The sequence below is a fragment of the Sinorhizobium sojae CCBAU 05684 genome (assembly GCF_002288525.1).
Lineage (GTDB): Bacteria > Pseudomonadota > Alphaproteobacteria > Rhizobiales > Rhizobiaceae > Sinorhizobium > Sinorhizobium sojae.
Genome location: NZ_CP023067.1, coordinates 2,090,399 through 2,146,080, shown reverse-complemented (window position 1 = coordinate 2,146,080; position 55,682 = coordinate 2,090,399). Strand labels below are relative to the sequence as shown.

Here is a 55,682-nt window from a genome sequence, read left to right as displayed (position 1 = left end):
CTCGTCGGATATCCTGCCGCAGGGAACCGATCTGCAGGTAACGAGCGACGATGCGATCTTCATCAATGGCGCAATCCACGAGGTGGAGATCGCGCTCATGGTTGCGATCTCCATCGTCACGCTCGTCATCTATCTCTTCCTGCTCGACTGGCGGGCAACGCTGATCCCGACGATCACAATGCCGATCGCGCTGATAGGGACGCTTGCGGCAGTCTATCTCGCCGGCTTCTCGATCAATATCCTGACGCTGCTTGCGATCGTGCTCGCCACCGGCCTCGTCGTGGACGATGCCATCGTCGTGCTCGAGAATATCGTGCGGCGGAGGGCCGGCGGGCTCGGACCGCGGGCGGCGGCGGTGCACGGCACGCTTGAGGTATTCTTCGCGGTGCTGGCGACCACCGCGACGCTGGCGGCGGTTTTCGTGCCGCTCTCCTTCCTGCCGGGGCAGACCGGCGGGCTTTTCCGCGAGTTCGGCTTCGTGCTTGCCTTCGCCGTGCTCCTCTCGTCCTTCGTCTCCCTGACGCTCTGCCCGATGCTGGCGTCGCGCATGCTGACGAGCGAGGGGCATGCACATCATGGTTTCATGCACCGCTTCGGCGCCCGCGCTTCCGCCTTCTATCGGGCAACGCTCCGGTCCTGCCTCAACGCGCCGCTCGTCGTCTTCGTCGTGGCCGCCTTCTTCACCGCGGCGGGTGCAACTGGTTTCCTGACGCTGAAATCGGAATTGACGCCCTCCGAGGACCGCTCGCTGGTGATGCTCAGGGTCAACGCGCCCCAGGGCGTCTCGCTCGAATACACGCAGGCGCAGATGCGGCGGATCGAGGATGCGCTGCAGCCGCTTGTGAAATCGGGCGAGGTCGGCAACGTATTCTCGATTTCCGGGCAGGGTGGTTCGGCCAATAGCGGCTTCATGGTCTTGAGGCTGACGCCCTGGGAGGATCGCGAGCGCACGCAACAGCAGATCGTCGCCGATATCAACAAGGCGACGGCCGCCATACCCTCCGTCCGCGCCTTCACGATCCAGTCGAACAGCCTCGGCATTCGCGGCGCCGGCAGCGGCCTTCAGGTGGCGCTCGTCGGCAATGACTACACGAAGCTCGGCGATGCGGCGGCGAAACTCGTGCGCGCGATCGAGGACAGCGGCCGGTTCGAGAACGTTCGGCTGAACTATGAGGCCAACCAGGCGCAATTGTCGGTGACGATCGATCGCGAGCGGGCCTCCGACCTTGGCGTCGACATCAGCGGCCTGGCCTGGGCGTTGCCGGCCATGCTCGACGGCAGCAGCGTCGTCGACATCTTCGTGGAGGGCGAGTCCTACCCGGTCAAGCTGCTCTCTTCGACGACGCCGCTCAACGATCCGACGGATCTACAGAATATCTTCGTCAAGACCGGGGACGGCCGCATCGTCCCGATGTCGACGATCGCAACCGTCGAGGAGAAGGCCGTGGCGCCGCAGCTCTCGCGCGAGAGCCAGTTGCGTGCGGTCTCGCTTTCGGCCGGCCTGAAAGACGACCTGGCGCTCGGGGAAGCCCTGGCGATGGTGGAGGAAATGGCCGAGCCGCTCCTGCCACCCGGCTCGCGGCTGATGCCGCTTGCGGAGGCGGCGACGCTCGACGAGAACGCCAGCGGCCTCTTCATCACCTTCGGCTTTGCGATCGTCATCATCTTCCTGGTTCTGGCGGCGCAGTTCGAGAGCTTCGTCAGCGGCATCATCATCATGTCGACGGTGCCGCTCGGGCTTGCCTGCGCCGTCTTCGCGATGATCCTGACCGGCAACACGCTGAACATCTACAGCCAGATCGGGCTCGTCATGCTCGTCGGCATCATGGCGAAGAACGGCATTCTGATCGTTGAATTCGCCAATCAGTTGCGCGACCGGGGGCAGGACGTGCGCAGCGCTATCGAGGATGCGGCCAATATTCGTTTGCGGCCGGTGATGATGACCATGATCGCGACCGTCGTCGGCGCGGTGCCGCTGGTGCTGGCAAGCGGGGCTGGAGCGGAAGCCCGAACCGCACTCGGTTGGGTCCTCGTCGGCGGCCTGGGTCTTGCGGCGGTCGTCACGCTCTATCTGACGCCAGTCGCCTATCTCGTGATCGCCCGCTTCACCAGGCCTCACGCGGACGAAGAGCGCAAGTTGCACGAGGAGATGGATGCGGCGGTCCTGCTTGAAAATGCGCCCAAGGCCGGTTGAGCGCGGCTTCAGGCTATCATTGCATAGGCGGCGGCGAGGTAAATGACCGCGGCGACGGCGCCGAGAGCGCTGCGCCCGGCATGGAGCTTGCCCCAGCGGGTGATCAACTCGCGGGTTTCGCCGTTCGCCTGGTCCGCAGGCGTCGTCTCCAGGCGCTTGTTGATCGGCATGATGACATAGAGAGTGTAGGGCCAGTTCATGATGATGACGGCGGCGCCGAGGCCCCACAGCGCGTTGCCGGTCTGCCACCAGGCGGCGGCGCCCAGAAGGCCGGAAAGGATCGCGAGAGAAGCCTGCATCTCGAAGCCCCGGCGATAGGCCGGAACCCACTCCGCAAGCGCGGACCGATGATCGAGCCGAAGCCTTGCCGGCTGTTCGGCGATGTTGATGTAGATGGCGGCGCCAATGAAGACGGAAGCGGTGAGCAAAGCGAGCAGGCCGAACATGATACGTTCTCCCGTTTTCGGACATGATACCCCATGGACCCGCAAACAAAAGCTGCATCTTTGGCGTACCGCATGTCTCCTGGAGCCGACACACGCCTTGAGGACAATGGCATGCGGCGCTTCACAGTGACGACAGCGACCTTCGCGCTGATAGCACGCGCGGCCCTGTCGGCTCCTCCGGGGCAGCTTGTGACAAGCGGGTATCACCGCCGGCCATTTCGGCGCCGCCAGTGCGCGAATCGGCTCGAACTTCTGGACAAATCGATTCCGATTTGCACAGTAGCGCATTGAAATGAAAGCGCTTCCAGGCCGAGTGGCCGAGGAGGCGGCGGCAAGACCGGGTATGGTTGCAGGCCGAATTGAAGGAAGACGGCGGCGATGATCGGCGGCGCCGGCTGAAAGCGGCGCGGATGCTGGTCGCGTTCCGTCCGGCCGCATACTCCTTAATTCTGCGTCGAATTGAGGATAGGTTGCACGGCTGTTCGACCGCTATGGCGGTTCTCGCGTATCCCGGGATACGCGTTGGTGGAAGGGAAAACGAGTGGCGTTGAAGGCGATCAAGCAGGGCGCGAGAAACGATAGCGGGATCGCGGCGGCCAAGGCACTTCTCGGCGCCCGCTTCGGCGACCGCTTCCAGACGGGAGAGGCGATCCGGGCCCAGCATGCTCACACCACGACCTATATTCCGGCGCAATTGCCGGACGGGGTCGTCTTTCCCGAGGATGCCGTCGAAGTGCGCGAGATCGTCGAGATCGCCTCGGCGCATCGCGTACCGCTCATCGCCTTCGGGACCGGCTCCTCGCTCGAGGGCCATATCAATGCGCCGCACGGCGGCATATCGGTCGACATGTCGCGAATGAACCGCGTCGTCGAGGTCAATCCGGAGGATCTCGACTGCACCGTCGAGCCGGGCGTGACGCGTGAGGAACTGAATACCTATCTGCGCGATACAGGACTTTTCTTTCCGATCGATCCCGGTGCGAATGCCTCGATCGGCGGAATGGCATCGACGCGTGCCTCGGGCACCAATGCGGTGCGTTACGGCACCATGCGGGAAAATGTGCTCGCGGTGACGGCGGTCGTTGCCGGCGGGCGCGAGATCCGCACCGGACACCGCGCACGCAAGTCCTCGGCCGGTTACGATCTGACGCGGCTCTTCGTCGGGGCCGAGGGCACGCTCGGCATCATCACTTCGGTCACGCTGCGCCTGCAGGGTATTCCGGAGGTGATTTCCGGCGGTGTCTGCCCGTTCCCGACCATCGCGGATGCTTGCAACGCCGTGATCCTGACGATCCAGTCCGGCATTCCCGTGGCGCGCATCGAGTTGCTCGACGCGCTGCAGATGAAGGCCTGCAATGCCTATTCCGGCCTGGGCTACGCGGAGACGCCAACGCTTTTCGTCGAGTTTCACGGCAGCGCCGACGGCGTCGAGCTGCAATCGCGCCACTTCGCCGAAATAGCGTCGGAATTCGGTTCTAAAGGCTTCGTCTGGACGACAAATCCGGAGGAGCGGGCGCGGCTCTGGAAAGCGCGGCACAACGCCTATTGGGCGCAGAAGAGCCTGAAGCCCGGCGCCGCCATCCTGGCGACCGATGTCTGCGTGCCGATCTCGCGTCTTGCCGATTGCGTTGCGGCGACGCAAGAGGATATTGCCGCGAACGGTTTGATCGCACCGATCGTCGGCCATGTCGGCGACGGCAATTTCCACGTCGGCGTGGTTTTCGACGACAAGGATGCCGCCGATGTGGAGCGGGTCGAGGCGTTCATCGAACGGCTGAATAGCCGCGCATTGGCAATGGATGGTACTTGTACGGGGGAACACGGGATCGGCCAGGGCAAGATGCCGTTCCTCGCGGCCGAACTCGGCGAGGCGGTGGATCTGATGCGGCAGATCAAGCATTCGCTCGATCCCGACGATATCTTCAATCCGGGCAAGATTTTTGCCTGAGGCAGAGGCTCGCATAGGGCCCTGAGCAGATGGGAATGTGACACGGTGCTGGCGCGTATCTTCGTAATCATTGGCGGCCTGTTGGTTGTCGCGCTGTTTGCGGCGCTGATCGCACCTCTGTTCATCGATTGGACCAATTTCCGCGCCGATTTCGAGCGTGAGGCAAGCCGGATCATGGGCAAGCCCGTGGTGGTGCATGGCAGCGTCGACGCGCGTCTTATTCCCTTCCCGACGGTGACGCTCAACGATGTGCGTGTCGGGTCGACAGACGGAGGCGAGCCGCTGATCCGGGTCGAGCATTTCGCAATGAGTGCCGAGCTTGCGCCTTTCCTGAGCGGCGAGGCCCTGATTTACGACATGCGGCTCGACCGGCCCAAGGCACGCATCCGCCTGCAGCCCGACGGCACGCTCGATTGGGCGCGTGGCCCGCGAGCGGAGATCCCGGCCAGAACCGTGACACTGGAGAAGATCGAGATCGTCGATGGCGAGATCGAGTTCGTCGACGAGCAGACCGGCCGTACGCGCCGGGTGACCGATCTTTCCGCCGACGTTTCGGCGCGCACGCTCGCCGGCCCCTGGAAGATAGAAGGTGGAGCGGTGCTCGACGGCGAGGCGGGCAGCTTTTCCTTTTCAACCAATGAAGTGGACGAGAGGGGGGTGCTGAGCCTCCGGGCAAAGTTGACGCCCGACGAACGGCCCTTCGGCGTCGAGCTCGACGGCGAGCTCAAGATCGTCGATCTCAAGCCGGTCTATGCCGGCCGCTTCACGCTGACGGAAAACCGTCCTGCCGACGAGGTCAAGGCAAGCGGAGCGCTGCGCATCAATGGCGATTTTCAGCTGACCAATGAAAGCATTCGTGTGCCGGAATACCGCTCCGAGATCGGCCCGCCGGACGATCCCTATATCGTCACCGGCGAGGCGACGCTCGATACCGGCAAGGAGCAGAAATTCCTCCTGATCGCCGACGGGCAGCAGATCGATGTCAGCCGGATCGGCAGTTCCGGGCGCAATGGCAAAACCGATCGTGATCCGGCGACATCGCTCCGCCAGCGGCTGGAAACCATGATGGCGTTCGCCGCCGATATCCCGATCCCGCAGGTGCCCGGCCGCGCCAGCCTCAGGCTCCCGGCGATCGTCATCGGCGACACCACCGTTCGCGACGTGCGTCTCGACGTCAGGCCGGATGGTGCGGGATGGATCATCGACGATGCCGTGGCGCTCTTGCCCGGCCGCACTCAACTGGAGGCGAAAGGGCGCTTGAACCTCCGCGACGACCGCGCTTTCCGCGGCGACATCGTCATGGCCTCGAACCAACCATCGGGGCTCGCCAACTGGCTGGCAGGATCGGTGGATCCGGCCATACGCCGGCTGAAATCGGCAGGCTTCGCGGCCACCGTGAACCTGACGGATACGCTCCAACAGTTCGAGAACCTTGAGGTGGCAGCGGGTCCCGCGACGTTGAAGGGCAGGATAGAGCGTCTGTCCTTCCCGGAGCAGCAGCCGTCGCTGTCGCTGCAGCTCAAGGGCAACCATATCGACCTGGAGGCACTACAGGCGCTAGCCGGGCTCGTTGCCGGCGATGCGTCGACGGGAACGCTGCTCAAGCATGCGATCGCCGCCGAGCTCTCCGCCGATAGATTTTCCGCCTTCGGTGAGGAGGCGGAGGATGTTCAGGCGGTGCTGACGCTGAAGAATGGCCAGCTACAGGCGGAGCGGGTGGCGGTCGGAGCGCTTTCCGGTGCCAAGCTCGCCTTTTCCGGGCGGATGAGCGGCGGTCTCGAAAAGCCGGTGATTTCGGCAAAGATGAAGCTCGCAGCCGAGGAAATGACGCCTTTCCTGCAAATGATCGGGCGGCATATGGCCGACCATCCGGCACTACGCCGGCTGATGGAGGCCGGCCCGTATTTCGCCGACGCAGCTCTCGACGTGACGCTCACCGCCGGCAGCAAGGAAGGCGATGCGCCGGTTACCTTCGGTGTGATCGGCACGGCCAACGGCAGCAAGATCGCCGCGAGCTATCAGGCGCCGGACGTCGCCCAGGCGCTCGCCGGCAGGAACATGCTGCTGGAGGCGACGCTGGAGAATCCGAGGACGCCGGTTCTTCTCGGCCAAGCCGGTCTCGACCCGCTGCCGTTCGACGCGGATGCCAACGGGATCCTCGCGGTGAAGCTGCAGGGCGGGGACGATACCAAGGCCAACGGCACGCTGACCTTCACCACGGAAAGGACGTCGCTTGCCGCCAAGGGCACCGTCGATCTCGCCCGCGATCATTTCTTCGAAGGGCAGGGGAAGCTGACGCTTCAGACCCAGGATCTTGAACCTTATCTCCTGCTTAAGGGAATCGCCCTGCCGCAGATGGGAAGCGGCCTTCCCATGACGCTGGCGGCGGAAATAACGTCCGACCCGGAGCGCGTCACGCTTTTGAATGTTGAAGGCAAGGCCGACCGCAACGGCTTTGCCGGAGCCCTGTCTATCGACCGCAGGGTGCCGGGCAAGGCTCAGGGCGAACTCGCACTTGATGCGCTCGATTTCGGCTGGATCGGCGAGGCAATTCTCGGTCAGGTGCAGGATGCCTCCACCGGCGAATTGTCGACGGCGCCGGTTCCGCAGCCGGCCTGGACGAACCTCGACGTCAACGTCAACGTCAAGGCGAGGCGTTTCTGGCCGGGCGTCTACGACGCCGTGACCGACTTCAGTGGAAAGCTCGAATGGAAGGGCGAGGAGGTGGCGCTCAGCGAGGCAACCGGCGACTGGCTGGGAGGCAAGCTCACGGGACGGCTGCAACTTGGCAATGCCAACGGCTCGGGCTTCCTGCGCTCGCGTTTCGACCTCAAGGGCGGCGATTTGGCTGCGGCGGGATGGACGCGGCAGGACGGGCCGGTGGCAACCGGTCGCTTCGATCTCGCCGTGGCCATGGAAGCCTCGGGTGGCACGCCGCAGGCAATGGCGCAATCGGCAAGCGGCTCGGGAACGGCAGTCTTCAGCGGCGTGACGCTCAAGGGGATCAATACGGCGGCGTTGCCGAAACTGATGGCGGTGGCCGATGCGACGAAGACGCAGATCTCGGCCGATAACATCCGCAAGGTCGCCGAGAACGAGATATTCAGCGGGCAGTCGGTAGTCGAAAGCGTCAAGGTGCCGTTCAGCATAGCCGGCGGTACGGTCCGGATGCAGAACGTCACCGCCGCCGACGGCAAGGCGAAGCTTACCGGCGAGGCGTCAATCGACCTTCCGGCCGGGCGCATGAATGGTGCGATCGAACTCGCCTTTGGCCCAGGCGACGAAGCGCTTGCCGGTGCCGAACCGCGGGTGCGCATCAACTATGCCGGCCTGCTGAAATCGCCCGGCGTCTCCTTAGATGTCACCGATCTGGCGAATTTCCTGTCGCTTCGGGCTTACGAACAGGAGCGGCGGCGCGTGGAGAGGCTGCAGGCGAACGTGCTCGAAAAGCAGCGCCTGCGCCGGGAGGTCCAGCTTTACAAGGCGCAGGCGGAGAAGCGAGAGATCGAGCGGCGGCGGGCCATTGCCGAGGAGCGCCGGCGCGAGGCTGCTGCGGCAGAGGCGGCGCGGATGAAGGCCATGGCGGAAGCGCGGGCGGCTGAAGAACGGCGTGCTGCGGAGGAAGAGCGCCTGCGCATGCGGCAGCTGCCGCCATCTCAGCCACGGGCGGCGCCGATCGAGGACGTGCAGCGAGGAGACGTCCTGTCGCCGCCGGGCGCTGGGGAGAATGCGGGGCCGCCGGCCGGCCAAGGGCTCAATTTCGAGATGTTGCCCGACATCACGGTTCAATAAAGCAAGCGCGGGATGAGGAAAATTGTGCGCGGTTTTCCGCCCGCAGCCCGCGCTAACTTCCTAGAATCGATCACGTTTATGATTTTAGGTCGATCCGACCTTAAAATCATCGTGATCTAGCGCATCGGCCCGAAAATCGTATCCGATTTTCGGAAAGCACGATGCGTAGTTTCAAAGAATTGCAGCGTCCTAAATGGACGCACGGCGCTGTAAATGCCCGCCGGCAGGCTTACGACGGGCCCGCTGCGTCTGCGCGCCTCTTGACCCAGGCAAGAACATAGAGCCGAAGCGCGGAGGAGAGGTTGCCCTCCGGGTCGCGGTTGTCGTCAATCTCGGCAATCAGCCGTGCCAAGGGAATACCGCGGCTCTTCGCGATCGATTTCAACTCCTGCCAAAAGGGGTCTTCAAGGGTGAAGCTGGTGCGGTGTCCGTGCAGCGTCGCCGAATGCTTGGCGATCATTCCTTGCCTCACAGGTTGATTCAAGTTCTTCGCAACCCGATTCCGGAAGCGGAGCCAAGTCCTTGCTGCAGAATCGCATTTCGGGACGGGCGGCTTGGCGCATCGGCCCGAAAATCGAACCCGATTTTCGGAAAGCACGATGCGTAGATTCAAAGGCCTACAGCGTCCTTTGTGCGTCCGTAAGGACGCACGGCTTATAAGCGCGTCGCGCCTAAAGCCATTCAAAGGTAATGCATGTCGTGGTTGCAAAACCGCCGCGCACTCTTGGGGCGGCCTGCATCAGGGCCGCTCTTTTCCGTCGGACTCATCTTTCCCGGGCGTCCTCGACGGAGCGGTCTCCAGCCTACCTTGATCGAGCGACTTCGTCGCCTTCTCGTTCAAGGCTTTCGTCAGGGATTTCTCCGCCTTGGTACGGCCAAAGGAGATCCGGTTCTGTTCAGCCTGCTTCTCGCTCGCGGCGCGGGCCTGGCGCTTGCGAAACTGACGCAGATTGACGACGTCGCCAGCCATTTCCCTCGTTCCTGATTTCAATTCTTCTTGCGGAAGGAATCGAGCGAGACAACAGAGGCGCCGCCGCCCTTTTGGCCGTCGCCGGGCTTGTCGACGTTTGCCTCAGGGGCATCGTCGGTTTCGCTCACCGGATAGGCGGTGATCTCCGCCGATTCCGACTCGTCCTCTTCGCCGGCGGCCACGTCGAACTCCAGCTCGAAATTCACCGACGGGTCATAGAAGCCGCGGATGGCGTTGAAAGGGATCACCAGCTTCTCTGGCGTGTCGGAGAAGGAAAGACCGATTTCGAAGCCAGTCTCCGAAACCTTGAGCTCCCAGAACTGGTGCTGGACCACGATGGTCATCTGCTCGGGATATTTCGCCTTGAGATGCTGCGAGATGCGAACGCCGGGAGCGCCGGTCAGGAAGGTGATGAAGAAGTGATGGTCGCCGGGCAGGTGACCCGTTGCGGCGACTTCGGCCAAAACCTTACGAATGACGCCGCGAAGCGCGTCCTGCGCCAGAATATCGTAGCGGATGTGGTCCTGGCCCATGTGGTCCCCGTCTTTCTTCAATCTCTTCGTGCGGCATGGCTCGATCGTCGTACTCTCGAATCATGCAGCCATTCAAGACGGCTTCGGCATCGGTTCGATGCGTGGAAGCCTTTCTGTGCTCCATTGCCCCGCCCGTTTATGGCGAGTCATTCTCGAGCATCTATAGACCATTTCATCGCGGGGGAGAAGGTGAAGGCTTCTGTTGCCAGGTGCCTTCGGACCCCGCCTTACGGTGCTACCCGGAAGGACTTGATTTGAAGTGTCGCACCGCCGTTAGGCAGCGAGACGTGCTTCAGCATAGTTGTCGTTTGCAACTATAAGTTTAGCCCGATAACGGTGGTACAATGCCGAGCAAAAAGTCGATCTTTACGCCCTTGTCGATCCTATTTCGCCCCCATCAAAAGCCGGTCGAGCGCTTGAGACGACCGGTTTTTGGTGGAGGCGCCGGGTACCGCCCCCGGGTCCAATGGGTTTATTGCATCGCCCGTTTATTGCCATAGCCGCCGAAGACGGCACCCGTCATATAGGTCTTTCCGGGCCCCAAGAAAAGGGGGGCTGACGGGAATATGACAGGCACCGACCGCCCCTGCGCGACTTTCGAGACGCGCAGAGGCCGCAGCAGACCTTCGCTGCCGTTATTCCGCGGCGCCGACGCTATCGGCCACAATGCTCGGATCTCCTTCGGCAGGGCATTGCGAACCTTTGCCGACTGGCCAAGGTCGATATGCCGCGTCAGGACCTTAAACACCGATTTCGCCGCTTCCGCTGGATTGACGGGCCTGCTGTCCTTCATCCCCTCGGCGATGATCGCGAGGAAGTCGTCGAGCGATCGGGTTGTCTTGTCCGGCTGGAGCGAGGGGCGGAATTGGTCATAAAACGCCCCTCGCACGAGCAGCGGAAGCTCTGCGCCGAGATGGGCGGACACTTCCAGGGGCAGGCGGTCACGCAGGGCGCGCAGCACCACGTTCAGAATGTGCCATGCCACCCTCCGGTCGGGTCCGTGGTCCTCCATGATTTCGGAGAGCCAAATATTGGTGGTTTGCAGGGTCTTGTCGAACACGTCGAGACCTGTCGCGCTCATGGCTGACCTCCTTTCAACTGTCCGGCTGTCTCATTCATGGATGTCTAGGACCTAACTGCGATTGCTTGAGATTGTTTCCTCTGGAAAGAGCCTCGACCGCATGAAGGCGCCGGCCGGCTGGGTCCTTGCCGGCCCGGACATTCGGGGAACTTTAGGCGCCGGCCCCGGTTAAGCTCCAAGACGGCAGATCCGACAGCGAGAGAGGCAGTCTCATGATCACATCCAAACACCCGAAGACGCGGCGCCCGAGCGACAAGGACCTGAAACAGGACCCCGGCATCGGCCAGTCAAAGGGCATCAAAAGCCCCTCCGACTACGAGCGCCTGAAGCGCGACAGTACCGTGGAAGGTGATGTGGCGAACGACGCCACGGCCCAGGGTGGCGCAAATCCTGCCCAGCGCGGGCGAACCAACAAATAGGAGCGACAACCATGGTCGGCAGGAAGACGCATGAACAGCAGCAGCGCATTATTCAGGGCCGCGAGGACACATCCAATGCGGGCAAGGACTTCGACGCGGAGGCGGAGCTGAAACGCTCCGACGCCCTACGCAGGGCGCAACGCAAGGGGCGAAGCCTCGATACCGAACATGCCGATGCCCGTGAGGAGGATGACCGCAGCATTCTGAGAGGTGAAAATCAGGAGAGCAGGCACCACAAGGATTCCGGAAGCTGAGCGGCCGCATCCGGATGTCAGGATAAAGGAGATCGCCATGGCTCACGCCAGCAAGAAGAATATCGGCAAGCCCGACAAGGGCAAGGGCTCGGGAAGCGGGGCGCAGACCGAGGTGCAGCAGGAAATGCTCGGTGAAAACGACGTTCTTTCGAACCGCGACAAAAAGCAGCACTCGGACGCGCGGGGCCTCGACGGCAACGCCGTGAAGACCGGGCAGTATCAGGACCACGCCGCCAACCGGCGGCCCGAGAAATGATGGGGCAAGCACCGCCGCAAGCGACGGCGGTGCTTGCTTTTTCCGCGGGCCCTGCGAAGGGCTGCTCGGTGCAGTGAGAGGAAATCATCTCCGGCCTAAGGCTGCCGCCTCCGCGAAATCAGGCCGCCCGCCGCAAGGCCGATCGCCATTGCCGCAAAGGTCACGCCGACCGATCGCCTGGACAAAACCGTTTCCCAGCCGGGCGTCAGCCGCTTCGGCATAAAGCCATAGTCGACGAGCGCCGCCAGCGTCGCAGTCAGCGCGGCTTTCCTGAGCACCGTCGCGGGGGACTTGGAGCGTCCGGAGGCCAGCCACACTTCAAAGGGCAGGGCCCAGAAGATCGAAGACAGATGATGCGTGCCATAGCCAAGCAGCGTATGGCGCGCGTCCAGCTTTCTGACGCGGCCGGCCTGCTCACCGTAGAGCCAATGGCTGGTGGCGTTGGTCGGCTGGAATACGCTTTTTCCCTCCGATGTCGCGAGCAGCGCCAGCGCGGCCGTCGTCACCAGGCTTGCAACCGTGCCGCTCGCCGCGGCCGCCAGCGCAGCTTCCTTCAGGTTTTCAAACGACCCCTCCTCCTGGTGTGCCCAGACGGTGCGCCGGTTGGGAAAGAATCGGGTGCTAGGCTTGCTCGTCATTGTCATCTCCAGGATCTCTCCCTCCAATCGCCGGAAGGCGGCGATGTTCCGGCGGCGCAGGCGGCGGTGGTGTAAAACCCATTGCCCCGTTGGTTCCTGGCGGAGTTCGCCCTATTTTGAAGAGGAACGAATCGGCGGCGAGCAACTAATGCGGCAATATCTTGAGCTTCTCGATCATGTGATGAGCAACGGCAGCGATCGCGGCGACCGGACCGGTACCGGCACGCGTTCCGTCTTCGGCTACCAGATGCGCTTCGATCTCTCCGAAGGCTTTCCGGTGCTGACGACGAAGAAGCTGCATCTGCGCTCGATCATCCATGAGCTTCTCTGGTTTCTGAAAGGCGACACCAACATCGCCTATCTCAAGGAAAACGGCGTCAGCATCTGGGACGAATGGGCGGACGAGAATGGCGAGCTGGGGCCGGTCTATGGTTATCAATGGCGCTCGTGGCCGACGCCCGACGGCGGCCATATCGACCAGATCGCCCGGCTGATCGAAGGGCTGAAGACCAATCCGAATTCCCGTCGCCACATCGTTTCGGCCTGGAACCCGGCGCTTGTCGACGAGATGGCGCTGCCGCCCTGTCATTGCCTGTTCCAGTTCTATGTGTCGGACGGCAAGCTCTCCTGCCAGCTCTACCAGCGCTCCGGCGACATTTTCCTGGGTGTGCCGTTCAACATCGCCTCCTATGCCCTGCTGACGATGATGGTGGCGCAGGTGACGGGGCTCAAGCCCGGCGATTTCGTGCACACGCTCGGCGACGCGCATATCTACCACAACCATTTCGACCAGGCGCGGCTGCAACTGGCGCGCACGCCGAAGCCGCTGCCGAAGATGGAAATCAACCCAGCGGTCAATGACCTGTTTTCCTTTAAGGCCGAGGACTTAACGCTGGTCGGCTACGAGGCCGATTCACATATCAAGGCGCCGGTCGCGGTCTGACCGAGGTTGCGGATCGCTGTCGGTAGGTCGCCGCGGAGTCGGCTGTTTCACAAGGGCGGCCGTTCCGGCAGAGATGGGAGGTTACGATGCTGACGCTGATTCACGCGCCCTTGTCACGTTCCTCGCGGATCATTTGGCTGCTGGAGGAAATCGGCGCCGAATTTGAAATCCGCTACGTCGACATCCGGCGGTGGGACGGTTCGGGCGGGCCGGACGAAAACAATCCTCATCCCCACAAACAGGTGCCGGCCCTGCTGCACAATGGAGCGCTGATCTGGGAGTCGGTCGCCGTCGTGCAATATCTGACCGACCTCTACCCCGATTCCGGCCTTGGCCGGCCGCCGGGCCATCCCGAGCGCGGCGCCTACCTGTCCTGGCTTGCCTATTATGCCGGCGTGATCGAGCCGGCGGCCAGCGCCCATGTCGCTGGCGTGACGGCTAATAATCCGGTTTTGGCGAGGCTCCATACGGAAATGTGCGCGCATGTGATCGACGTGCTCACACGCCAGCCCTATCTCATTGGTGAGAGGATGAGCGCTGCCGACCTCCTGCTCGCGAGCGCATTACAGTGGATGCGCGGGATCCTGCCGGACAGCGAGGTCATCGACCGCTATGTGCGCGTGGTGACCGATCGTCCCGCGCTTCTGCGGGCCCGCGAAATCGACAGCAGACCGAGTGGTTTTCATGACTGAAGTGAAGAGCGATCCGAAAATCGTCATCGTCGTTGCGATCGCGGCGAACGGGGTCATCGGCCGGGAAGGGGAGCTGCCATGGCGGCTTTCGACCGATCTCAAACGTTTCAAGGCGCTGACCATGGGCAAGCCCGTGGTGATGGGCCGCAAGACCTGGGCTTCGCTCGGGCGCCCCTTGCCCGGCCGCCCGAACATCGTCATCAGCCGCGATCCCGTCTTTGCGGCGCAAGGGGCGGAGCTCGCGTCCTCGCTGGAGGCGGCGCTCGATAGAGCGCGGCACCATGCGGCGGCCCAAGGCGTCGACGAGATCTGTGTCATCGGCGGTGGCGAGATCTACCGTCAGTCGATCGGCATTGCCGATGTGCTGCATGTGACCGAGGTGCAGGCGGAGGTGGAGGGTGACACGGCCTTTCCGGCGATCGACTCCACCATATTCGAAAAAGTGTTCGAGGAAGACCTGCCGCGCAGCGAGAAGGACAGCCATGCGATGCATTTCGTCACTTGGCGGCGGCGCGAGAGGGCGGCTGGCGACGCCAGCATGAACGGTGCGGGCCCCTGAGCCGGCTCTGGTTTCCCTCTTCCCATGCAGGTGCGTCATTAAATTTAAGTCATTTACCGTGAACTCGGCCGTATCGCGTTGAAAGCAATGCAGTTGGTACCTATAACGGGGTCACATCTTTGACCGGCCGCATGAGGCGAGGTCAATCTGGGAGTCTTATTTCAAGAGAGGTTTTGATGCCCTGGAGCAATCAGAATGGCGGCGGCGGCCCTTGGGGCGGCGGCGGCAATCAAGGACCGTGGGGCCAGGGGAACAGGCCGCGGGGCGGAAAAGGCGGGCCGCCGGATCTCGAGGAGATCATCCGGCGCGGCCAGGATCAGTTGAAGAGTGTCGTCCCCGGCGGCTTCAACGGCGGCATCTTCGTCATAGCCGGCCTGTTGATCGCCGGATTTGTCTTGCTCAATTCCATCTACACCGTTCAGCCGGACGAACGCGGCGTCGAAATGCGCTTCGGTAAGCCTAAGGACGAGATCTCGATGCCCGGCCTGCATTATCACTTCTGGCCGTTCGAGACCGTCGAATATGCCAAGGTGACGGAACAGCAATTGAACATCGGCAGCCGTGGAGGCAGTCAGTCGAGCTCGGGGCTGATGTTGAGCAGCGACCAGAACATCGTCAATGTCCAATTCGCAGTGCTCTTCGCGGTTACCGATCCGAAGGCCTTTCTCTTCAACGTGGAAAACCCCGTCGACACGCTGCAGCAGGTGGGAGAAAGCGCCATGCGCGAAGTCGTCGGCAGGCGCCCGGCGCAGGACATCTTCCGCGATAACCGTCAGGCGATCGCAACGGATGTCCGCAACACGATCCAGGCGACTCTGGACAGCTACGGCGCCGGCATCTCCGTGAACACGGTCGCAATCGAGGACGCAGCACCGCCGCGCGAGGTCGCTGATGCCTTTGACGAGGTACAGCGCGCCGAACAGGACGAGGACCGCTTCGTCGAGGAAGCCAACCAGTACGCCAACCAGGTGCTCGGTCGCGCGCGTGGCCAGGGGGCGCAGATCCGCGAAGAGGCGGCGGCCTACAAGGACCGCATCGTCAAGGAGGCGGAGGGTGAGGCGCAGCGCTTCATCTCCGTTCACGACGAGTATTCCAAGGCGCCGGACGTCACCCGCAAGCGGCTCTATCTCGAGACGATGCAGGGCGTTTTCGGCAAGTCGAGGAAAATTATTCTTGGCGAAACGAACAGCCAGGGCGTCCTGCCCTATTTGCCGCTCAATGAAATCGGCAGGCCCGCGCAGTCGGGAGGTACGCAATGATCAACAATCGCAGTTCCATCATCCTCATCGCGCTCGCCGCGGTGCTGTTCATCGCCTATTCGTCGGTCTTCGTCGTCAATGAACGCCAGCAGGCGATCGTCGTTCGCTTCGGTGAAATCCGCGACGTGAAGACCGAGCCGGGCATCTATTTCAAGCTGCCCTTTGGCTTCATGGATGCCGACCGCGTGCAATACGTTCTTGACCAGGCGCTTCGCTTCGATCTCGACGACATCCGCGTGCAGGTCTCGGGTGGCAAGTTCTATGAGGTCGACGCCTTCGTGGTCTACAAGATCGCCGATCCCCGCCGCTTCCGTGAAACGGTTTCCGGCGACCGCGAATCGGCCGAAGCGCGGCTCAGGACCCGTCTTGATGCATCGCTGCGTCGCGTCTACGGTCAGAGGGGTTTCGAGGCGGCGCTCTCCGACGAGCGCGCGTCGATGATGCGAGAGGTGGGTGCGGACCTCAGGCCAGATGCGGAATCGCTCGGCCTCACTATCGAGGACGTTCGCATCCGCCGCACGGATCTGACGCAGGAGGTCTCGCAGCAGACCTATGAGCGAATGAAGGCCGAACGCCTGGCGGAGGCCGAGCTCATCCGCGCGCGCGGTAACGAAGAGGGCCAGCGTCGGCGCGCGATCGCCGACCGGCAGGTCGTCGAAATCGTTGCCGAAGCGCAACGCGATTCGGAGATCCTGCGCGGTGAAGGCGAGGGCGAGCGCACGAGGATCTTTGCCGACGCGTTCCAGCGCGATCCGAGCTTCTTCGAGTTCTACCGCTCGATGTCGGCCTACTCGCAGGCGATCGGCAGTCCCGACACGACCATGGTGCTGTCGCCGCAGTCAGAGTTCTTCCGCTATTTCAATAACGCAAACGGGCCCGAACAAGGGGAGGCGCCGGCCACACCGCCGGCACCGGCTGCCCCGGCTGCCCCGGTGGCGGCAGACTGAGCGGACGATGTCCGATTTTCTGACCGGATTGGCTTTTTTCCTGATCATCGAGGGGCTGGTGTACGCACTGGCCCCTTTGGTTCTTGTGGAAATGGCGAAGCGATTGCCGTATGTCCCGGAGTATCAGCTCCGATTGGCCGGAGTCACTTCGGTGGCCATGGGCGTCGGACTTGTTTGGTTGGTTCGAGGATAATGCGAATGCCACAAAGACTGCTGATCCGGCTGGTCGACGCCGAATATGCCATTACCCGTTTCACGATCGGGTCTGCTATTCCGGAGTGGCTGCCCGGGCCGGGGTTCTGGACCGTCTCGAGTTCCCGCGAAGAGATGACTCTCGTCTGTCGAGCGGCCCGCGTCCCCTCCAGCGTGCAGAGTTCGCTTGGCTGGCGCTGCTTGCGTATCGAGCAGCATTTCAGCTTCGATGTGCCCGGCGTCCTGGCTTCCGTTCTCGATCCGCTTACGACCGCAGGGGTCGGTATCTTTGCCAATTCCACATTCAGCACCGATTACGTCTTCGTGGCGGGATCGGATCTCGAAAAGGCCTTGCAGGCGCTGAAGGAGTATGGGCACGAAATCACCACCTGAAGGGATGCTCCGCACCGGATCAGGAAATCGTGTCTGGACGGTCCGGAATTCCGCCGTATCTTCAGGGGAAGAATGTGTCGCGCGGGCCTGCTGCTACACGTCGCCTACAGCACCGCGCGTCTGAAACGCGCAAAGGTTGCTGTAGCGCTTTGAAATTTCTGCATGTCTTTGTGCTTAGGTCAAATTCGACTTAAGGAGACATGCAGTAGGCGGTATAATTCGCAAAAGCGTATGGCGGTCGACATGCGGGGCCCGGCAAGGGTCCGGGTCGGCGCGACGCAAAAGCAATGATGGGAGCCTAGCGACTTGTCCAAACGACCCCAATATTTCCGCAGCGTGGTGCTGGCGGCCGCGACGGCACTGATCCTCTCCAACAGCGCATATGCCGAGACAGCGATGCCGCGGCCATTGATCGGGCCTCCCTCGGTCGCCGATCTCGCGGAAGGGATCCTCGATGCCGTCGTCAACATATCGATCTCGCAGAACGTGAAATCCAGCGAGGACAATGCCCCGATGCCGCAGGTGCCGGAGGGCTCGCCGCATCAGGAGTTCTTCGAAGAATTCTTCAAGGGCCAGCGCGGCGGGGGCGCCCGTCCGCGCACGGTCAATTCGCTCGGCTCCGGCTTCGTCATCGATCCCGACGGCTATATCGTCACCAACAATCACGTCGTCCAGGACGCGGACGAGATCGAGATCAATTTTTCGGACGGCACGACGATGAAGGCGAAGCTGGTCGGCATGGATACCAAGACCGATCTCGCCCTGCTCAAGGTCGAGCCGCAGAGGCCGCTCAAGGCCGTTGCCTTCGGCGATTCGCGCCAGATCAGGATTGGCGACTGGGTTATGGTCGTCGGCAATCCTTTCGGCCTCGGCGTTTCCGTCTCCGTCGGCGTCGTTTCCGCCCGCGGCCGCAACATCAATGCCGGTCCCTACGACAATTTCATCCAGACGGATGCGGCGATCAACCGAGGCAATTCCGGCGGACCGCTGTTCAACATGCACGGCGAGGTGATCGGCATCAATACGGCGATCCTGTCGCAGACCGGCATGTCGGTCGGCATCGGCTTTGCGGTGCCGACGGAACTGGCGGTCAATGTCGTCAACCAGCTCAAGGAGTTCGGCGAGACGCGGCGCGGCTGGCTTGGCGTGCGCATTCAACCGGTGAGTGACGACATCGCCGAAAGCCTGAAGATGGAAAGACCGCATGGCGCACTCGTCTCCGGCATCATCGAAGGCGGTCCGATCTCCCATGGCGAAATCAAGGCCGGCGACATCATCACCCGCTTCGATGGGGCGGATATTGCCGAAATCCGCGACCTCATCCGCGCGGTCGGCGAAAGCCCGGTGGGCAAGGCGGTCGATGTGGTGATCATCCGCGAGGGCAAGGAGCAGACGGTCCGCATCACGCTCGGCAGGCTCGAAGATGGGGAGCAACTGGCAAAGGCGGTGACGGCGCCGGAGGGCGAGGGAGCGGAGCCCGGCGAACCGCCGGCTGCATCATTGCCTGCAAGCGACGCCGTGCTTGGCATGAAGCTCGCGGTGCTCGATGAGGAAAGCCGCAAGACTTTCGGCATTGCAGAAGAGATAGAGGGTGTGGTCGTGACGGAGGTCAGGCCGAACTCCCCCGCGGCCGAGCGCCGCCTCGAGCCCGGGGACGTTATCGTCGAAGTCGGCCAGGAGGCGATGGCAACGCCTGAAGACGTGACGGCTCGGGTCGCGGCGCTGAAAGCGGACGGCCGGCGCAATGCGTTGCTGATGATCGCCAACAAGAGTGGCGAGTTGCGGTTCATAACAGTGCGGGTGGAGTAGGCCGCTCGGCTCTCAGCGTATCGCGCCCGAAAATCGTACCGGATTTTCGGAAAGCTCGATGCGCTAATCCGTCCGCCGGGCGTGGCGCGTCCACTCGTCGGCCGTGATCGTGTAGAGCACGTGGCGCTTCAAATGACGGTGGGTGTCGGGCACGCGCGGATGATCGAAGTCGCGCGCCGGATCAGGCCGCATGCCAAGGCGATGCATGACGGCGGTGGAGCGCGTGTTTACCGGCACCGCGAAGGAGACGATCTCTTCGAGATTCTTTTCAGCAAAGCCGTAGGCGAGCAGTGCGCGGGCCGCCTCGGTGACATAGCCCTTGCCCCAGTGGGGGATGGCGAGCCGCCAGCCGATCTCGAAGGTGCCGTCCGGCAGATGCGGTTCGAGGTCGGTCCGTGCAAGGCCGCAGAAGCCGATCGGCGCGTCGCCGTCGCGAAGTGCGAGGGCGAAGAAGCCGAAGCCGGTCTCTTCGATGGTGAGGGCGAGGCGATCGAGGAGGGCGTCGGCCTCACAGCGACTGCGGCGGAAGGGGAAGAACTCCATCACCTTCTGATCGCTGTTGATCTCGGCAAAGAGATCCCGGTCGGTTTCGCGCCAGTTGCGGATCCGCAGCCGTTCGGTCTCGTGAATGATCACGTGACGAAGTCCGTCTTGCGGTAGCCCTGGAGGTAGAGGAGCGCGGTGAGGTCGCCGTGGTCGATGCGGATCTTCGCCTGTTCGGCGACGACGGGCTTGGCGTGCAGAGCCACGCCGCTGCCGGCAAGCTGCAGCATGCCGAGGTCGTTCGCCCCGTCGCCGACGGCTATTACGTCAGCGGTCGAGATGCCGAGCCGTTCGGAAATGTCGATCAGCGCATCGACCTTCGCCTGCTTGCCGAGGATCGGCCGGGCCACTTCGCCGGTCAGTTTGCCGTTCTCTTCAAGAAGGATGTTGGCGCGGTTCTCGTGAAAGCCGAGCCTTTCCGCGATCGGGCCGGTGAAAACCGTGAAGCCGCCGGAAACAAGCGCCGTGTAATGACCCTTCGCCCGCATCGTGGCGATCAGCTCGCGCCCGCCGGGCGTCAGCGTGATGCGCTTGGTGATGACCTCGCCGATGACCGCTGCCGGCATGCCCTTGAGCAGGGCGACGCGCTCGATCAGCGCCGGCTCGAAGGCGATCTCGCCGTTCATGGCACGGGCGGTGATGGCGGCGACCTTTTCCTTCAGGCCTACTTCGACGGCAAGCTCGTCGATGCATTCCTGGCCAATCATGGTCGAGTCCATGTCGGCGATGAGAAATCGCTTGCGGCGGCTCTCGGCATCCTGCACGGCGACGTCGACGGAGGCATCGCCGAGGACGGCGCGCAACTGCCCCTCGGCCGCGTCCGCATCGCTGCCGTCCGCGAGCGCGATGTCGCAGGCAATTCCGTCGGCGAGCCAATAGAGGCCGGATGCTCTGACGGTTTCCGCCGCCGCCTCCGCCAATGCGGGCGTCAGCACAGGATTTGACGGATTGGCGATAAGCGTGGCAACGAGAGCCATGATTGAGAACCTTGAGCAAGATATGGACGCGATCCTGATAACCGGGCCGACGGCCAGCGGCAAGTCCGCACTTGCCGTGAAGCTGGCCCGCCGGCACGGCGGCGTGGTCATCAACGCCGACAGCATGCAGGTCTACGACACGCTGAAGGTCCTGACCGCGCGCCCCGACGAGTCGGAGATGAGCGGTATCGACCACTTCCTCTATGGCCACGTACCGGCAGGGCAGCCCTATTCGACCGGCGCCTGGCTGCGAGAGGCGGAAGCGCTGGTTGCGCGTTTGCGGGAAGAGGGACGGCTGCCGGTCTTCGTCGGCGGCACCGGCCTCTATTTCAAGGCGCTGACGGGCGGGCTCTCGGACATGCCGGAGATCCCGCCGGACATCCGCGCGCGGCTGCGCTACGGGCTGAAGGCGGAGGGTGCCGAGGTACTCCATGCCGAGCTTGCCGCGCGCGATCCGGAGACCGCCGCACAGCTGCGGCCGGGGGACGGGCAGCGCATCGTCCGGGCGCTCGAAGTAATCGAGGCGACGGGCAATTCCATTCGCCATTATCAGCAGGGCCGCGGCCCGGTGATTATCGATCCCGAGCAATCGATGAAGTTGGTCGTGCTACCGGATCGAGCGCTCCTGCACGATCGAATTGACAGGCGCTTCGAGACGATGCTCGCAAGCGGTGCCGTGGAAGAGGTCCGCGCGCTCCTTGCGCTCAAACTTTCGCCGGAGATGCCGGTGATGAAGGCAATCGGCGTTCAGCAGATCGCAGCGATGCTGCGTGGCGACATCACCGAGGCGGACGTGATCGCCGCCGGGGCGGCCGCCACGAGGCAATACGCCAAGCGGCAGATGACATGGTTCCGCAACCAGCTCGACGAAAGCTGGCAGCGGGTCGAGAGCCCCCACGAGGTGCTGTAGCAAAGCGCTAACCCGAGCCGTTTACCTTCAGCACAGCTTCCTCGCCACCGCTGACCCAGCCCAAGATCTTCACTCATCGCGCAGTTGAGGGAAGTAGTAGACCTTGAAGTCGTTGTGAAGTCGGCCTTTGCAGACCGGTTGGCTTGATCTTGAGGCAGTCCTTCACCCCACGGACAGAGCGCCATTCGACGCGAACGAGGAAGCGCAGCAAAGGACGTTGCAACTCCTTGGATCTACGCATCGAGCTTTCCGGAAATCGATTACGATTTTCGGGCCGATGCGCTGGCGATCAGGGCGCCGGCGCCTGCTGATGCTGCACCATCCGCCAGTCGTCGCCGATTTTCGCATAGGTGGACGTGCAATGGGCTGCATATGGCGCCTCGGCATCGCGCCGGCTGTGGGCGCGGTAGGCGAGGACGATGATTGCTTCGGCCGGCCGGGCAATCCGTCTCTCCGTCATTGTCACATCCCGCCAACGCGGGGCGCCGTCGAGAGATCGAATGATCTCTGGCCCGGCGAGGATGCCCAGCGGCTGGAACGCCATCAGGCATTCGTCATCGACAAGTGATCGGTATACGCCGGGACCTTCGAGCCACAACCTGCGTTCCAGTTCCCATGCCTCATCATCATCCATGTTTGCCTCCGTCGTGCTGTGGCATTCTTGCCATGCATCAACGTTCGAACAGGTTTTCCGATCCGCGCAGCTTTCCGTGTCCGGTTTGGAACCGTCGCCTCCCAGGCCATGTGGGCTCCCGCTATTTGCGGATGATGCTTCCGAGTGGACGCTTTAGCAGGCTTTCGCGCAGCGATCCTTGACGCTGCCCTTCGGGGGCGGGCGAGCCGAAGCTCCGCTCCGGCTGCAATGGCGGGCGCTGCTGCTGCCGAGCGGCATCCCTTTCCGCCTGACCGAAAAGGATCTGCTCGCGGATCTGGTTGAAGCGCTCGAGCTGGGGATTGACCGGTTCGGGTGCGTGCGGAAGCATCTCCGGCCGATAGGACTCCAGCGCCGGCTCCCGCATGCCTTCGGCGCGGGAGGGAGCGGCATCGGTGCCCGGTTCGTCCCACGCTTCCTCTTCGTCGGCGGGCGTGTGAGCGCTTTCCGCAGCCAGATAGCTCTGCTGGAAACTTGAAATATCCGGTCCGTTCATGGCACGCATGCGGCTGACGATCGAACGGAGATCGACGGGCGGCGCATCCTCTTCGACCCTGTCGGTGATGCCGTGTGCGCGCGGCAGCCTCGCCTCTTCCACGCGGCTGAAGCGCATGCGCATCGGCACCGCCACGGCTTCGCCGAAGGCGATCGCCTCGCCATTGCCGATCGACGAGATGAAGCTGGTGGTCGAGATGGAGGAGTTGGAGATGGCCGAGCGGATGATCTCCTGGTCGCGGTCGTTTGCGAGCCGCATGGCAAAGACCGTCGAGCACTGCGACAGGATCGTCGGATCGAGTTCGCCGGGGCGCTGGGTGATGATGCCGAGCGACACGCCGTATTTGCGGCCCTCCTTGGCGATGCGGGCGATCGCCTGACGCGTCGGCAGGAAGCCGAAAGAGGGGTCGGCCGGCACGTAGCGGTGCGCCTCCTCGCAGACGACCAGCATATGGATGCCGCCATTGCCCCAGAGGCCGATTTCGAAGGCCATGCGGCAGAGCACCGAGGCGACCGAATTGACGACTTCCGAAGGGATGCCGGCAAGCTCGAAGGTGGCGATCGGCTTGCCCTCTCCCGGTATGCGGAAGATCTTGGCGATCGTGTCCTGGATCGTGTCGGTGATCGTGTTCGAAGAGAACATGAAATGATAGCGCGGATCGTTGATCGCCGAGACGATTCTGACTTTGAGGGAGCGCAGATGCGGCTTGTCGGTGCGCCCCTCGAGCCGGCCGATACGCTCGTCGATCATCGCCAGAAGGTCGGCTATGCGGTAGGGCACCGGGGTGTCCGCGGTGATCGAGCTCTTTTCCGTCTGCCGGCGCATCAGGCCCGAGTCGCCGCCCTTGAAGGTCTTTTTGGCATCGGGGATGACGTCGCGCAGGATATCGAGCTCTTCCGGCACCGGGGGGCGGCCACGGAAGATCACCTCGGCCAGTTCCTCCAGGCGGAAGAGCCAGAAGGGCAGCTCGAGCGTGTCGGTCTCGATGACGACCGAATGGTCCGGAAAGGCGGCGGCGAACTCGTTGTGCGGATCGAGGATGAGCACGCGCAGCTTCGGATCGGCGGCGATCGCCTTGTTGAGCAGTAGCGTCACGGCGGTCGACTTGCCGACGCCGGTCGTGCCGACGATGGCGAAGTGCTTGGCAAGCATCGATGGCACGTGGATCGTCGCGTCGAGGCTCTCGTCCTGCGTCAGCTTGCCGATGACACAGCTGTCCGCCTGCTTGGAATCATAGATGCGGGCGAGGTCGGAGGCACGGATGCGGTGGGCGATCGCGCCGAGATAGGGATAGCGGCTGATGCCAGCGGAGAACTCCTCCCGCCCGTCGGACCCAACAAAGACCTCGCCCATCAATTCGACTTCGATGCGGATGGTGTTGTTCGTCTCCTCGCTCCATTCCTCGGATGCGGTGTGCATCGAGCAGACCAGGGCCACGACCCGGTTCTCGCCGACGGAAATGGAGATCAGCCGGCCGACGGACCAAAGCTCGGTCAGTGAGGTCTCGCCATTTTCGGCGACCGTCGCGATCGTTGCCCGCGAACCGTTGCACGCGACAACCCGGCCGAGGAAACGGTTCCCCGGCTTCATGCCGTCGCGACGATCCTTCTCCCCAGCTCGGTTCGGGGACTGCAGGTCACTGTTGAGCAATTGACACCTCGGGCGAATTGTCCCGAAGGATAAAGGAACGACTTTAATAAGTGGTTGCGATTATTCGAAAACGGCGTTGACGGTCCGGTGTTTTCTGTTTATCAAATCGCCCCATGAAAAAATTCGCGGTTATTCTTGTGGTGGGGCGGCGCATGGGCAGGATGGTGTAACCATCCGGCGGTAGCCACCCATGCGCTGAACGAGGCTCCTGATGGGGCCTTTTTTTATGTCTTCAAACACGCTAATCACCCAAAACCTGAAAAAGGGACGGAAGCAGGCTAATGAGCGGAACTGAAAACCAGATGACCGGGGCGGAGATCGTTCTCCAGGCTCTGAAAGACAACGGCGTCAAGCATATCTTCGGCTATCCCGGCGGCGCCGTGCTTCCGATCTATGACGAGATTTTCCAGCAGGAAGAGATCGAGCATATCCTCGTCCGTCACGAGCAGGGCGCCGGCCATATGGCCGAAGGATATGCCCGCTCCACCGGCAAGGTCGGCGTCATGCTCGTCACCTCCGGGCCGGGCGCGACCAATGCGGTCACGGCGCTGCAGGACGCCTTGATGGACTCGATCCCGCTCGTTTGCATCTCCGGCCAGGTTCCGACCGCGCTGATCGGCTCCGACGCCTTCCAGGAGTGCGATACGGTCGGCATCACCCGCCCTTGCACCAAGCACAATTGGCTGGTCAAGGACGTCAACGATCTTGCGCGCATTATTCATGAAGCCTTCCGCATCGCGCAATCCGGCCGCCCGGGTCCGGTCGTCGTCGATATCCCGAAAGACATCCAGTTTGCGACCGGCACCTACACGCCGGCTTCGGCCGTTCCGACTCAGAAGAGCTATCAGCCGAAGACGCAGGGCGAACTGACGAAGATCGAAGAGGCGATCGCGCTGATGAAGGCGGCGCGCCAGCCGATCATCTATTCCGGCGGCGGCGTCATTAATTCCGGCCCGCAGGCCGCCCATCTCCTGCGTGAGCTGGTCGATCTCACCGGCTTTCCGATCACCTCGACACTGATGGGCCTCGGCGCCTATCCGGCCTCCGGCAAGAACTGGCTCGGTATGCTCGGCATGCACGGCACCTACGAGGCCAACATGGCGATGCATGATTGCGACGTCATGGTCTGCATCGGGGCGCGCTTCGACGACCGCATCACCGGCCGGCTCAATGCCTTCTCGCCGAATTCGAAGAAGATTCACATCGATATCGATCCGTCCTCGATCAACAAGAACGTCCGCGCCGACGTTCCGATCGTCGGCGATGTCGCGACCGTTCTCGAAGACATGGTCCGCCTCTGGCGGGCCGCCGCCAAGACGGTCGACACGGCACGGCTCGATGACTGGTGGAGATCGATCGCCAAGTGGCGCGCCCGCAATTCTCTCGCCTACACGCCGAGCGACGACGTCATCATGCCGCAATATGCGATCCAGCGGCTTTATGAACTCAGCAAGGGCCGCGACACCTACATCACCACGGAAGTCGGCCAACATCAGATGTGGGCGGCACAGTTCTTCGGTTTCGAGGAACCGAACCGGTGGATGACCTCTGGTGGCCTCGGCACCATGGGCTACGGCTTCCCGGCCGCGATCGGCGTTCAGGTCGCGCATCCGGAAAGCCTCGTCATCGATATTGCCGGCGACGCCTCGATCCAGATGTGCATCCAGGAAATGTCCTGCGCGGTGCAATACGGCCTGCCGGTCAAGATCTTCATCCTGAACAATCAATATATGGGCATGGTCCGCCAGTGGCAGCAGCTGCTGCACGGCAACCGCCTGTCGCATTCCTATACGGAGGCGATGCCGGATTTCGTCAAGCTTGCCGAAGCCTATGGCGGCGTCGGCATCCGCTGCGAAAAGCCGGGTGAGCTCGACGAGGCGATCCGCCGGATGATCGATACGCCGGCGCCCGTCATATTCGACTGCCGCGTCGCCAATCTCGCCAACTGCTTCCCGATGATTCCCTCCGGCAAGGCGCATAACGAGATGTTGTTGCCCGACGAGGCGACGGACGAGGCGGTCGCCACGGCGATCGACGCCAAGGGCCGACAGCTCGTTTAAGGACAAGGGTAGAGGACCAATAATGAGTGCACATCTTCAGCCGACGGGCTCTGCCTATTTCATCGCCAAGGAGACGGAGCTTGCGGAGACGCACACACTTTCCGTTCTCGTCGACAACGAGCCTGGCGTGCTTGCCCGCGTCATCGGTCTGTTTTCCGGCCGCGGCTACAACATCGAAAGCCTGACGGTCTCCGAGACCGAGCACGAGGCGCACCTGTCGCGCATCACCATCGTCACGCGCGGCACGCCGCATGTGCTCGAGCAGATCAAGAACCAGCTCGAACGGCTGGTGCCCGTTCATCGCGTCGTCGACCTCACCGTACGCGCGGCGAGCCTCGGTCATGACCGTCCGATCGAACGCGAGCTGGCACTCGTCAAGGTGCATGGCTCGGGCGAGCACCGGGTGGAGGCGCTCAGGCTTGCGGATGCTTTCCGCGCCTCTGTCATCGACGCCAATATCGAGCACTTCGTCTTCGAGATCACCGGCAAGCCGTCGAAGATCGAGCAGTTCATCGCCATCATGAAGCCGCTCGGGCTGATCGAGGTCTGCCGCACCGGCATCGCCGCAATGAACCGCGGCCATCAGGGGATGTGAGGGCGAGGGGCCTTTTCTGCGGGGACTACATCCTCTCGCCTCAAATGACTTCCAGCCGCACCTTCCTTTTCGGCGGCGGAAAAGTCCGGTCGAGTTCGGCGAGGTTCTCCGCCGTCAGGTGGATGTCCATCGCGTCGCGGTTTTCGCGGGCGCGCTCGGCGGAGCCGGTCTTGGGGATCGAAATGACGCCGGAGCGGGTTTTCAGGAAGGCAAGCGCCACCTGTGCTGGCGTCGCCTGATGCGCCTTGGCGATGTGGATCAGATCGGCATCGTGGAGCAGCCGTCCCTCGTCGAGCGGCGAATAGGCCATGACCGGCACATGCCGGTCGCGGCACCAGGGCAGGAGATCATATTCGATGCCGCGGCGGCCGAGATTATAGAGCACCTGATTGGTCGCGACGTGACCGCCATCCGGCGCCGCGATCAGTTCCTCCAGGTCGTCGACATCGAAGTTGGAGACGCCCCAGGCGAGGATCTTGCCGGCCTTCTTCAATTCCTCGAAGGCGGCGACGGTCCCGTCGAGCGGATGCCCGCCGCGCCAATGCAACAGATAGAGATCGATACGATCGGTGCCGAGATTTTTAAGGCTGCGCTCGCAGGCGGCGATCGTCCCCGATCGGCTGGCATTCGACGGTAGCACCTTGCTGACGATGAACGCTTCGTCGCGCCGCCCGCGAACGGCCTCGCCGACAATGCGCTCGGCACTGCCGTCGCCATACATCTCCGCCGTGTCGATGAGCGTCATGCCGAGATCGAGCCCAAGCTGCAGACTGCGGATCTCGTCGGCCGCCTTTGCCCGGCTCTCGCCCATTCGCCAGGTTCCCTGTCCGAGCACCGGAACCGTGCGGCCGTCGGGGAAGGCGGTGGTCGGGATCGGATCGTGCATCGTCGGATATCCTCTGCATTGTCATCGAAGCGCTGCAGCGGTTGCGCGCCCGAAAAGACGCGCAGTGCCGCAGGACAGGTTTCGGCAATGCAAGAATGGAACTCGCGCGGATAAATGTCCATGGCGGCAGCAACACGCCGGAAGCGCAAGGAAGACGCGATCTCTGCCCTTGCGGGCGGCGCAAGCGCTTCCTACATGGGGGACATCAAAGTCGATCGGCGACGGGCCTCCGCGAGTGGCGGGTCGTCGACGGAAATGACGTCTCCCCGCCTTTGACCACGGATGTACTGGCATCGGCAGGTTGAGACGAGAAGGAAGGTCGGGTTCGCCCGACCTTTTTTCGTGCCGATTGCGAGCGCGTAGCAGGTGCAAGTCTTGTCACCGTGACAAGAATGCACTGGTCATTACAAATAGGTCAGCTAAGCTGACCTAAATGGCGCCTTTTGGTCGCCGGACGGCAGCGATTGAGAATACCGGGCTGGGTCGCGTCTGTCTGAAAAGACGCGCGGCGCTTAATGGGAGATGTCATGCAACCGGATACGCTTCTGGCCTTGTTCCTGTTTGCCTTCACGACCTCGATCACGCCCGGTCCGAACAATATGATGCTGTTCGCCTCGGGCGTGAACTTCGGCTTTGTGCGCACCATCCCGCATATGCTCGGAATCGGCAGCGGCTTCTTCGTTCTCCTGATCGCCGTCGGCCTTGGGCTCGGCGCCCTGCTGCATTCGGTGCCGTTGCTCTATACGGCGCTCAAAATCGCGGGCGGCGCCTATCTCGTCTGGATCGCCTGGAAGATCGGCTCGTCGCGCTCGCTCGGCGAGGGAAGGACAAGCGCCGCACCGATGACATTCCTGCAGGCGGCCGCCTTCCAATGGGTCAATCCCAAGGCCTGGGTCATGGCCGTCTCGGCGATGGCGACCTATACCAGCAGCGACAGCTATCTCTTCAGCGTGCTCGTCGTCGGCCTTGTCTTCGCGCTCGTCAACGTGCCTAGCGTTTCGACTTGGGCGGGCTTCGGTACGGCGCTCCGGCAATGGCTCTCCGAGCCGGCGCGGCTCAAATGGTTCAACGTCACCATGGCGGTGCTGCTCGTCATCAGTCTCTGGCCAATGCTGAACTGACGCGATGTCGATTTCGTCAGCATCTGCCTGAGCAGACGATGAGACGAAGTAGGTCGCCGGATGGCTAAAGCGCGTCGCGTTCAATCGTATCCGTGCAACGCGCTTTAGCTCTTTGTATTTATGCCTGTCGTGTCCCAAAACCGCTGCACATTTTTCGGCAGCATGCATGGAGCCGGCGTCAGAACAGCCGGATCTCCGGCTTCGTCAGCATCAGCCAGAAAATGGCGATGACGGCGAAGAAGGCCGGAAATCCGAAGGCGAACCAGATGCGATAGAGCCGGTCGAAGGCAGGCGGAATCGGTGCCTTGTTTACTGCGGCCTGCTTGGCAAGATCGCGCAGGCGAATCTGGATCCAGACGACTGGCAGCCAGAAGAGGCCGACAAAAACATAGAGCGCCAGCGAGAGCACGATCCAGCCCTCGCCGAGCGGCCAACCGATGATGCTTGCCAGCCCGTAGCCGGTGAGGGGCTGCAGCACGACGGCGGTGGCGGTGAAGACGGTGTCCGCAATGACCACGATGCCGGAGACGGCGGCGATGATGTGCGGATCGCGGGTCCGTTCGGCCATGACCAGAAAGAAGGCGATGCCCGCACCGGTGCCGAAGAGTACGGTGGCGCCAAGGACGTGAAGAAGGCGGAGCAGATCCTCGAGGGTCATCAGCGTTCATCCAGTATGGCGAGAGCGACGAGGGTCAGCAGGATCGACGGGAATACCTTCACGAGCGGCCCGAGCGGATCGAGCCAGAGCCCGGGCTCGGCAAGGGTCGCGGCCGCCAGATAGGCAAGCGTCAGGCATAGCATTCCGATGAGCGCGCGCTTCGCCCACGGTTGTACGAGCACGGCAAGACCGAGTGCGACATCCGCAAGACAGGCCGCGAGGGTCATGAGGCCTGCGAATGGCGGCGGCAGCAAGGCGGCGAAGTGGCTCCGCGCCGCATCGAAGGCGAGGAAAGGCAGGACGCCAGAGAGCAGCCAAAAAATCGACAGAGTGCCGATGATCAGCGGCTTCAATAGATAGAGCCGCGCAAACCAGAGATCCTGAACGCCCGACGGAGCGGCATCGAGCATTTCGGCCGCTGACTGCAGCTCTACGGCGCCACGCGTCTTTTCAGACGCGCAAAGATCGCTACTCTTTGAATTTGCGCATCGAGCTCCCCGCAAATCGGTTCCGATTTGCGGGCCGATGCGCACTTTTACTCCGCCGGACATGACCGCCATGGCGGTCGATCTGAGTGGCGAGCGCCAGCCGAGCCTGCCGGCCAGATCTGCGAGCCATGTTACTGGTCGCGCAAGGCCAACCGGCAGCGGGATTGCAGACGCCGGCCGCAGGCCCAGCCAGCGGCGATGAAGGAGGACGAGTTCCTGCAAGGTCAGGCTGTCGCCGTGGCCAAGCACAAGATCGCTCCCGGCCGGGAACGTGCCGTCGATGGCCTTGCTTACGGCATCTCCAACATTATCGAGCGCGACCGTTGCGACCGGGCTTGCCCCATGAACGAGCGGGATGGCGAAGGGCAGGGCGGCAAGCGCTCTGAGCAGCGCCGAACCGCCATGGGCATTGCGTCCGAGCACCAGTGCCGGCCGCAAGATCACGTAAGGAAGGCCGCTTGCGGCGAGTGCCGCATCCGCCTTTCGCTTCGTGGCCAGAAAGGGAAGGTCGCGCCCTGAACTCTCCGTGTCGGCGGAGACCTGAACGACAAGCTTGAGCCGGCAGTTGCGCGCGGCCTCGTAGAGCGCCAGCATCGCCCGTTCCTGTGCCGCGACGAGGTCATCGGCAAGGCCGTCCTGCAGCGCGCCGGCACAGTTGACGACCACCTCGTGGCCGGCAAGTATCTCGCGCCAGTCGGCGCTTCGTGTGAGACGTGCGAGATCCGCCCTCAGCCATTGAAGCTGTGGCATCTTCCGTGCGGCGCGCGCGGGATCGCGGCCAAGGCCGGTGACCCGGTGGCCGTCTTCCGCGAGCTTGCTGGCGATGGCGGAGCCGATGAAGCCGGTCGCGCCGAGAATCAGGATGTCCATGTGCCGAACCTTAGCCAAAACTCCGGCGCGCGAAAGTGACTGATTGCAACCTGCTCGCAGGTCGCCACCGTTCAGAAATCGATTCCGGTTTCCGTCGTAGTGGACTAGAAATGATACTGATTCCGGCAGGGGAGTGATGAAATGTCCGAGCACCGCCACGGCGATTTGTCTGAGCATGGCCACCATCACGACAACCATTTCAGCGACATGGAAGCGCGGGTGAAGGCGCTGGAGACCCTGTTGACGGAGAAGGGGTTAATCGATCCGGCGGCAATCGATGCGATCGTCGAGACGTATGAGACAAAGGTGGGGCCGCGGAACGGCGCCGGCGTCGTCGCCAAAGCGTGGGTCGATCCGGCTTTTGCCGAGTGGCTGCGGCACGATGCGACGGCGGCGATTGCGAGCCTCGGCTTTGCCGGAAGGCAAGGCGAGCATATGCGCGCCGTTTTCAACACGCCCGCGACGCATAATCTCGTCGTCTGCACGCTCTGCTCCTGCTATCCGTGGTCGGTGCTCGGCCTGCCGCCGGTCTGGTACAAGGCGCCGCCCTATCGTTCTCGTGCCGTAATCGATCCGCGCGGCGTGCTTGCGGAATTCGGGCTTGACCTTCCGGCCGACAAGAAAGTCCGCGTCTGGGATTCGACGGCGGAATTGCGTTATCTCGTGGTGCCGGAGCGGCCCGACGGCACGGAGGGCTTCAGCGAAGCGGCGCTTGCTGCGCTGGTCACGCGCGACTCGATGATCGGCACGGGGCTTGCCCTTTCCCCTGAGGCGGTGCGATGAACGGGCCGCACGATCTCGGCGGGCAGCAGGGGTTCGGTTCGATCGCGCCGGAGAAGGACGAACCCATTTTCCATGCGGAATGGGAGAAGCGGGCGCTCGGCATCACGCTTTCCTGCGGCGCCTTCGGTGCCTGGACGCTGGATGAGAGCCGGCATGCGCGCGAATGCCTGCCTCCTGCGACCTATCTTTCGGCAAGCTATTACGAGATCTGGACGCGTGCGCTCGAGACGCTCTTGAAACGGCATGGTTTCGCGACGCAGGCCGAACTCGACGCGGGCCATGGCCTGGGGCAGGGACGCGAACCGAGAGGGGTGTTGAAAGCCGAGATGGTCGCGGACGTGCTCGCCAGGGGCGGCCCCTGCGACCGCCCGGTCGAAGCGCCGCCGCGTTTTGCCGTCGGCGAGAGGGTGCGCACGAAGAACTTCAATCCGGAAACGCACACGCGGCTGCCGCGCTATGCCCGCGGCAGGACGGGTGTGGTGGAGGCGGTTCAGGGGAGTTTCGTCTTCCCGGACGACAATGCCCACGGAAAGGGCGAGAACCCGCAATGGGTGTACAGTGTCGTTTTTGATGCGGTAGAAATTTGGGGTGACGGCGCTGATCCGTCGCTTACAATCGCCCTAGACCTTTGGGAATCCTACATTTTTCCCGCATGAACATTCGCTGATATGTCGGGCTGCTGTCAAGCGCCCCTGTCGCAAAAGTTCACACAAAAGTTCACAAATCGTCCGCTTTGGACGGCTCGACGGGGGCACCCAGACAAAGAAAACCCCGATCACTGAAGAGCCGGGGCACGGGTGACCCGCTGTCGGATGGTGTGCGGGTCTGCTGCTAAGTCACAAGCGGCTGATCGGTTACGTTCATGTAGCTCCAAAATCTCTCGATCCGCTCTTCCGGGCGAAACAGTTCGCGAATGCGTGATTTTTGTCGAGCATACGCTTGTTGGAGTTCCACATTTCGTTCGTTGTTAAGCCGCAGTATATTGCCGTGCCCGTCCGGACCATCTTCGTAAGGGTTCTGTTCCTTGAACGTCAGGTAATCATCGATCTGTCTAGCGATATCCAAGAACCACTCTGTAATGGACCGATCAAACACGAACGACGCCTCATGTGACAGATTGACCATTTCCGAAAAAGACCCAAGGTCATAGTCTTTGTGGTTGTGCTCGTTATCGAAGTTTATGAACTTCTGATAAATCTCAAAGCGCTTGTCGAAGAGGTTTAGCTTGTACGCCTGCTTGGCGTTCTCAAAAGCCTGTTGATGTTGGAGCACTAACAGTTTGTTTTGACTGTCAATCGTCTTTAGCTGCTTATCGACCACCTTTTGGTTTTCAGCGAACTGGACGCGAGTTTCGTTCAATTCCTGCCGTTGCGTGAAAACAGCCGCGACGAGCCAAATCAAGGCAACCGGAGCAAACATACCGGCTGTGAAGTCGCCTACCGCGTTCAGGTCCGTGTCTCCTGATAGGAAGGTCCACGTTCGCGACCAGCCCAACGTGTAACCTACGAAAACGCCATATCCGGTAGTCGCCACGCCAGCCACCACCAACCAGTTCATGCGCTTCCAAGTGTCTCGAAATGCCATCCGCCCGAAGCTCCCCGCCCATAACCGTGGATGGCAAGCTAAAGCTGCACAACCTACCGAGCAAGAAGCCTACGGACGTTGTCCATAAGAAACCCCGGATGATTTTCCGTGGTTGGCGGTACTCCGCTCAATCTCTCTTGCCAACACGGTTCTTAGCGGGTGGTTCAGATAACCGCCGACATGCGCCTTGAAGATCGCTTGACCTTCCTCGTGTTCCCTAATCTTGTCGCTGATCTTCAAGGGAACAATCCGCCACGCTTCGCCCGTCTCCGGGCACTTAACTGACATCGCTTTGCGCTGAAACGCGTCGATTTGATCGGGCGAATAATCGCGCACTTCCGGTGAATAGCGGGCGGCTTTGCAATCGTACGAAATGTACGCGCGAACGAATTCGAGCGCCGTTACGTCCGGGGTGTCGGGCAAAATAATGAAATCGATCATGGGCGGGGTTCTCTCCTGTTTTGGTGTCTGGAATATGTAGCCAAAACAAATTTTGAGAGCCGGTGAAGATCATGCAATAGCTCATCAAGTCGCTGTTGTTCATGCGATTTCAGCATCAACTTTTTTAGAATTTCTTCTGAGAAATCCACGAAATCGGCAATTCAGCAATCCGAAATTCCATAAATAGATTCAGAGCGAACGAAAGGAGAAGCGCTCTGATAACAACAGGAGATTTTAAATGACCATTGCTATTGCCAACACAGATTTTCACGCACGTATCACCAAACTCGAAAGCACGATTGAACGCCTCGAAAACGTGATTGCGACTCTACAAGAGACCGCGTCGAAGCATCCGGATATCAATGAAATCTTTGACGAGTTCCATGCAAAAGGCGGGGTGTATCCAAAGTTTTCGTCCACCAATGATCCGGAAAAACGCGCGATCTATATTGCGTGGCAGAACATCAACGCACGATGCAACAACCCGAACCATCCCGCATACAAGAACTACGGCGGTCGCGGCATCAAAAATTCATTCCGGGATTTCGAAGAATTCGCTCGTCATATGGGCTTCCGTCCGTCGCCACGGCATACGGTAGACCGCATCGATAATTCGCGCGGTTATGAACCCGGAAACGTGCGTTGGGCTACGTGGGAAGAACAAGCGAATAATCGTCGTCCGCCGAAGCCATGCAGTGCGGGTGCGGGCAAGAGGGGTCCAAAAGGTCCGTGGAAGCATAAGGAAAAGGCCCTGCACTAAGGCGGGGTCAATCAACAAATCAAGGAGAATTCAAATATGTCTAATGTGATTGAATTTCCATCGTTTCCCGAATTCGAAGAGCTTTCCCTGTTTGAACGCATGATGATCATTGAAGCTTGGCAGGAAGAGGTTGCAGACAATCTCACGAGAATTCGTGAGTCTGCCGCCGCTATCGAGAAGCTTGTTGAGGCGAGCAAGAAGCACCTTTCCTGATCGTCTAAGACCCTGCCAAGCGGAGTCTTTTCGTCATCCGCCGCTACATAGTGGATGACAAACACAACTTCCCAAAAAGCAATCTCACTAATCAAGACGTCCGAAGGCTGCGAACTTCGGACGTATCTCTGTCCCGCTGGCATTCCAACAATCGGATTCGGTCACACGAAGACCGTCACCAAGGATGACGTAAAGCGCCGAAAGACCATTACCGAAGCTGAAGCCGAACGACTGCTGAAAGCCGATCTTGTCGAGTTTGAAGCCGGGGTCCGCAAGCTCGTAAAGGTGCCGCTGAATGACGATCAGTTCGGCGCGATGGTTTCCTTCGCGTACAATCTCGGTATTGGTGCGCTCGCATCTTCCACACTGCTGAAGAAGATCAATGCCAAAGCCCCATTGGCTGAAATCGAGCGTTCTTGGCTGGCTTGGAACAAGGCTCGTGTGAATGGCGTCCTGAAGCCGCTTGCCGGATTGACCAAGCGTCGTAAGGCTGAATTCGCTCTGTTCGCGGGCAAATGACCGGTTGGATTTTCGACGGCAAGCCGTTCGATCCGGAATTGATCGGCAATCATTACGGCTTCGTCTACTGCATCCGGGATCGGGAAACGGGGAAGCGATACATCGGGAAGAAGTGCTTCCGGAACACCAAGACGCTAAAGCCGTTGAAGGGCAAGACCCGCAAGCGGAAACAGGTCACCGATTCAAACTGGCGTGAATATTTCGGCAGCAATGAGACACTTAAGGCCCTTGTCGAGAAGCACGGAAGTGAACGCTTCGAAAGGACCATTCTAAGGCTGTGTAAGACGGCTTCCGAAGCCTCATATTTCGAAGCCAAATTACAGTTCGAATATGACGTGCTTCTTAGCGACGATTACCACAATGATCTAATCATGGTTCGGCTCAATCGCAGCCATCTGAAGAGCCTGAAGACGCCAGACAGAAAGAAGCCGCTGTAGGGCAACAGGAAAACCCTACAGCGGCTTTGTCATGCGCATGACGATTCCCATCCAAAGGAAGTATCCATATTTAGCATTCTCTCATTTCGGGGTTCGCCCGCTTCGAAGGTTCATCGGCAGCTAAATAGCCTTAAAGCCTGAAACTTAGGAGCTACTAAAATGGCGATTGCCCAACTGCTTTACGGGAATATTGATTCCGAATCCGACGTTTTGACCGCAGATTTCGAGTCCGCAGAACTGAATACCGGAGAGACACATACCTTCACAAATGCTTCCCGGAAATATCTGATCGTTAACGCCTTGGTAGACATTTATGTTGCCTTCACGAGCAACAACACGACGCCTAATGCATCGGTAACGCCACGAGTCAAAATCCTTGCCGGGTCGTCGTTTCCGTTTTCGATCCGAAGCGGTGTAAAAGTTACCGTTATCGCGGCTTGATCCATGAAGATCGGCTTCGGTAACGGCTTTTCGAAGGGCTTGTGGAAGCGCCGTTCGTTTGACGCTGTCGTCAAAAGGCTGGCACATCGTCTCTATGGACCGGGACACAGTTCTGGCGCTGCTCCACCGACTGGCGACGGAACCGCTAAGACCTATTCGGCAACCTTCGTCAACGATAGCGGTGCGGACATTACCGAGATGTCCCTTGTGTTCCAAGGCTGGACGCTTCGCACGACAGGCACAACGAATGCGGGCGGAAGCTTTACCGTCACCGGCAACGTTGAATATCCGGTCGGCGGCACCACGACCGATATTGGCTCGATTGTCGTTACCAGCGGCGGGAATGTCGAAGGCGTAAACTTGATTCCGGCAACGGTTATTCCCGCTGGTGCATCGTTCAAGGTCAACTTCAGTTCGACCGTTCCGAACGGGCAGACCTATATTGCAAACCTTGGCTTTGCCGGTCTCCGGACGCACAAGAAAAGATCGCTGCTGAAGAAGGAAGCCTTGTACGCGGTTGGCGACTCCATCGCCACCAACAACAACGGTGCGGTGTACACGGCTGCGGCTGGCAAGTGCCCCGCCTATCACGCCAGCATTTCCGGCACGACGGCAAAAGTTTATGGCGACACGGGCGCCGCCAACTTCGCCAAACAGGTTGATCTTGCCAAGAAGCTGAATATCACTCGGTTCGTTTCCAACTTCGGCACCAATGACTTCGGGGAAGGGACGACGGCAACAGGCACGCTTGGCTATCTTACCAACATGCGGACCCGCGCCAATGCGGACGGCATCAAGTTCACACAAGCGACCATGCTTCCCCGGACCTTGGCTACAGCGGCAGTGGCAACAACCCTTACATCAAGCGGCACAACGCTGTTTGCAACGGTTGCTGATGCCAGCAAATACGTAGTTGGGGTTCCCTATCGCATCCTTGGCGCGACCGAGACCGAATATATCGGCAACTTCATCTGTACCGCAATCGACACTGATACCGATGTGGTGAGCTTCCTGTTTCCCGGCTCTGCCACATCCCCGGCAACAGGCAGTCCAACCATTCAGCCGTGGAAGGCAACCAATACAGCCGAGTTTCAGCCGACTTGGACGAACGGCTTCACCAACGGTCATTTTGATCCGGGTCCGACTTCGCAACGCGGTCTTTTCAACGCGGCTGTTCGTGGCGGAACCTACTTTGACGACTATGTTGAATGGTCCGATCCGTTCGAACCTACGCGGGATGCTGGACGTTGGGTCATCCAAGGTGAGAATGCATTGTTGCCTGCGATTCAAGAAGGCACGATTAGTTCCGTTACATCCGCGTCTCGCTTCAATTCGAACTATTCGCGGGGAAGCTCCACCATTTCAAACGGCTTCGTCCAGATGAAAACCGGCACGCATATTGGTCTAACCCGGAGCGGCAACGGCAACACGAATGGCGATATTACGATGTCTTCAGCACTGCCGAGCAATCCGGCAATCGGAGACCAGTTCTATGCAATTCCGGGCGTTAGCTACTGTTCGGACGACGGCACACACCCGCGTGTTGCGGGCGGGACGGGTAGCAGCTTAGGCGGTCAAGCCATCTTGAATAAAGCCATGTCCGACAAAATCACTGCTTGGTTGGCATAAAAAGCAAAGCCGGGAATTACCCCGGCTTTTGGCTTTCATAATATGTGAGATTCGATCTAAAGGCTTGCCGCTGCATTCCACATCGTATCGATTTGGTCTTCCGTGAGACCAAGCGCCGCGCCGATGCTTCCAATAAGAGCATGTGTGCGCTTGAACGTCGTCGCATACTCCCATTCGATTTTGGCGTTTTCCTTCTCGACACCATCCGGCATGGCTGCGATTGCAGCGTCTACCTGCACGATGGAGAAGCCCCCGGACACGAGACCAAGACGAAGCTGACGAGCGGTCAAATTCGGCATTGCCGCCCGAACTTCTTCGATGGTCGGAATGTGTTCGACATACGGTTCAATCGGAAAGTCCGGATTGTCCGCAAGCCACTGCCGAATTGTCGGATTTAGACCGAATGTGTCGGTTGGACGACTGCAATATTTAACATCATATGTTTCATCATTAAGGTCGGTGATGTTGCAATCGAGGACGTACACACCTTCTTCTTCGGTTGCTGAAATTGAATTTACTGAATTTAGAGATAACATCTTTAAGCCACCCTTTGTACTAGACCACACCAAGCGCCAGAACCGGGACTATCGTAGTCGCCACGAGCGCGCCAAGTTCCGCTCAATGCACCACCTGATGTAACACCAAACGCCGACGAGGAACCCGTGCTGTAATAGACCGGATATGCAGCATTCCGGGTAATAGGATCACCGTCACCAAGACGGACCATCAGCACAGAACCAACCGGATAATCAGTCAGTGTCGAGCTAGACGACGTGGTAAATTGCGCAATACCCTTCGAATTCATGTTGCCGGTGTGGATGATATCTTGTGTACCAACCGAATTATCATGAAATTTGAGCGCGTTAATTGAGTTCGTGTTGTGAAGGATGATCCTGTCATCCGTCACGTCATTTAATATAACGAACCCGTTGGTCGTCCCCGTACCGTCTTGATGCTGGATATATGCGGTCCGAACACCACCGGCATAGAACGCAATATACGGATCATCAGTGGCGTTAGGACCATTAAGTTTGATGCACTCGCCAGCGTTCGTGACTGTCAATTTACCGGTCGTATCGAGCGTCGTGATACCGGAATATGCGCCGGAAATGCGGGCATTCGGAATCGTACCAGCGTTCAGGTTGGATGCATTCTGATAATAGGAACCATGTTGTCCGTCCAACAGATCGGCATCAAGCGTGGAACCCGCACCATCGTTACCAGCGTGCCAGATGATGTTGTTATTGAAGTTGATATCGTTGACGCCATTGCCGTCGATGCGAAGATAGCCTTCAGCCGCACCAGTTGTCGTGTTGTATTTCCGAAGCACAAGATTGTTTGCGTCGTGGTAAAGAGAACCGACAGTGACACCGAGCCGTTTAAGCACGATATCCGGGTTGCCTGAACCACCACCGTCAACGGTGACATCAGCGGACGTCAGCAACCCGGACATTGTCAAAGTCGTAATGCCGGTATATGCGCCGGAAATCCGGGCGTCCGGAATGGTGCCGGTCGTCAAATCAGATGCAGAACCGGATGCGGCAATTGCAGCTAGACCAAGGTTCGTGCGGGCGGAAGCGGCAGATGTTGCGCCCGTGCCGCCCTGCCCAACCGTAAGCGGCGAACCGAGTGTCAGAGATGCGCCGGAAATAGCGCCATTCGCCGTAAACGTGTTGGCGGTTAGAGCAGCAACAGAAGTCGTTCCGGTGAATTTGGCGTCGTGTACCTCATTCGAAATGAGCACGAACGACGTACCATTGTAGACGACTTCAACAGGGCGAAGCGTGGGAAGCTGTCCCGATGTCAACGCGCTTCCATGCTGAGTCACGATGGCTTTTGCGCCGAGTCCATTCACGTTCAGAGTCGCCGCGCCCGTGTTGGCTGCGTGCGCATAGAAGCGGTAAATCATGCCAGTCACATAGGCAAGCGGCGCACCTTCATACGTCAATACGTAGGCATTTGCCGTGCCCGTCGTGGTGTAGATCGCATTGGATCGAACAAAGTCGCGTTTGGCAGCGCCACGCATTGCACGCAAGATCGGCGCAATAGAAGACGGTGCATATCCGCCTTGCACACCATTCGGCGATACGTCGGTATTGTCCGCGTCAAGCTCGTGCCAATCGCTTTGGCTGTAATCGGTCATTGTGAGGTTTTCCCTCCTTCTTATTCATTGTTGTCGGTTTCGTCGTAGCGCAAATCCCGAAGATATTCGTTGATTGCGACTGCCACTCGATTTGGCGCGCTCTTGCGTATGTCCACGAGTCGCTTCACATGCGCCTTTAGTCCGCCTCTCTGCATTTCTGCCTTGGGGACATTCGCCAGCCAATTGACGACTTCAGGCGATGTCAGCAGGTCCGCGCGATATCCCTTCAGTGCATGAGCGCCGCCAGATTGGGCAATCTTTCCACCAGCAACAGCAACGCCAGCCGTCAAGCTTCCGGCAGACAATGCCGAACCAATTGCGGTCGCATAAATGTTCTGCCTGCTTAGGGGATTGAGCGAACCAAGTGCAGTCAAGTGCTTGGCGGTGTTGGAATGGTTATCGTGTTTTGTATAGCGCTGAAGGTTACCGGCAATACGAGCGACCTTGTCCAAATCATCCCGGAATTGCTGGTGCTTGGTGCCCTTGAACAGTGCGTCCTTGGCTTCCTTGCTGAAGGCTTCGTCCTTCCAATTCTTCAAGAATGTGGTTGTGTCAAAGACAGTTTCGCCACCTTCAAGGGTCTTCTTACCAAGACGCTCGACAACGGAACCGGCAACATTATCCCAAGCTTCCTTACCACCTTCCGCGCGCAAGATTGACCGACGAGCCGCCGCAATCTGATTGCCGCCTTTCGCCTTGTTCTTGAAAACAAGATCGTGGATTGCATCAGTATCGGTCTTCGGATCAACGATCTTTGCGGCAAGACCGCCCTTGCCATAACCCGTCTCCGAGTCCATCAGGCGACGGTATTGATTGTTCGCCTTCCGCCATGCTTGGGCAGCATCATCGCCAGAGGCAAGAGCCGTCTCTTCCATATCAGCGGTAGCAGCCTTGTAGATACCGTTCAGGCGGCTCTTCAGCGTCTTGTCAATGCCCGGATCGCTCATGAGACCGCCAAGATAGGTGCGGTATTCCTTCAATTGTTGGAAGTCCAGAACACCGTTTTTGGCATCCTCGATAAGCGGTGCGGCTTCTTCAATGACACGGTCAATGTGCTTCTCATGAATGCGCTTCCCGGTATTGGAGAGAGCAGCCTTTTCCGTCTGCAAATCGGTAACGTATTTCGCCGTATTGCTTGCGGGCGGCTTGGCGGTGACCTTTGCCGTAACGTCGTCATAAAGCTGTTCGGATCGCGCAAAGCCAGCATCCTTGGCGGCTTGCGCTTGTTCCTTCAGGGCAGAGCCAAGTTCGGCACGAGACATGGCAGGATTACCGTTGTTCATCGCCGATGTGATGCGGTCAAACTCGTCACCGGTCTTCGAATAGGCGTCCTTAATGCGGGCTTCGATCTGTTCGCCGGGAATGGTGTTCTTCAGTGCGTGCTCAAGTGTGGCGTGGCGTTCGCTTCCGGAAACCATGCCCGGAGTCGGCTCGATACCAATGGAGCGCATATCGCCGACACGTCCCTTGACCGTGGCTACGTCGTCAACGGCTTTCCCGCCGATCAGATAGCCTTTGGCAGCACGTGCAGCGGGTTTAAGCAGAAGCGGTCCAACGCCTTCACCAATGGCACCAAGGGCGAACGTCTGTCCGGCATCGATAAGCTGTTCTTTGCCGGTACGCGTGTCCTCGTTACCAAAAATCCAATTGAGACCACGCTGTGTGACTTCACGACCAGCAACCGCACCCGTACCAGCACCAGCAATACCGCCCGTAACGGCACCAGCGGCAGTGCCGGGACCGGGGGCAACAGCAGTACCAAGAATGCCACCGCCGATAGCACCGCCACCAGCACCAAGAATGCTGCCGACAGTTTCGCCGCCTTCAGGTGCGATGGAAGCCCAATCGCCAAGTGAGAAGGGAAGCCAATTTGGGGCGTTGTAGCGGCGCACAACGCCTTTTTCGTCGGTGTAGACGAAATTGCTATCCGGGTCTTCCGGGTCGTACTGTGCGTCCGGGTAATGCTTGCGAAGCGCCTTGAGTCGATCTTCCGGCTTTTCGAGTGCACCGACTTCAGCACGGATCAGCGGCGGGGCATCTTCGGATTCATCGGCAAAATCCGCATTAGGACCGGAATTGGCAATCTGGTTCCACTCGTCTTCAGAGACCGGAACAGCTTGAGAAAGCCATTCATCGTCCGACACCGGGATTGCGCCATTCAGCCAATCATTGTTCTTTTTCTTACTGTTTGGACCCATCGTCAGACGAAATATCCCCCTAAACCGGAGAGTGCTCCTTTCTTCTTTTTGCGTGACATCGGCTGATAGCTGCCGAGCATTTGCAGTTCGACAGGTGCAGAGTTTCGGTTTGCTTGTGCTGTCCTTGCCGCCGACTGTATTTGATTATTTATCGCCTGATCGTTTTCAGCGAGCGTTTCGGCAAAGTCGCCAAGTCCGGCAAAGCCTTTGTTGATGTTGTCGGTTTCAATGCCGAAGATTTTGTCCGGAACCTGCACATTCGATCCGGTCAATTTGTTGTAGGCTTGGACCAGTATTCCGTTGCGGCTCTTCGGTTCTTCAGCTTTGGCTTTGGCTTGTGCCTGAAATGGCGCTTGTGCCGGTGCGGTGTTGATCTGCATCGGAGCCGGTTCCGGCTTGTTCGCAGCAGCAACAACTTCGGATACAACATCGGGCTTGGCGCTTGGTGCGCCTTCGTAAGCAGCACGAAGCCAATCGGGAGCGTTATCGGATTTGCCGCCCGCTCCCCAAACACCGGGGGTTCCCATGCCGATGTGCATCGATCCGGGTTGCATGTAGCCGGGACCAGCACCGAAGCCCGTGAGACCCGCCGATTTACCGCGCCGTACGATTTCTTCGAAAATCGGGCGATCTTGTTCGTTTGCCCAATCGAGCCTCTTGCCGTCGCGGAAGAAATGGACGTCGGCTGCATTGCCATGATCGTGCCGAGTGCTGCCGATCCGTGCAAGACCGGAACCCTTCTCCGGCTGTCCGCCGCTGAAGACTTCGGCGGTAAGGCCCATTTCCTCAAGATATTTGAGGCGCTTTAAGAGGTCTTCAGAAATCGGAAGATTTCGGGTCGCGCCTTGGTTTCGATAGGTGATGTATCCAGCCATCAAAGCTTTCTCTTATATTTCTTGCCGTCCGGACCGATGAAGTATTCCCAACCATCGCGAACAACAGGAGCGGACTGAACGCGCCCGGTCTTCGGAGCGGACTGCGATACGGACGAAGTTGCAGCCGGATCGGTGTTGGAACCGCCATTTCCAGAGCTACCGCCGCGATATTCCCGGAATTCCTTGAAGGGGTCGGGAAGCGCATTGATTTGCTTTTCGGCTGCTTGCCAATCGCCATACAATGGGTCTTCCGGATCATAGACACGGTTGGCAATTTCAGCGGCGGCAACCTTGTTTTGCTCAATCGCGGCGGTCGTCCGGGCGATCAGCGCGTTACCGTCTGGCGTGTTGCCAAGGCTTGGGAGCGACTGAAGGAACTGCTTTGCATCGAAGTCAGATGTCGCACCCGAACCCGGAACACGCATGGAAGGCGCAACCTTCGACACCATCGATTCAAACGCTTGGATGTCGTCGAGTCCTTCGACGTCAACGCCAACAGCCTTTGCCCAAGGACCAACGGTCTTCTTGAGTTCCGCCCATTTACCCGTGCCGATAGAGCGACCAAGATCAGCAAGCCGATTGACGTTGCTGGACAGTTCCTTGGCTTTCAGACCTTCCTCTTGGTAACCGGCAAAGCGTTCGGCTGCATGTTCGCCGGATTTACCAAAGAATTTGTTGTCTTGCGCGACACCAGCCTTCTTCAATGTAAGTTCGTGCTTGAGGAATTCCGGGTTCTCGATACCGTATTCAAAGTTCTTCTGATCGGCGGTCTTCTGAGCGTTTTGACCAATGGCGCTACCAAGGCTTTCCGCCTTCTTGGTGTCAAAGAGACCTTCGCCATAGCCGGGGGCAAGCTGGAAGCCGCTTTCGCCGATGATGAAGCCCTTTTCCGCCCCTGATTGCTGAAGCTGTTGGATTTGCTTTTGCGTCTGCCGTGCGCCTTCGTCGTCTCCGGTTGCCAACTGCATCCGCTGCAAATCGTACAGGGCTTCACTCGAATAGCCACCCGGACCGGGCGGACCCCACTTCTTAAAGAATTGTTCCTGAAGGTTCGTACCAAGCGCGGATTGCTGCATTTTGAGCGCATTCGCCGAAACAGCCGCACCCTTGTATGCCGCGTCTGCCGCATTGGTAAGGCTTTCATCGTAGCCGCCAACACCACCGGCAAGACCGGAACCGAGCACCGACAAGAGGTTCGTCGGCTTGCTGCTTGGACCACCAGCCGCCATTGCCGAAGCGCCGCCCATGATCAGAGCCTTAGCGAGTGCTTCACGCTTGTTCGGGTCTTCCGGCAAAAACTGGCTTAAGAAGTTTTGCGGCTTCGGAGAGACCACCGCTTCAAGATCGTTCGTTAGATCGTTCGGCTTCTTCTTTTTTGTCGGCGATAGGAAATCCCAAATGCTTGCCATTATGCAGCCTCCGAAATCATTGCTTCGACGTTGATCAGCTTCGTGCCGCCGACTTCAACGACAGTATCCGTGTCGGTCTTCGCTTCGACTTCTTGAGCAATCGGACCCATCCAACGAATTTCTTGCGGATCATCCTTGTAGGTGAATTCGTAGATTGCGATCTTTTCGCCATTGAGAAGCGGCATGTAACCGACAAGCTTATGTAGGATTTTCGTGCGGGCATCGCAGAGCGAAAGCAGACCAGCAAGCGCCGAAATGCCGCCAAGAGCTTGACCGGCAGTGTTACTATAGACCGGGCTTTTTGTGTTGCTGTACCCACCGCCATTAAGCAGATTGACGAAATTCGCAATGTTCTGCATCGGCAATTGCTGATCATAATCATGCTTTGCGATTTCAGCGTTAAGAACGTCCTGCGAACGGGTGTCACGAGCTTCACCAACGCTCGCAAGCTGCTGTTGCGGCAGGTATTGGTTCTGGTAGGTTTGACCAGACATATTAGCAGCGTTCAAGCGCTGATCATTAACCGCGTTCTGCTGGCTATTGGCAGCATTCGCGGCGTTCAATCGCTGGTTATTGCCGCTCAACATGTTGGCGATGTTGTTCTGGTAGTTATTCGACGCAAGGTTAGCGCCCTGCATTTGGAAATCGCGGTTCGAATTAAGCGCGTTCTGTCGTGCGTTCTGCTGGCTATCGCTCGTGCTCGCAAGCGACTGATTGGCGTTAAGCCTGTTGGAAACGTCCGAATTGAAGAAGTTGCCGTATTGACCAGCGGCATTCATTTGGCTCTGCACATCCTGATTGTACTGGTTGCCGTACATATCAGTTGCGACCCGTGCCATTTCGTTAGCGGCTGCACTTTCCGCGCTGTTGCGCTCACGCGCATATGCAGCCGAACCCATGCGACCCATGGCGGCAGCTTGGCTATTGATAGCGGGGTTCGTTACGTCGCGAAGCTTCTTGGCAATCTGATCCTGCGAATTGGAGACCATCGAATCCAAGTACGGGTTGCGACCGATATTCGCGCCGGATGCTGTCTGTTGAAGGTAAGCCATCGCGGGATTGTTCGACTGTGCGAGGCTGTTCGCTTGTGCCGTTTGCAAGCCGGTTGCCGCATTGGTGTAGTTCTGCCCGACGTTAGAGCCTTGGGAAATCATCCGGGCGATATTGTCAGTCGGGTTGGTCCCGAAATTCGACTTCTGCTGAAGCTGCGAAAGCGTCTGATTGGCTTGGGTGTTGGTCCCTTGCGTCATCACACCGTTGACGGCGTTTGTGGCGTTGGTGAGTGCCGACGTGTTCCCATTCCGCGCAAGCGCTTCAGTATTCTTCAAGGCATCAAGAGTCGCCTTGCTCTGATCCGCGACAGTCGAGCCTTCGAATTGCTTCGGTGCTCCCGCTTTAATGAGCGTGTCGAAATTCTTGTATTGCTCAAGGAGATAACCCTTGGCACCATCCCACGGCTCAACTTTGGACGTGGTTTCTTTGGGAGTAGAAGTCATTAATTAAGCCTCTTGACTAATTCTTTTTGTTCTTCTTCGAAGCCTTGAGCCTTCAGAATGTTATGAAATTCCTTGCGGGGAGTGCCCACCAGTTTTGTGAAGCCCTCGTGTTTGAGGAATTCACAGAAATGCTTTTGTGCCGGGATGATTTCCCGGAGTGCCTTTCCTTTCTCACCGCCGATCAGCAGCACGTTGGCAATCAATTCGCCGTCGATACGGACCAGTTCCACTACAGATGCGGCATGATCAGTAGTGATCAAGAACCACGTTTCACCAACACGCAATTTGACGAGCAGTTCAGCTTCATCAAACGGACCGGGGGCAATCTCCAATGCAGAGAGAAGCCACTTCCGAACCCTTGTATATTCGTCTTCGTTGAACCGCTGAATCATGCAACATTTACCGTGTAATCGAACGTTCTGGTAGTCACGGCATTTGCATGTGTAATGACGAATGAACCGTTCGATTTCGATGAAATCCAAGGGTTTTCAGTAGCAGCGGCGGCGCTTGTCGCCGTTAAATTGATACGGCTATCCGGGGTCACGGCTGAATTCTGTACGGTCGTAGTCGTAACGGAATTGGCGAGCGTTACCGAACCCGCGCTAGTGCCGTTAAGCCTTCGGATAGCAAAATTCAGTTTGTCAGCTATTTGACGGGAATCCGTATGATTATAAACGCTTTCCATTACGCTATTTAGTAGAAAGGTGCGTTTGCCTTAGCGTTTTCCGGCTGGTTGTGCGTCAATCTGGAGCGAATATGCCTTCTTCCAATCGCCGGAAATGTTGATTCGAAAACGCTGATATCGCGACCGATTCCGGACATATGCGAAGCCGGTTTCGGCATGACATTCGTTCAGCAATGACCAAGACATATCTTCGTTCTGAAGCTTCCGAGTGCCGACTTGAATTCGTGCCGTTCCGTCACCTTCGAAGAGCGGACGAACGGCATTCACAATTGCTATGTCAGCGCCCGTTTCGTTCGGGATATTTCGAGCAAGCTGGAACTCTGGCGTCTCGACAGAGAGTTCCATAGTAGGACCACCGAATGAATAGACCGCTCCGGTAGCATTCATTCCCCACAACATGTTTTTACCACCACTCCAAATTGGGTCGTCAAACGATGCAGGAACGGAGTCGATTGCAATAAACGCGTCCAACTGATCGATGGTCCAAGGGAGAGACACCGAATTGAAAAGGAAAGCCGTTGTCGCGTCGGCTGTTGTCCATTCACCAGTGACGTAGTTGAAAATAAGCTGCTTGTCTGGCGTACCAGTAACAGCATCTTTGGAAACGAATTGCCAATAGATCAGGGTCTTTCTCGGATCGGCAGCAACCGTCATCAAATGAGCTTGGGAAAGGTCGGCGGTGTCAAGAAACCAATCGTTGATTTTGCCTATACCAATCGGTGTTAGATTGCCTTGTTCAAGCTTGTAGAAGCCATCGTCAGACAGGAAATAGTGCTTGCCTTCAACCGTGGTAATGCTTTCAGAAACCGCGCAGCCCTTGCCTACTACTCGGTCTGTAAATTGAAAAATAAAACTGCCGCCGACAAAGGACATTTGAACGATGCCGCGCTGAAGGATCACATAGCAGGAATCATCAGTCACAATCCCCTGAATTGCGCCGAATCCATGGAGGTCCTGAAAATCAGCCATCGTAGCGGCTGAGAACGTCCAATCAGACGGCGCTTCAATACCACTCCACCGAACGCGATAGGGTACACCGCCGTCGAGGGCATCCCACGTATTTCCGAGAATGACAAAGCCCTTATGTGTGGCAATATGTCTGCCTTTCACCAATGTCGTAAGGTTGGCAAACTGCGTGTCAACGTTCATGTCGATGTACTGAACTTCGTCATTGAAGTTGGTGCCGATCTGAAGCGATCCGTATTCAACGAATTTCCACTTCTCTGATGCAGTCGTGCTGTATCCACCAACGCGGCTGATGTCGGTCCATTGCCGGTCTGCCGGATTGAGCTTGTAAATCTTCGTTGCGCACGCGCCGTAAACCTTCGCGTTTCCGGTCGCGTCCTGCCCGATAGCCGAACCAAGGGGACGGCTGTCCATCGACGTGTTGGAATACAGGCTTGCCGATTTCAGCGGAAACAGCGTGACACCGCCCTGTATCGAACCAAGACCGGCAGTGCAGTTATGGGCTTTCACCAAACCGGGGTTGTTCAGTCGCGGAAGATCAGGCGTGAAGCTGGTGAAGGGAACGTCGATTACTGCCAAGTCCTGGACTCCCAAATAATGGGGCCTGTCTGGCGTCCGCGACGGTCATCTTCAGCAAGAATGGAGAGTTCTTCCTTCAGCGCTGCATCTTCGATGGCAACGCCTTCCGGGTCTTTCAGCCAACGGAAGCTTTCCTTGAGGATTGCCCGGAGATAGATGTTAGGGAAGCGGTCGAACAGCCAATTGGACTGGACATCAGACAAAGCCGGGAACGAATGCCAATAGGCAAGCGTCACTTCGGCATCGACTTCACCGCTCGTACTCGGAACGAAAGACAGGCTATCACCAATGCGGTAATAGCCAACTTGCCCGTCCTGAACATCGGCATTGCTTGGGGAAATCGGCTTATAGATGTTGCCGGATGCGCCGGTAATCGCGCGCATTTCAAGGAAATCAGACGGCAAATCGGCGATGTCATCCGTTACGGTAAGTGTTGCCGTTTTCTCTGCGAGATAATGCTTGGCAATCGGGCGAAGAGTCGCTTCCGCAAGCCGGATCATCGTTGTTACGGGGATATCGTCACGGATGGTATAGGATTCGACCGTTTCAAGAAGCTCGTCATATGTCATTGTCAGAGCCTCCAATCATTCGTGCGGAATTTCGAATAATCGGTATCGTTCAGACGACGACGGATAGCTTCCCGGTCTTCGGTAATGCCCTGCCGCGCCCATTCGTGATAGAGACCGATCGGAACACTTGCGACCTTGACCATTTCGCCGTGTGAACCGCTCTTATTGAACGCGTTTGCCTCACGCTGGTTTTGATCGAATAGCGCCTGAAGAATGTCGCTGTTGTATTCCGTGGTGAAATACATCTTGTCGCCGTCACGAGTGATCCAAACGCGATATTCCGGCGTCTCTTCCCAAAGAATGGTGCCGTGCGTGATCAAATCGCCCGCTGTTAGATTGAGGTTGTCCATTTATTCCCCATTATGTTTTTGATGTATTTAGGGGAATGGCGGGCGCCGAAAGCCATGAGATAGGCACGAAAAAAGAGCCCCCGAAGAGGCTCTTTCCATTGACCTTGTGCCTTTTATTATTGATTCTTATCAGCCAAGGTCGTTAGCCTTAGCCGTTAAGATCAGCGATCTTTGCGTTACCGGCTTCGTTCAAGCACTCAAGGGTGAGTTCGGCAACAAGCTGGTACTTGGTCGAGTCACCGGTCTTGGCGAGTTCGTTCTTCTTGATGCTACGAAGGACAGCCTGATTCCAAAGGTCGGGATCGAAGGCGATTACGGTCGTGCTCGACATGAAGCGGTGCGGCAGGATGTCATAAACACCGAAGTCACCGTCATAGATGTCAACACCGGCAGAAACCGTCTTCTTGTCAGCCATCTGCTGCTTGGTCGCGCCACCAGTGAAGGTGCCGATCTTCGCCTTAAGCGACGGGGGAGCAATGACCTTCGTCACGTTGCCGCCTTCGTCATAGGCACCCTGAAGGGCTTCCTGAAACAGGGCTTCGGTGAAGGTACGACCAGTACCCGCAGTTACGGAACCGACAAGACCACCGGAGTAGCCAGCAGTCGCGCCGTTAGCGCCGTGCAGGGCGTTGGTCGCAATCCAAGCTTCAGCACCACCGAGCTTGCGCGTACCGGCAGATACGGACGGGTTAGCAGAGACAAGAGCGGCTTCGATGTCGCGCTTGATTTCCTTGCCAGCCTTCATAAGTTGGCGAGCGAGTTCCGACTTCGCACCAGCGGTGTTCGTGGCTTCGAACGTGTCGGAGACCTGAACGGACTTGGTGAAAATCTGTGCCTGATTAGAGAGACGAACCGGAACAGACAGCGTAGCGTCAGCAGCATCAGCGCCTTCAGCAGCAGCGTTGTCCTTGTCAGCAGCAGCAAGCGAGTCCTGAAGCCACTCGTGAGTCTTCTGTGTAGCCTTGGTTTTGCCAATAGCAGTGATGAACGGAGTTTCTTCCGGGGAAATCATCGAAATGATATCGCCAAGGTCTTCGCGGACGTTAGTGGCGTTAGTCGTGGTAAGCGTAGGCATGGGTTTTAAACCTCTTATTTTTCGTTAGAACGTGCTCGTTTTGAGCGTTAAAGCAAACGGGAAATGAGTGCGATTGCATCGTTTCCGTTACGGGTTTTGTTGAATTTGTTGAAGTCACGGGTATAAGCATCGCTTGCCTTCGAAGAATTCTGCTTCTGCGAAATGACAGGCTTTTGCTCCATCTTGGCGACGACTTCGGGAATTGCTTTTTGAGCCTTTAGCAATTTGGTGAAGTCGTAAATAATGCTGATGACGCGATCATCATACAAGCCTTCGACGTCTTGCTGAGTGAGCCGGTAACTCTGTAGGAGTTCGGACATTTCACCAAGAACTTGCGTTGCGGTGGAGCGGTCCCGAAGTTCGGGGTACTTCTCCAACAGACGCTTTTGACACTCTTGAACTTCATGCTGATGCTGTTCCTTCTCGTAAGCTTCTGCTTGCGTGCGAAGAGCCACTTCAGCTTCCCAAACCTGCTTGGCGTAAGCTTCCCGCCTTTGCCATTCACGTTGGGCAAGCATGTACGAATGTGGGTCTTCTTTAAGAAGTTCATCCCAATTCGGTTCGGGCGGCATCATGCTAAATTCGATAGCCATTTGCTGTTTCAGCGCTTCAATTCCTTGAAGGGCCTCCATTCGCAACTGGTTTTTATCGAACTGCGCTTCTTGATAAACTTTACGCTGTTCAGCGAGTTCTTGCGTTTTCCGAGTGTAATCGGCTTGCCTCATCATCCGATTGCGGACTTCCGAAAGCGGGAGTTGTTCCCCGTCAATTTCGAAAACCGGTTCGTCGGTATCTGATGGTGTCTCGGAAGCGTTTTCTTCCGCATCCGGTTCTTCAACATGTTCGTCTGCTTGTTCCGAATTTTCAGAGGCTTCCGGCATGTCCAGTGTGGCTTCAAATTGAGCCAAAATGTCTTCATTGCTAAGTGTAGCAGTCTCCATTTCGGAGTTGTTGCTAAGTTCGTCTTCCATCTATTTATAAATTTCCTAAGCTTAAAATTGGTTGTTGAGCAAAAAAAGATGACGGATAAGGAGATTTCAGCGATTATTCGTCAGAAATTTCTTCCTTACGGGCCTCAAAGATTGCCAGTTCGATATATTTAGCAATTCGATCATTTACGAGTTTGAAGCCGTGCGACAGCGCATGAACATTGGAAAGCTTTTCGGCTTCACCAATGTTCACTGCCTTGAATGTCGCGAAGATGTCGTCTTCTATGCTGCGCATAATCAGCTTGAAATCTTCGTTTTCCTGAAGCCGTTTCGCGGCTTTCGCTTTTTCGATTGTAGTTACGTTTTTCATATGATGTTCCCCATTGGATCACGCGGGGCGCGCTGTTCAAGTTTCAGTTGTTCGATGGCGACTTGTGCCGCGTACTTGGCTTCAATTTCCGCCTTCTTCAATTCACGGTCTTGCGCCATCTGATCGCGCTTAAGGTCCATTTCAGCGGCAAACTTGGTCAATTCGGCTTGGCGGTTCAGTTCGTCTGATTGCGACTTCAGTTGCGCCTTGACCTTCTCGATTTCGATCAAACCGGCGTTCGGATCGACAGGCGGCGGGGGGGGGGGCGCGGGCGGCAGGGTAGTTGGATCGGCGGCAAAGCTGCCGACGTTCTTGAATCCATCCGTTTCGACAAGCTTGGCAACCGTCGCGTAAACGTGCTGATCCTGAATGAACGGCATGCCCGCTGCCTTCAGTTGCATTTGCATGTTGAAGAGGTTCGTAAGCGATTGCCGCGACTGATCACGAGACATCACACCGAAGGCGACCGACGTTGCCACGTCATAATCAGTGCTGAATTCGTCCAGCGGAATGGCTTGGTTCGTCAATCGGGAAACCAGTTCGGCGGCTTCGTCCGGCTTCTGAATGAGTAGATCGACAACGATCTTGACGAGATACTTGTAACCAGTGTCAGCGAAAAACCGGCTGATCATCTCAATAAGAAGCTGAGACGCGTTGGAACGAAGGTTTGCGGCAGTAGCGGACGTGCGTTGGAAATCTTCCGCGTTCACTCCGATCATGGTCGGACCAGTGCCCGTGCTGAATTCCAGCGATTGCGACAGTTGGTCAATCACCGGCATTGCATCGGCACCAGCGAAGGGCGGGACGTTAAAGGAAATGCCGCCTGTCGGATCGGTCGAACGGACAAGCGCGCCCGCATGCGAGTTCAACAGGTCGTCACCATTAGTGGTGTCCGGGTTGAAAACCTTGATCGGATTGACGTGCTGAGACAGGCTGTCGAGTACGTGACGATACATCCGCGTAATCAAAATGTGATCGTCGGCAAGCCGATCCGCAACGCCAAGCGAAAACAGTGTGTCGGCGATGGGGAAGGGTGTGAAAGCCGAATACGGATAAAAACGGCTCACTTCGGTATAATCGAGCAAGACAGGGCTGTTTTCGATGTCACCGCCAATAGTCAGGCGGTAGTGCCGAGCCTTCTTGTCCTTGCCAATCTTGGCTTTCGTGTAGATTGTAAAGACTTCGACATCGTCCGGACCAACACCGCGTTCACCGGCAAGGTCTTTGGACCGCTCAAGAGCAATTCCATCCGTTTTGTCAGATGCAGCCGGAAGAGCGTTGACCTTATCCACGTCAAAACCCATTTCCAAAAGATCGCCCTTGGAAATCAGCTTGCGGTGCCCCTGAATCTTAGCGGCGATGCCGCCCGTTTCGTTATCGAACTTGGCGTCTTTCGAGACGATGAAATCTTCAGGAGCAACCGACAGGATGTTGAAGCAAGGAATGCGCTTCACGGTCCTGATTTTCAAGTCGCGGGTTTCGACAATGCCCATGGGTCCGGGCTGGACCTGAGCTTTGCCGACTTCTTCGATGATGATTTGACCGGCTTCTTCCTGTTGATTCAGGGCAACAAGCATTTCGTTCGGAACGTTCTTCAGAAGGCGGGGAAGGGACTCTTCCGTGTAGGTCTCGAATTCGGCAGTGATGACACCAAGACCGGTCAAAAGACCGTTTTGAATCCAAGGCTGAAGATAAGCACCATGGCTGTTCTTCGTCTTCAGAATCCAATTAACCGTTCGCGTCTGCTGTTGTGCAATCGCTTCGTCTTCCGGACCGATGCCACAAAATTCAACGACGTTTTCAGGAGCATCGAAAATGCGGATAAGCTGTCCAGAAAGCCAGTCAACATGCTGCTGGACCTTCGGACTAACCCACTTCGATTTGCCCCTTAGCTTTTCATCACCGGGAAGCGCTTCACGTTTGTAGTGTTTAAGCGCTTGCTCTTGCTTGTTGGCAATGTGGCTATTCGACCAAGTGACAGCCGATTTGATTTGTGGCGTGATGGTCCTTAGAATGGCTTCTTCTTCGTTAGTCATAAACTGTCTCTGCTGAGAGGAATTTACGACTATTTAGGGAAATCAACACGTTCACTCGTAAGACTGAAGCCAGTCATATTCGATTGGCTTTGACCATCCGTACTTGCTGGCATAACGCGTTTTCGAAACCGAGAACGTCAAAGCAAGAGCGTCGAAATGGTCGGGAGAACGTCCAATCCGCTTCTTGGTTGCCTTCTTTTCCTCAATCTTGATTTTACCGCTGGTGTCGTCGTACTGGACCGACGCAAGTTCTTCGATCAGCTTCGCTTCATTCGGAATCGACACGTTTTCCGATGCGAACCAGTCGCGCGTTTCCCAATAAATCTGATCCTTGAAGGAGACGTATTTTTCGGGGTTCCGTGTTGGTTTGCCTTTGTAAACCGCGTTATAGGTAGGAAGACCCCAATCTCTGAGATTGGACCAAACGCCATTACCCAAGCCCGTACCGTCAACCGCAATGATAGCCGGTCGAAGGTGCTTCGGTGTCTGCTGATAAAGGTCTCTAACCTTCTCTGAAAGTTGCGTTGGGTTAAGTCCCTGCCACTGCTTGAAGTCAAGCACCTTGTTATCGTGCCTCATTGCGAGCACGGACGAGTCCTTACCAGCGGATGCCGGATCGAGACCCCAAATGATCGGCACGTTGTCGGCGGGAATAGCATCTTCGTTGAGAACAGCCGCATCGATCAATTCGCGTGGAATAAGCCCGTCCACGTCGGTCAATGGGAAATCGCCTTCGATCATCACGCGATAGTCACGCGACGTCGGACCGCCAAAGGATTTGGCTGTCTCTTCAAAGGTCTCCGGATCGTAATTCGGACTATCCCAAAAGGTGCCGTGGACATGCGTCCAGATGGACGAAAGTTCGGGGTCGCACCAAGTACGCCAGAAGTAGCCGGACGCACGCGAAGGGTTGGAAATTATGCAGAGCTTTGGATTGGGGTCGGCGAAGATACCGCCAAGACCTTCGATGAACACTTCATCGTCAACACCGGTCGACTCGTCCACAAACACGAAGTTGTTGCGCATGTGGATACCGCGAATGGACGAAACGTTGTCCTTGCTGGCAAGACGGTATTCGCCGAAGCACGAAGCGGGATTTCGTTTGTGAGCAATGCGGGTCGCGGCAATGTCAAAGGCTTTGTTGAAGGGCGAAGCCATTCGGTCATGGAACTTCAGAATTTCCTTCCATGAAGTCGCTTTCAGGTTCGGTTCCGAAGGACCAAGGATGGAGACCTGGACTTCCTCATGGCAGATGAGTGCCCACCAAAAGCAAACCGCCAGAACGAACGTTTTGCCAAAACCAGTACCGCCCTTGAAGGTAATGCGGCGCTTGGTCCGGAATGCTTCGCAAAACTCTTTCTGCTTCGGGCTGAGAGTGGAGTTAAAAACCTGCTTCACGAAAACTTCCATGTCTTCGCGATAGAGGGCGATTAGCGTGGCGAGTTCTTCGGATTCTTTACGTTTGTTTTCTGTAGTGGACATGCCGGTATTTAGAAAACCGGCTTTCTCCGCTACTTGTCGTCGCTATCCTTGTTGAACACTCGCAACAGAAGCGAACCCAAGTCGTCCTTCAGCTTCCCCGGATTGTTCGCGTAGTCCTTGCCGATCTTGATGAACGCAATTGCGAATGACATACCCATCAAACCCAACATGAAACCGACAGCACCGCTGATTGCTGGCGCGGTCGCTCCGAATATCAGGAGAGCAAAGGGTGTCAGGAAGGCAGCAAACAATGTGCCGACTGCGCCTACAAAGATACGCTCTACAAGTGTGCCTTCCTTATAGATCAGAGCGCGAACAATGCCCCCGGCAAGCCCGGCAATCAGGTGAGCAGGCTGAATGCCCATTGCGGCGAGCCATGCGCCAATAGTGCTAAACATCCGAGTCATCCTCAATAACCTTTGGCTTCGGAGTGACATCGATCAGCTTGGTTGTTGCCATGCGCTGCGCTTCAAGCAGCATCG

General features: G+C 58.6%; 57 protein-coding genes, 1 other RNA gene and 1 pseudogene (2 of these 59 running past the window's edge). 26 read left to right on the top strand and 33 right to left on the bottom strand.

The window, feature by feature from the left end; translation table 11 throughout:
• Positions 1-2,194: the 3' portion of an efflux RND transporter permease subunit gene (locus SJ05684_RS10600; protein WP_050979909.1), read on the top strand. Its footprint begins 965 nt before the window's first position; the window shows 2,194 of its 3,159 coding nt (coding positions 966-3,159); its start codon lies beyond the left edge, outside the window; its stop codon occupies positions 2,192-2,194.
• 8 nt (positions 2,195-2,202) lie between these two features.
• On the opposite strand, the gene SJ05684_RS10595 is transcribed toward SJ05684_RS10600, so the two are convergent.
• Positions 2,203-2,640 (bottom strand): anthrone oxygenase family protein, encoded by a 438-nt coding sequence (locus tag SJ05684_RS10595; protein WP_034851107.1) that lies wholly within the window; start codon positions 2,638-2,640, stop codon positions 2,203-2,205.
• A gap of 541 nt (positions 2,641-3,181) precedes the next feature.
• On the opposite strand from SJ05684_RS10595, the gene SJ05684_RS10590 reads away from it, so the two are divergent.
• Together SJ05684_RS10590 and SJ05684_RS10585 are read left to right on the top strand one after the other, a co-directional pair.
• Entirely contained in the window at positions 3,182-4,588 is a 1,407-nt protein-coding gene (locus SJ05684_RS10590; RefSeq protein ID WP_034851105.1) for an FAD-binding oxidoreductase, read from the top strand.
• Positions 4,589-4,633: 45 nt separating this feature from the next.
• A complete protein-coding gene (locus SJ05684_RS10585) occupies positions 4,634-8,380 on the top strand; it encodes an AsmA family protein (protein WP_034851104.1) in 3,747 nt (1,248 codons plus the stop codon).
• 229 nt (positions 8,381-8,609) lie between these two features.
• On the opposite strand, the gene SJ05684_RS10580 is transcribed toward SJ05684_RS10585, so the two are convergent.
• The 5 genes and pseudogenes from SJ05684_RS10580 to SJ05684_RS10560 all read right to left on the bottom strand — a co-directional run.
• Complete coding sequence (locus SJ05684_RS10580) at positions 8,610-8,840, bottom strand: ribbon-helix-helix domain-containing protein (RefSeq protein ID WP_085938965.1); 231 nt, start codon at positions 8,838-8,840, stop codon at positions 8,610-8,612.
• A 279-nt stretch (positions 8,841-9,119) separates the two neighbouring features.
• Entirely contained in the window at positions 9,120-9,350 is a 231-nt protein-coding gene (locus SJ05684_RS10575; RefSeq protein ID WP_034851100.1) for a DUF4169 family protein, read from the bottom strand.
• Positions 9,351-9,367: 17 nt separating this feature from the next.
• Positions 9,368-9,883 carry an SspB family protein gene (locus SJ05684_RS10570; RefSeq protein WP_034851098.1) on the bottom strand — a complete coding sequence of 172 codons (516 nt, stop codon included), beginning with the start codon at positions 9,881-9,883 and terminating at the stop codon, positions 9,368-9,370.
• A 188-nt stretch (positions 9,884-10,071) separates the two neighbouring features.
• Positions 10,072-10,436, bottom strand: a transfer-messenger RNA (tmRNA) gene (gene ssrA / locus SJ05684_RS10565).
• A gap of 105 nt (positions 10,437-10,541) precedes the next feature.
• Positions 10,542-10,964 (bottom strand): annotated as a pseudogene (locus SJ05684_RS10560) (DUF2267 domain-containing protein); the annotation flags it as partial.
• 212 nt (positions 10,965-11,176) lie between these two features.
• Between SJ05684_RS10560 and SJ05684_RS10555 the strand changes: the two are divergent.
• From SJ05684_RS10555 to SJ05684_RS10545, 3 genes are read left to right on the top strand one after another with little or no spacing between them, the layout of a single operon-like run.
• On the top strand, positions 11,177-11,383 hold the full coding sequence (locus SJ05684_RS10555; protein WP_034851096.1) for a hypothetical protein: 207 nt from the start codon (positions 11,177-11,179) through the stop codon (positions 11,381-11,383).
• Between the two features lie 11 nt (positions 11,384-11,394).
• Complete coding sequence (locus tag SJ05684_RS10550) at positions 11,395-11,637, top strand: hypothetical protein (protein ID WP_034851095.1); 243 nt, start codon at positions 11,395-11,397, stop codon at positions 11,635-11,637.
• Positions 11,638-11,674: 37 nt separating this feature from the next.
• A complete protein-coding gene (locus SJ05684_RS10545) occupies positions 11,675-11,893 on the top strand; it encodes a hypothetical protein (RefSeq protein WP_034851093.1) in 219 nt (72 codons plus the stop codon).
• A gap of 95 nt (positions 11,894-11,988) precedes the next feature.
• Here the strand turns inward: SJ05684_RS10545 and SJ05684_RS10540 are convergent, their stop codons facing one another.
• A complete protein-coding gene (locus SJ05684_RS10540; RefSeq protein ID WP_244426585.1) occupies positions 11,989-12,531 on the bottom strand; it encodes a hypothetical protein in 543 nt (180 codons plus the stop codon).
• A gap of 148 nt (positions 12,532-12,679) precedes the next feature.
• On the opposite strand from SJ05684_RS10540, the gene SJ05684_RS10535 reads away from it, so the two are divergent.
• From SJ05684_RS10535 to SJ05684_RS10500, 8 genes are all read left to right on the top strand, one after another.
• A complete protein-coding gene (locus SJ05684_RS10535) occupies positions 12,680-13,474 on the top strand; it encodes a thymidylate synthase (RefSeq protein ID WP_034851091.1) in 795 nt (264 codons plus the stop codon).
• An 86-nt stretch (positions 13,475-13,560) separates the two neighbouring features.
• Positions 13,561-14,166 carry a glutathione S-transferase family protein gene (locus SJ05684_RS10530; RefSeq protein ID WP_034851089.1) on the top strand — a complete coding sequence of 202 codons (606 nt, stop codon included), beginning with the start codon at positions 13,561-13,563 and terminating at the stop codon, positions 14,164-14,166.
• On the top strand, positions 14,159-14,725 hold the full coding sequence (locus tag SJ05684_RS10525; RefSeq protein WP_034851087.1) for a dihydrofolate reductase: 567 nt from the start codon (positions 14,159-14,161) through the stop codon (positions 14,723-14,725). The genes SJ05684_RS10530 and SJ05684_RS10525 overlap by 8 nt, the downstream gene beginning before the upstream one ends.
• A 176-nt stretch (positions 14,726-14,901) precedes the next feature.
• Entirely contained in the window at positions 14,902-15,984 is a 1,083-nt protein-coding gene (hflK, locus tag SJ05684_RS10520; protein WP_034851085.1) for an FtsH protease activity modulator HflK, read from the top strand.
• The gene (hflC, locus tag SJ05684_RS10515; RefSeq protein WP_034851083.1) at positions 15,981-16,931 is read left to right on the top strand and encodes a protease modulator HflC; all 951 of its coding nucleotides are present in this window, start codon (positions 15,981-15,983) and stop codon (positions 16,929-16,931) included. Before hflK ends, hflC begins: the two co-directional genes overlap by 4 nt.
• A gap of 7 nt (positions 16,932-16,938) precedes the next feature.
• Complete coding sequence (locus tag SJ05684_RS10510) at positions 16,939-17,124, top strand: DUF2065 domain-containing protein (RefSeq protein ID WP_034851081.1); 186 nt, start codon at positions 16,939-16,941, stop codon at positions 17,122-17,124.
• Between the two features lie 5 nt (positions 17,125-17,129).
• Entirely contained in the window at positions 17,130-17,516 is a 387-nt protein-coding gene (locus tag SJ05684_RS10505) for an ACT domain-containing protein (protein ID WP_034851079.1), read from the top strand.
• Between the two features lie 306 nt (positions 17,517-17,822).
• On the top strand, positions 17,823-19,325 hold the full coding sequence (locus SJ05684_RS10500; protein WP_034851077.1) for a Do family serine endopeptidase: 1,503 nt from the start codon (positions 17,823-17,825) through the stop codon (positions 19,323-19,325).
• Between the two features lie 63 nt (positions 19,326-19,388).
• On the opposite strand, the gene SJ05684_RS10495 is transcribed toward SJ05684_RS10500, so the two are convergent.
• Positions 19,389-19,961, bottom strand: a complete 573-nt coding sequence (locus SJ05684_RS10495) for a GNAT family N-acetyltransferase (RefSeq protein ID WP_034851074.1) — start codon at positions 19,959-19,961, stop codon at positions 19,389-19,391.
• Positions 19,958-20,845: a phosphoserine phosphatase SerB gene (gene serB / locus SJ05684_RS10490; protein ID WP_034851071.1), complete on the bottom strand. Its 888-nt coding sequence runs from the start codon at positions 20,843-20,845 to the stop codon at positions 19,958-19,960. The genes SJ05684_RS10495 and serB overlap by 4 nt, the downstream gene beginning before the upstream one ends.
• Here serB and miaA point away from each other — a divergent pair.
• Positions 20,844-21,755: a tRNA (adenosine(37)-N6)-dimethylallyltransferase MiaA gene (miaA, locus tag SJ05684_RS10485; protein WP_034851069.1), complete on the top strand. Its 912-nt coding sequence runs from the start codon at positions 20,844-20,846 to the stop codon at positions 21,753-21,755. The two genes, serB and miaA, sit on opposite strands and share 2 nt — an antisense overlap.
• A gap of 289 nt (positions 21,756-22,044) precedes the next feature.
• Here the strand turns inward: miaA and SJ05684_RS10480 are convergent, their stop codons facing one another.
• Together SJ05684_RS10480 and SJ05684_RS10475 are read right to left on the bottom strand one after the other, a co-directional pair.
• A complete protein-coding gene (locus tag SJ05684_RS10480; RefSeq protein ID WP_034851068.1) occupies positions 22,045-22,389 on the bottom strand; it encodes a DUF4440 domain-containing protein in 345 nt (114 codons plus the stop codon).
• A gap of 121 nt (positions 22,390-22,510) precedes the next feature.
• Positions 22,511-24,553 (bottom strand): ATP-binding protein, encoded by a 2,043-nt coding sequence (locus tag SJ05684_RS10475; RefSeq protein ID WP_034851066.1) that lies wholly within the window; start codon positions 24,551-24,553, stop codon positions 22,511-22,513.
• 281 nt (positions 24,554-24,834) lie between these two features.
• On the opposite strand from SJ05684_RS10475, the gene SJ05684_RS10470 reads away from it, so the two are divergent.
• Positions 24,835-26,613, top strand: a complete 1,779-nt coding sequence (locus SJ05684_RS10470) for an acetolactate synthase 3 large subunit (protein ID WP_034851064.1) — start codon at positions 24,835-24,837, stop codon at positions 26,611-26,613.
• A gap of 22 nt (positions 26,614-26,635) precedes the next feature.
• Positions 26,636-27,208: an acetolactate synthase small subunit gene (gene ilvN / locus SJ05684_RS10465; protein WP_034851062.1), complete on the top strand. Its 573-nt coding sequence runs from the start codon at positions 26,636-26,638 to the stop codon at positions 27,206-27,208.
• Between the two features lie 40 nt (positions 27,209-27,248).
• Here ilvN and SJ05684_RS10460 read toward each other — a convergent pair whose 3' ends face one another.
• Positions 27,249-28,094, bottom strand: coding sequence for an aldo/keto reductase (locus SJ05684_RS10460; protein WP_034851060.1), 846 nt, complete (start codon positions 28,092-28,094; stop codon positions 27,249-27,251).
• 527 nt (positions 28,095-28,621) lie between these two features.
• On the opposite strand from SJ05684_RS10460, the gene SJ05684_RS10450 reads away from it, so the two are divergent.
• A complete protein-coding gene (locus SJ05684_RS10450; RefSeq protein ID WP_034851177.1) occupies positions 28,622-29,215 on the top strand; it encodes a LysE family translocator in 594 nt (197 codons plus the stop codon).
• 178 nt (positions 29,216-29,393) lie between these two features.
• On the opposite strand, the gene SJ05684_RS10445 is transcribed toward SJ05684_RS10450, so the two are convergent.
• Complete coding sequence (locus tag SJ05684_RS10445) at positions 29,394-29,873, bottom strand: DUF2269 family protein (protein WP_034851058.1); 480 nt, start codon at positions 29,871-29,873, stop codon at positions 29,394-29,396.
• Positions 29,873-31,231, bottom strand: coding sequence for an SDR family oxidoreductase (locus SJ05684_RS10440; RefSeq protein ID WP_034851056.1), 1,359 nt, complete (start codon positions 31,229-31,231; stop codon positions 29,873-29,875). The genes SJ05684_RS10445 and SJ05684_RS10440 overlap by 1 nt, the downstream gene beginning before the upstream one ends.
• Before the next feature lie 141 nt (positions 31,232-31,372).
• On the opposite strand from SJ05684_RS10440, the gene nthA reads away from it, so the two are divergent.
• Both nthA and nthB read left to right on the top strand, forming a co-directional pair.
• Complete coding sequence (gene nthA / locus SJ05684_RS10435; protein WP_034851054.1) at positions 31,373-32,014, top strand: nitrile hydratase subunit alpha; 642 nt, start codon at positions 31,373-31,375, stop codon at positions 32,012-32,014.
• Positions 32,011-32,670 (top strand): nitrile hydratase subunit beta, encoded by a 660-nt coding sequence (gene nthB / locus SJ05684_RS10430; RefSeq protein WP_034851052.1) that lies wholly within the window; start codon positions 32,011-32,013, stop codon positions 32,668-32,670. Before nthA ends, nthB begins: the two co-directional genes overlap by 4 nt.
• A 175-nt stretch (positions 32,671-32,845) precedes the next feature.
• On the opposite strand, the gene SJ05684_RS10425 is transcribed toward nthB, so the two are convergent.
• A complete protein-coding gene (locus SJ05684_RS10425; protein ID WP_244426583.1) occupies positions 32,846-33,571 on the bottom strand; it encodes a hypothetical protein in 726 nt (241 codons plus the stop codon).
• 96 nt (positions 33,572-33,667) lie between these two features.
• Complete coding sequence (locus SJ05684_RS10420; protein ID WP_034851048.1) at positions 33,668-34,039, bottom strand: hypothetical protein; 372 nt, start codon at positions 34,037-34,039, stop codon at positions 33,668-33,670.
• A gap of 238 nt (positions 34,040-34,277) precedes the next feature.
• On the opposite strand from SJ05684_RS10420, the gene SJ05684_RS10415 reads away from it, so the two are divergent.
• The 6 genes from SJ05684_RS10415 (at position 34,278) to SJ05684_RS10395 (ending at position 38,038) form a co-directional block, all read left to right on the top strand.
• The gene (locus SJ05684_RS10415) at positions 34,278-34,799 is read left to right on the top strand and encodes a hypothetical protein (protein WP_050979908.1); all 522 of its coding nucleotides are present in this window, start codon (positions 34,278-34,280) and stop codon (positions 34,797-34,799) included.
• 36 nt (positions 34,800-34,835) lie between these two features.
• Complete coding sequence (locus tag SJ05684_RS29995; protein WP_172901117.1) at positions 34,836-35,012, top strand: hypothetical protein; 177 nt, start codon at positions 34,836-34,838, stop codon at positions 35,010-35,012.
• A 54-nt stretch (positions 35,013-35,066) separates the two neighbouring features.
• Positions 35,067-35,531: a lysozyme gene (locus SJ05684_RS10410; protein ID WP_034851046.1), complete on the top strand. Its 465-nt coding sequence runs from the start codon at positions 35,067-35,069 to the stop codon at positions 35,529-35,531.
• Positions 35,528-35,968, top strand: coding sequence for a hypothetical protein (locus tag SJ05684_RS10405; RefSeq protein ID WP_034851045.1), 441 nt, complete (start codon positions 35,528-35,530; stop codon positions 35,966-35,968). The genes SJ05684_RS10410 and SJ05684_RS10405 overlap by 4 nt, the downstream gene beginning before the upstream one ends.
• A gap of 159 nt (positions 35,969-36,127) precedes the next feature.
• On the top strand, positions 36,128-36,409 hold the full coding sequence (locus tag SJ05684_RS10400) for a hypothetical protein (RefSeq protein ID WP_034851043.1): 282 nt from the start codon (positions 36,128-36,130) through the stop codon (positions 36,407-36,409).
• A 3-nt stretch (positions 36,410-36,412) separates the two neighbouring features.
• The gene (locus tag SJ05684_RS10395) at positions 36,413-38,038 is read left to right on the top strand and encodes a hypothetical protein (RefSeq protein ID WP_034851042.1); all 1,626 of its coding nucleotides are present in this window, start codon (positions 36,413-36,415) and stop codon (positions 38,036-38,038) included.
• 56 nt (positions 38,039-38,094) lie between these two features.
• Here SJ05684_RS10395 and SJ05684_RS10390 read toward each other — a convergent pair whose 3' ends face one another.
• The 17 genes from SJ05684_RS10390 to SJ05684_RS10310 form a co-directional block, all read right to left on the bottom strand.
• The gene (locus SJ05684_RS10390) at positions 38,095-38,574 is read right to left on the bottom strand and encodes a hypothetical protein (protein WP_034851040.1); all 480 of its coding nucleotides are present in this window, start codon (positions 38,572-38,574) and stop codon (positions 38,095-38,097) included.
• A gap of 2 nt (positions 38,575-38,576) precedes the next feature.
• On the bottom strand, positions 38,577-40,181 hold the full coding sequence (locus tag SJ05684_RS10385) for a hypothetical protein (RefSeq protein ID WP_034851038.1): 1,605 nt from the start codon (positions 40,179-40,181) through the stop codon (positions 38,577-38,579).
• A 20-nt stretch (positions 40,182-40,201) separates the two neighbouring features.
• A complete protein-coding gene (locus SJ05684_RS10380; protein WP_050979907.1) occupies positions 40,202-42,379 on the bottom strand; it encodes a hypothetical protein in 2,178 nt (725 codons plus the stop codon).
• A 2-nt stretch (positions 42,380-42,381) separates the two neighbouring features.
• On the bottom strand, positions 42,382-43,254 hold the full coding sequence (locus tag SJ05684_RS10375) for a hypothetical protein (RefSeq protein WP_050979906.1): 873 nt from the start codon (positions 43,252-43,254) through the stop codon (positions 42,382-42,384).
• A complete protein-coding gene (locus SJ05684_RS10370; RefSeq protein WP_050979905.1) occupies positions 43,254-44,663 on the bottom strand; it encodes a hypothetical protein in 1,410 nt (469 codons plus the stop codon). The genes SJ05684_RS10375 and SJ05684_RS10370 overlap by 1 nt, the downstream gene beginning before the upstream one ends.
• Positions 44,663-46,159: a hypothetical protein gene (locus SJ05684_RS10365; RefSeq protein ID WP_034851036.1), complete on the bottom strand. Its 1,497-nt coding sequence runs from the start codon at positions 46,157-46,159 to the stop codon at positions 44,663-44,665. The genes SJ05684_RS10370 and SJ05684_RS10365 overlap by 1 nt, the downstream gene beginning before the upstream one ends.
• Positions 46,159-46,551, bottom strand: coding sequence for a hypothetical protein (locus tag SJ05684_RS10360; RefSeq protein ID WP_034851172.1), 393 nt, complete (start codon positions 46,549-46,551; stop codon positions 46,159-46,161). Before SJ05684_RS10360 ends, SJ05684_RS10365 begins: the two co-directional genes overlap by 1 nt.
• Before the next feature lie 323 nt (positions 46,552-46,874).
• The gene (locus SJ05684_RS10355; RefSeq protein WP_034851171.1) at positions 46,875-48,389 is read right to left on the bottom strand and encodes a hypothetical protein; all 1,515 of its coding nucleotides are present in this window, start codon (positions 48,387-48,389) and stop codon (positions 46,875-46,877) included.
• Positions 48,380-48,958, bottom strand: coding sequence for a phage adaptor protein (locus SJ05684_RS10350; protein ID WP_244426582.1), 579 nt, complete (start codon positions 48,956-48,958; stop codon positions 48,380-48,382). Before SJ05684_RS10350 ends, SJ05684_RS10355 begins: the two co-directional genes overlap by 10 nt.
• A gap of 2 nt (positions 48,959-48,960) precedes the next feature.
• The gene (locus tag SJ05684_RS10345) at positions 48,961-49,308 is read right to left on the bottom strand and encodes a hypothetical protein (protein WP_034851035.1); all 348 of its coding nucleotides are present in this window, start codon (positions 49,306-49,308) and stop codon (positions 48,961-48,963) included.
• A gap of 148 nt (positions 49,309-49,456) precedes the next feature.
• The gene (locus SJ05684_RS10340) at positions 49,457-50,383 is read right to left on the bottom strand and encodes an SU10 major capsid protein (RefSeq protein WP_034851033.1); all 927 of its coding nucleotides are present in this window, start codon (positions 50,381-50,383) and stop codon (positions 49,457-49,459) included.
• 47 nt (positions 50,384-50,430) lie between these two features.
• Positions 50,431-51,354 (bottom strand): hypothetical protein, encoded by a 924-nt coding sequence (locus tag SJ05684_RS10335; RefSeq protein WP_034851032.1) that lies wholly within the window; start codon positions 51,352-51,354, stop codon positions 50,431-50,433.
• A 73-nt stretch (positions 51,355-51,427) separates the two neighbouring features.
• Positions 51,428-51,682 (bottom strand): hypothetical protein, encoded by a 255-nt coding sequence (locus SJ05684_RS10330; RefSeq protein ID WP_034851030.1) that lies wholly within the window; start codon positions 51,680-51,682, stop codon positions 51,428-51,430.
• Positions 51,679-53,718 (bottom strand): portal protein, encoded by a 2,040-nt coding sequence (locus SJ05684_RS10325; protein WP_034851029.1) that lies wholly within the window; start codon positions 53,716-53,718, stop codon positions 51,679-51,681. Before SJ05684_RS10325 ends, SJ05684_RS10330 begins: the two co-directional genes overlap by 4 nt.
• A 51-nt stretch (positions 53,719-53,769) precedes the next feature.
• Complete coding sequence (locus tag SJ05684_RS10320; RefSeq protein WP_034851027.1) at positions 53,770-55,200, bottom strand: hypothetical protein; 1,431 nt, start codon at positions 55,198-55,200, stop codon at positions 53,770-53,772.
• Between the two features lie 29 nt (positions 55,201-55,229).
• Positions 55,230-55,598 (bottom strand): hypothetical protein, encoded by a 369-nt coding sequence (locus SJ05684_RS10315; protein WP_034851025.1) that lies wholly within the window; start codon positions 55,596-55,598, stop codon positions 55,230-55,232.
• Positions 55,591-55,682, bottom strand: the end of a protein-coding gene (locus SJ05684_RS10310; RefSeq protein ID WP_050979904.1) for a hypothetical protein. Its footprint extends 373 nt past the window's final position; 92 of the gene's 465 nt are visible here — the last part of the coding sequence; its start codon lies off the right edge, out of view; its stop codon occupies positions 55,591-55,593. Before SJ05684_RS10310 ends, SJ05684_RS10315 begins: the two co-directional genes overlap by 8 nt.

Bases quoted from the DNA above. Each gene is read 5' to 3' on its own strand.
- SJ05684_RS10595 (WP_034851107.1), bottom strand. From the start codon at position 2,640: ATGTTCGGCCTGCTCGCTTTGCTCACCGCTTCCGTCTTCATTGGCGCC.
- SJ05684_RS10580 (WP_085938965.1), bottom strand. From the start codon at position 8,840: ATGATCGCCAAGCATTCGGCGACGCTGCACGGACACCGCACCAGCTTC.
- SJ05684_RS10575 (WP_034851100.1), bottom strand. From the start codon at position 9,350: ATGGCTGGCGACGTCGTCAATCTGCGTCAGTTTCGCAAGCGCCAGGCC.
- SJ05684_RS10570 (WP_034851098.1), bottom strand. From the start codon at position 9,883: ATGGGCCAGGACCACATCCGCTACGATATTCTGGCGCAGGACGCGCTT.
- SJ05684_RS10555 (WP_034851096.1), top strand. From the start codon at position 11,177: ATGATCACATCCAAACACCCGAAGACGCGGCGCCCGAGCGACAAGGAC.
- SJ05684_RS10550 (WP_034851095.1), top strand. From the start codon at position 11,395: ATGGTCGGCAGGAAGACGCATGAACAGCAGCAGCGCATTATTCAGGGC.
- SJ05684_RS10545 (WP_034851093.1), top strand. From the start codon at position 11,675: ATGGCTCACGCCAGCAAGAAGAATATCGGCAAGCCCGACAAGGGCAAG.
- SJ05684_RS10540 (WP_244426585.1), bottom strand. From the start codon at position 12,531: ATGACGAGCAAGCCTAGCACCCGATTCTTTCCCAACCGGCGCACCGTC.
- SJ05684_RS10535 (WP_034851091.1), top strand. From the start codon at position 12,680: ATGCGGCAATATCTTGAGCTTCTCGATCATGTGATGAGCAACGGCAGC.
- SJ05684_RS10530 (WP_034851089.1), top strand. From the start codon at position 13,561: ATGCTGACGCTGATTCACGCGCCCTTGTCACGTTCCTCGCGGATCATT.
- SJ05684_RS10525 (WP_034851087.1), top strand. From the start codon at position 14,159: ATGACTGAAGTGAAGAGCGATCCGAAAATCGTCATCGTCGTTGCGATC.
- hflK (WP_034851085.1), top strand. From the start codon at position 14,902: ATGCCCTGGAGCAATCAGAATGGCGGCGGCGGCCCTTGGGGCGGCGGC.
- hflC (WP_034851083.1), top strand. From the start codon at position 15,981: ATGATCAACAATCGCAGTTCCATCATCCTCATCGCGCTCGCCGCGGTG.
- SJ05684_RS10510 (WP_034851081.1), top strand. From the start codon at position 16,939: ATGTCCGATTTTCTGACCGGATTGGCTTTTTTCCTGATCATCGAGGGG.
- SJ05684_RS10505 (WP_034851079.1), top strand. From the start codon at position 17,130: ATGCCACAAAGACTGCTGATCCGGCTGGTCGACGCCGAATATGCCATT.
- miaA (WP_034851069.1), top strand. From the start codon at position 20,844: ATGATTGAGAACCTTGAGCAAGATATGGACGCGATCCTGATAACCGGG.
- serB (WP_034851071.1), bottom strand. From the start codon at position 20,845: ATGGCTCTCGTTGCCACGCTTATCGCCAATCCGTCAAATCCTGTGCTG.
- SJ05684_RS10480 (WP_034851068.1), bottom strand. From the start codon at position 22,389: ATGGATGATGATGAGGCATGGGAACTGGAACGCAGGTTGTGGCTCGAA.
- SJ05684_RS10470 (WP_034851064.1), top strand. From the start codon at position 24,835: ATGAGCGGAACTGAAAACCAGATGACCGGGGCGGAGATCGTTCTCCAG.
- ilvN (WP_034851062.1), top strand. From the start codon at position 26,636: ATGAGTGCACATCTTCAGCCGACGGGCTCTGCCTATTTCATCGCCAAG.
- SJ05684_RS10460 (WP_034851060.1), bottom strand. From the start codon at position 28,094: ATGCACGATCCGATCCCGACCACCGCCTTCCCCGACGGCCGCACGGTT.
- SJ05684_RS10450 (WP_034851177.1), top strand. From the start codon at position 28,622: ATGCAACCGGATACGCTTCTGGCCTTGTTCCTGTTTGCCTTCACGACC.
- SJ05684_RS10445 (WP_034851058.1), bottom strand. From the start codon at position 29,873: ATGACCCTCGAGGATCTGCTCCGCCTTCTTCACGTCCTTGGCGCCACC.
- SJ05684_RS10440 (WP_034851056.1), bottom strand. From the start codon at position 31,231: ATGGACATCCTGATTCTCGGCGCGACCGGCTTCATCGGCTCCGCCATC.
- nthA (WP_034851054.1), top strand. From the start codon at position 31,373: ATGTCCGAGCACCGCCACGGCGATTTGTCTGAGCATGGCCACCATCAC.
- nthB (WP_034851052.1), top strand. From the start codon at position 32,011: ATGAACGGGCCGCACGATCTCGGCGGGCAGCAGGGGTTCGGTTCGATC.
- SJ05684_RS10425 (WP_244426583.1), bottom strand. From the start codon at position 33,571: ATGAACTGGTTGGTGGTGGCTGGCGTGGCGACTACCGGATATGGCGTT.
- SJ05684_RS10420 (WP_034851048.1), bottom strand. From the start codon at position 34,039: ATGATCGATTTCATTATTTTGCCCGACACCCCGGACGTAACGGCGCTC.
- SJ05684_RS10415 (WP_050979908.1), top strand. From the start codon at position 34,278: ATGACCATTGCTATTGCCAACACAGATTTTCACGCACGTATCACCAAA.
- SJ05684_RS29995 (WP_172901117.1), top strand. From the start codon at position 34,836: ATGTCTAATGTGATTGAATTTCCATCGTTTCCCGAATTCGAAGAGCTT.
- SJ05684_RS10410 (WP_034851046.1), top strand. From the start codon at position 35,067: ATGACAAACACAACTTCCCAAAAAGCAATCTCACTAATCAAGACGTCC.
- SJ05684_RS10405 (WP_034851045.1), top strand. From the start codon at position 35,528: ATGACCGGTTGGATTTTCGACGGCAAGCCGTTCGATCCGGAATTGATC.
- SJ05684_RS10400 (WP_034851043.1), top strand. From the start codon at position 36,128: ATGGCGATTGCCCAACTGCTTTACGGGAATATTGATTCCGAATCCGAC.
- SJ05684_RS10395 (WP_034851042.1), top strand. From the start codon at position 36,413: ATGAAGATCGGCTTCGGTAACGGCTTTTCGAAGGGCTTGTGGAAGCGC.
- SJ05684_RS10390 (WP_034851040.1), bottom strand. From the start codon at position 38,574: ATGTTATCTCTAAATTCAGTAAATTCAATTTCAGCAACCGAAGAAGAA.
- SJ05684_RS10385 (WP_034851038.1), bottom strand. From the start codon at position 40,181: ATGACCGATTACAGCCAAAGCGATTGGCACGAGCTTGACGCGGACAAT.
- SJ05684_RS10380 (WP_050979907.1), bottom strand. From the start codon at position 42,379: ATGGGTCCAAACAGTAAGAAAAAGAACAATGATTGGCTGAATGGCGCA.
- SJ05684_RS10375 (WP_050979906.1), bottom strand. From the start codon at position 43,254: ATGGCTGGATACATCACCTATCGAAACCAAGGCGCGACCCGAAATCTT.
- SJ05684_RS10370 (WP_050979905.1), bottom strand. From the start codon at position 44,663: ATGGCAAGCATTTGGGATTTCCTATCGCCGACAAAAAAGAAGAAGCCG.
- SJ05684_RS10365 (WP_034851036.1), bottom strand. From the start codon at position 46,159: ATGACTTCTACTCCCAAAGAAACCACGTCCAAAGTTGAGCCGTGGGAT.
- SJ05684_RS10360 (WP_034851172.1), bottom strand. From the start codon at position 46,551: ATGATTCAGCGGTTCAACGAAGACGAATATACAAGGGTTCGGAAGTGG.
- SJ05684_RS10350 (WP_244426582.1), bottom strand. From the start codon at position 48,958: ATGACATATGACGAGCTTCTTGAAACGGTCGAATCCTATACCATCCGT.
- SJ05684_RS10345 (WP_034851035.1), bottom strand. From the start codon at position 49,308: ATGGACAACCTCAATCTAACAGCGGGCGATTTGATCACGCACGGCACC.
- SJ05684_RS10340 (WP_034851033.1), bottom strand. From the start codon at position 50,383: ATGCCTACGCTTACCACGACTAACGCCACTAACGTCCGCGAAGACCTT.
- SJ05684_RS10335 (WP_034851032.1), bottom strand. From the start codon at position 51,354: ATGGAAGACGAACTTAGCAACAACTCCGAAATGGAGACTGCTACACTT.
- SJ05684_RS10330 (WP_034851030.1), bottom strand. From the start codon at position 51,682: ATGAAAAACGTAACTACAATCGAAAAAGCGAAAGCCGCGAAACGGCTT.
- SJ05684_RS10325 (WP_034851029.1), bottom strand. From the start codon at position 53,718: ATGACTAACGAAGAAGAAGCCATTCTAAGGACCATCACGCCACAAATC.
- SJ05684_RS10320 (WP_034851027.1), bottom strand. From the start codon at position 55,200: ATGTCCACTACAGAAAACAAACGTAAAGAATCCGAAGAACTCGCCACG.
- SJ05684_RS10315 (WP_034851025.1), bottom strand. From the start codon at position 55,598: ATGTTTAGCACTATTGGCGCATGGCTCGCCGCAATGGGCATTCAGCCT.